The organism is Brachybacterium sp. AOP29-B2-41 (assembly GCF_052378395.1).
Classification (GTDB): domain Bacteria; phylum Actinomycetota; class Actinomycetes; order Actinomycetales; family Dermabacteraceae; genus Brachybacterium.
This window is the reverse complement of sequence record NZ_JBQSXR010000001.1, coordinates 111,733-167,865: the sequence shown is the minus strand read 5'-3', so window position 1 is coordinate 167,865 and position 56,133 is coordinate 111,733. Positions and strand designations below refer to the sequence as shown.

The 56,133-nt window shown below is 69.8% G+C and carries 54 protein-coding genes (2 of these 54 cut by a window edge); 34 read left to right on the top strand and 20 right to left on the bottom strand.

All coding sequences use genetic code 11. The features are described from left to right. On the top strand, positions 1–636 hold the final stretch of the coding sequence (gene guaB, locus ACT3T9_RS00810; protein ID WP_441443362.1) for an IMP dehydrogenase. The gene continues 864 nt to the left of window position 1, outside the view; only the last 636 of its 1,500 coding nucleotides appear in the window; the start codon falls outside the window, past its left edge; it ends in the stop codon at positions 634–636. An 83-nt stretch (positions 637–719) separates the two neighbouring features. Then, complete coding sequence (locus tag ACT3T9_RS00805; protein WP_442331868.1) at positions 720–1,127, top strand: hypothetical protein; 408 nt, start codon at positions 720–722, stop codon at positions 1,125–1,127. Positions 1,128–1,182: 55 nt separating this feature from the next. On the opposite strand, the gene ACT3T9_RS00800 is transcribed toward ACT3T9_RS00805, so the two are convergent. Beyond that, positions 1,183–1,617 carry a VOC family protein gene (locus tag ACT3T9_RS00800; RefSeq protein WP_441443360.1) on the bottom strand — a complete coding sequence of 145 codons (435 nt, stop codon included), beginning with the start codon at positions 1,615–1,617 and terminating at the stop codon, positions 1,183–1,185. A 173-nt stretch (positions 1,618–1,790) separates the two neighbouring features. Here ACT3T9_RS00800 and ACT3T9_RS00795 point away from each other — a divergent pair, with 173 nt between their 5' ends. Next, the gene (locus ACT3T9_RS00795; RefSeq protein WP_441443359.1) at positions 1,791–2,507 is read left to right on the top strand and encodes an exonuclease domain-containing protein; all 717 of its coding nucleotides are present in this window, start codon (positions 1,791–1,793) and stop codon (positions 2,505–2,507) included. A gap of 47 nt (positions 2,508–2,554) precedes the next feature. Here the strand turns inward: ACT3T9_RS00795 and ACT3T9_RS00790 are convergent, their stop codons facing one another. Further along, a complete protein-coding gene (locus tag ACT3T9_RS00790; protein WP_441443358.1) occupies positions 2,555–3,166 on the bottom strand; it encodes a hypothetical protein in 612 nt (203 codons plus the stop codon). Between the two features lie 79 nt (positions 3,167–3,245). Here ACT3T9_RS00790 and ACT3T9_RS00785 point away from each other — a divergent pair, with 79 nt between their 5' ends. The 3 genes from ACT3T9_RS00785 to ACT3T9_RS00775 are packed head-to-tail and all read left to right on the top strand — an operon-like array spanning position 3,246 to position 5,762. Beyond that, positions 3,246–4,355, top strand: coding sequence for a GuaB3 family IMP dehydrogenase-related protein (locus tag ACT3T9_RS00785; protein ID WP_441443357.1), 1,110 nt, complete (start codon positions 3,246–3,248; stop codon positions 4,353–4,355). Positions 4,356–4,380: 25 nt separating this feature from the next. Then, the gene (locus ACT3T9_RS00780; protein WP_441443356.1) at positions 4,381–5,235 is read left to right on the top strand and encodes a hypothetical protein; all 855 of its coding nucleotides are present in this window, start codon (positions 4,381–4,383) and stop codon (positions 5,233–5,235) included. After that, the gene (locus tag ACT3T9_RS00775; protein ID WP_441443355.1) at positions 5,232–5,762 is read left to right on the top strand and encodes a hypothetical protein; all 531 of its coding nucleotides are present in this window, start codon (positions 5,232–5,234) and stop codon (positions 5,760–5,762) included. The genes ACT3T9_RS00780 and ACT3T9_RS00775 overlap by 4 nt, the downstream gene beginning before the upstream one ends. A gap of 17 nt (positions 5,763–5,779) precedes the next feature. Here the strand turns inward: ACT3T9_RS00775 and ACT3T9_RS00770 are convergent, their stop codons facing one another. Continuing rightward, on the bottom strand, positions 5,780–6,232 hold the full coding sequence (locus ACT3T9_RS00770) for a hypothetical protein (RefSeq protein WP_441443354.1): 453 nt from the start codon (positions 6,230–6,232) through the stop codon (positions 5,780–5,782). A gap of 114 nt (positions 6,233–6,346) precedes the next feature. Here ACT3T9_RS00770 and ACT3T9_RS00765 point away from each other — a divergent pair, with 114 nt between their 5' ends. Then, entirely contained in the window at positions 6,347–7,129 is a 783-nt protein-coding gene (locus ACT3T9_RS00765) for a hypothetical protein (protein ID WP_441443353.1), read from the top strand. A gap of 38 nt (positions 7,130–7,167) precedes the next feature. Here the strand turns inward: ACT3T9_RS00765 and ACT3T9_RS00760 are convergent, their stop codons facing one another. Both ACT3T9_RS00760 and pta read right to left on the bottom strand, forming a co-directional pair. Continuing rightward, entirely contained in the window at positions 7,168–8,391 is a 1,224-nt protein-coding gene (locus ACT3T9_RS00760) for an acetate/propionate family kinase (protein ID WP_441443352.1), read from the bottom strand. A gap of 35 nt (positions 8,392–8,426) precedes the next feature. Then, the gene (gene pta / locus ACT3T9_RS00755; protein WP_441443351.1) at positions 8,427–10,523 is read right to left on the bottom strand and encodes a phosphate acetyltransferase; all 2,097 of its coding nucleotides are present in this window, start codon (positions 10,521–10,523) and stop codon (positions 8,427–8,429) included. Between the two features lie 201 nt (positions 10,524–10,724). Between pta and ACT3T9_RS00750 the strand changes: the two genes are divergently transcribed. The 5 genes from ACT3T9_RS00750 (at position 10,725) to ACT3T9_RS00730 (ending at position 16,008) form a co-directional block, all read left to right on the top strand. Next, positions 10,725–11,624, top strand: coding sequence for an SURF1 family protein (locus ACT3T9_RS00750; protein WP_444605758.1), 900 nt, complete (start codon positions 10,725–10,727; stop codon positions 11,622–11,624). Positions 11,625–11,627: 3 nt separating this feature from the next. Further along, the gene (locus ACT3T9_RS00745; RefSeq protein ID WP_444605757.1) at positions 11,628–12,029 is read left to right on the top strand and encodes a DUF3817 domain-containing protein; all 402 of its coding nucleotides are present in this window, start codon (positions 11,628–11,630) and stop codon (positions 12,027–12,029) included. Positions 12,030–12,143: 114 nt separating this feature from the next. Then, positions 12,144–13,733 carry a glutamine-hydrolyzing GMP synthase gene (guaA, locus tag ACT3T9_RS00740; protein WP_441443346.1) on the top strand — a complete coding sequence of 530 codons (1,590 nt, stop codon included), beginning with the start codon at positions 12,144–12,146 and terminating at the stop codon, positions 13,731–13,733. Between the two features lie 449 nt (positions 13,734–14,182). Further along, positions 14,183–15,751 carry an MFS transporter gene (locus ACT3T9_RS00735; RefSeq protein ID WP_442332310.1) on the top strand — a complete coding sequence of 523 codons (1,569 nt, stop codon included), beginning with the start codon at positions 14,183–14,185 and terminating at the stop codon, positions 15,749–15,751. Further along, complete coding sequence (locus tag ACT3T9_RS00730; RefSeq protein WP_444501700.1) at positions 15,751–16,008, top strand: hypothetical protein; 258 nt, start codon at positions 15,751–15,753, stop codon at positions 16,006–16,008. The genes ACT3T9_RS00735 and ACT3T9_RS00730 overlap by 1 nt, the downstream gene beginning before the upstream one ends. A gap of 84 nt (positions 16,009–16,092) precedes the next feature. Here ACT3T9_RS00730 and ACT3T9_RS00725 read toward each other — a convergent pair whose 3' ends face one another. Further along, positions 16,093–17,187, bottom strand: a complete 1,095-nt coding sequence (locus ACT3T9_RS00725) for a GNAT family N-acetyltransferase (protein WP_441445784.1) — start codon at positions 17,185–17,187, stop codon at positions 16,093–16,095. Positions 17,188–17,238: 51 nt separating this feature from the next. Then, positions 17,239–19,032: an MDR family MFS transporter gene (locus ACT3T9_RS00720; protein WP_444605756.1), complete on the bottom strand. Its 1,794-nt coding sequence runs from the start codon at positions 19,030–19,032 to the stop codon at positions 17,239–17,241. A gap of 174 nt (positions 19,033–19,206) precedes the next feature. Between ACT3T9_RS00720 and ACT3T9_RS00715 the strand changes: the two genes are divergently transcribed. Continuing rightward, the gene (locus ACT3T9_RS00715) at positions 19,207–19,815 is read left to right on the top strand and encodes a TetR/AcrR family transcriptional regulator (protein ID WP_442332311.1); all 609 of its coding nucleotides are present in this window, start codon (positions 19,207–19,209) and stop codon (positions 19,813–19,815) included. A gap of 84 nt (positions 19,816–19,899) precedes the next feature. Here ACT3T9_RS00715 and ACT3T9_RS00710 read toward each other — a convergent pair whose 3' ends face one another. Next, a complete protein-coding gene (locus ACT3T9_RS00710; RefSeq protein WP_442332312.1) occupies positions 19,900–20,904 on the bottom strand; it encodes an acyltransferase domain-containing protein in 1,005 nt (334 codons plus the stop codon). Positions 20,905–21,012: 108 nt separating this feature from the next. Between ACT3T9_RS00710 and ACT3T9_RS00705 the strand changes: the two genes are divergently transcribed. Beyond that, positions 21,013–22,626, top strand: coding sequence for a helicase HerA-like domain-containing protein (locus tag ACT3T9_RS00705; protein WP_442332313.1), 1,614 nt, complete (start codon positions 21,013–21,015; stop codon positions 22,624–22,626). A gap of 155 nt (positions 22,627–22,781) precedes the next feature. On the opposite strand, the gene ACT3T9_RS00700 is transcribed toward ACT3T9_RS00705, so the two are convergent. Next, entirely contained in the window at positions 22,782–23,528 is a 747-nt protein-coding gene (locus ACT3T9_RS00700; protein ID WP_441445807.1) for a phosphoglyceromutase, read from the bottom strand. Between the two features lie 93 nt (positions 23,529–23,621). Here ACT3T9_RS00700 and ACT3T9_RS00695 point away from each other — a divergent pair, with 93 nt between their 5' ends. Beyond that, a complete protein-coding gene (locus tag ACT3T9_RS00695) occupies positions 23,622–24,305 on the top strand; it encodes an HAD hydrolase-like protein (protein WP_442332063.1) in 684 nt (227 codons plus the stop codon). Positions 24,306–24,321: 16 nt separating this feature from the next. Here ACT3T9_RS00695 and dtd read toward each other — a convergent pair whose 3' ends face one another. After that, positions 24,322–24,747 (bottom strand): D-aminoacyl-tRNA deacylase, encoded by a 426-nt coding sequence (gene dtd / locus ACT3T9_RS00690; RefSeq protein WP_441445809.1) that lies wholly within the window; start codon positions 24,745–24,747, stop codon positions 24,322–24,324. A 97-nt stretch (positions 24,748–24,844) separates the two neighbouring features. After that, positions 24,845–26,776, bottom strand: coding sequence for a phosphotransferase (locus tag ACT3T9_RS00685; RefSeq protein WP_441445810.1), 1,932 nt, complete (start codon positions 26,774–26,776; stop codon positions 24,845–24,847). A gap of 54 nt (positions 26,777–26,830) precedes the next feature. On the opposite strand from ACT3T9_RS00685, the gene ACT3T9_RS00680 reads away from it, so the two are divergent. The 7 genes from ACT3T9_RS00680 (at position 26,831) to purM (ending at position 33,033) form a co-directional block, all read left to right on the top strand. After that, the gene (locus ACT3T9_RS00680; protein WP_299300168.1) at positions 26,831–27,256 is read left to right on the top strand and encodes a DUF3151 domain-containing protein; all 426 of its coding nucleotides are present in this window, start codon (positions 26,831–26,833) and stop codon (positions 27,254–27,256) included. Between the two features lie 137 nt (positions 27,257–27,393). Continuing rightward, positions 27,394–28,692, top strand: a complete 1,299-nt coding sequence (locus tag ACT3T9_RS00675; RefSeq protein ID WP_444605755.1) for an adenylosuccinate synthase — start codon at positions 27,394–27,396, stop codon at positions 28,690–28,692. A gap of 1 nt (position 28,693) precedes the next feature. Next, positions 28,694–29,098, top strand: a complete 405-nt coding sequence (locus ACT3T9_RS00670; protein ID WP_441446309.1) for a sterol carrier family protein — start codon at positions 28,694–28,696, stop codon at positions 29,096–29,098. Beyond that, complete coding sequence (locus tag ACT3T9_RS00665; RefSeq protein WP_441446310.1) at positions 29,095–29,892, top strand: copper homeostasis protein CutC; 798 nt, start codon at positions 29,095–29,097, stop codon at positions 29,890–29,892. Before ACT3T9_RS00670 ends, ACT3T9_RS00665 begins: the two co-directional genes overlap by 4 nt. A gap of 5 nt (positions 29,893–29,897) precedes the next feature. Further along, positions 29,898–30,344, top strand: a complete 447-nt coding sequence (locus tag ACT3T9_RS00660; protein ID WP_441446311.1) for a hypothetical protein — start codon at positions 29,898–29,900, stop codon at positions 30,342–30,344. 53 nt (positions 30,345–30,397) lie between these two features. After that, a complete protein-coding gene (gene purF / locus ACT3T9_RS00655; protein WP_441446312.1) occupies positions 30,398–31,888 on the top strand; it encodes an amidophosphoribosyltransferase in 1,491 nt (496 codons plus the stop codon). Continuing rightward, positions 31,885–33,033 (top strand): phosphoribosylformylglycinamidine cyclo-ligase, encoded by a 1,149-nt coding sequence (gene purM, locus ACT3T9_RS00650; RefSeq protein ID WP_441446313.1) that lies wholly within the window; start codon positions 31,885–31,887, stop codon positions 33,031–33,033. The genes purF and purM overlap by 4 nt, the downstream gene beginning before the upstream one ends. Before the next feature lie 141 nt (positions 33,034–33,174). Here the strand turns inward: purM and ACT3T9_RS00645 are convergent, their stop codons facing one another. Then, positions 33,175–33,375 (bottom strand): DUF3073 domain-containing protein, encoded by a 201-nt coding sequence (locus tag ACT3T9_RS00645; RefSeq protein WP_441444769.1) that lies wholly within the window; start codon positions 33,373–33,375, stop codon positions 33,175–33,177. A 314-nt stretch (positions 33,376–33,689) separates the two neighbouring features. Here ACT3T9_RS00645 and ACT3T9_RS00640 point away from each other — a divergent pair, with 314 nt between their 5' ends. Genes ACT3T9_RS00640 through ACT3T9_RS00630 form a run of 3 tightly spaced genes read left to right on the top strand, consistent with a single transcriptional unit; the run spans position 33,690 to position 35,444 of the window. Further along, on the top strand, positions 33,690–33,908 hold the full coding sequence (locus ACT3T9_RS00640) for a BldC family transcriptional regulator (RefSeq protein ID WP_441444768.1): 219 nt from the start codon (positions 33,690–33,692) through the stop codon (positions 33,906–33,908). Further along, a complete protein-coding gene (locus ACT3T9_RS00635; RefSeq protein ID WP_444605754.1) occupies positions 33,905–34,972 on the top strand; it encodes an alpha/beta hydrolase in 1,068 nt (355 codons plus the stop codon). Before ACT3T9_RS00640 ends, ACT3T9_RS00635 begins: the two co-directional genes overlap by 4 nt. Then, positions 34,953–35,444 (top strand): hypothetical protein, encoded by a 492-nt coding sequence (locus ACT3T9_RS00630; protein WP_441444766.1) that lies wholly within the window; start codon positions 34,953–34,955, stop codon positions 35,442–35,444. Before ACT3T9_RS00635 ends, ACT3T9_RS00630 begins: the two co-directional genes overlap by 20 nt. A 92-nt stretch (positions 35,445–35,536) precedes the next feature. Here the strand turns inward: ACT3T9_RS00630 and ACT3T9_RS00625 are convergent, their stop codons facing one another. Then, a complete protein-coding gene (locus ACT3T9_RS00625) occupies positions 35,537–36,685 on the bottom strand; it encodes a lysylphosphatidylglycerol synthase transmembrane domain-containing protein (protein WP_444605753.1) in 1,149 nt (382 codons plus the stop codon). A gap of 60 nt (positions 36,686–36,745) precedes the next feature. On the opposite strand from ACT3T9_RS00625, the gene ACT3T9_RS00620 reads away from it, so the two are divergent. Both ACT3T9_RS00620 and ACT3T9_RS00615 read left to right on the top strand, forming a co-directional pair. Then, positions 36,746–37,093: a hypothetical protein gene (locus ACT3T9_RS00620; RefSeq protein ID WP_441444764.1), complete on the top strand. Its 348-nt coding sequence runs from the start codon at positions 36,746–36,748 to the stop codon at positions 37,091–37,093. A 121-nt stretch (positions 37,094–37,214) separates the two neighbouring features. Beyond that, the gene (locus tag ACT3T9_RS00615) at positions 37,215–40,031 is read left to right on the top strand and encodes a UvrD-helicase domain-containing protein (RefSeq protein WP_444605752.1); all 2,817 of its coding nucleotides are present in this window, start codon (positions 37,215–37,217) and stop codon (positions 40,029–40,031) included. Positions 40,032–40,194: 163 nt separating this feature from the next. Here the strand turns inward: ACT3T9_RS00615 and ACT3T9_RS00610 are convergent, their stop codons facing one another. The 4 genes from ACT3T9_RS00610 to ACT3T9_RS00595 form a co-directional block, all read right to left on the bottom strand. Continuing rightward, complete coding sequence (locus ACT3T9_RS00610) at positions 40,195–40,611, bottom strand: VOC family protein (protein ID WP_441444762.1); 417 nt, start codon at positions 40,609–40,611, stop codon at positions 40,195–40,197. A gap of 28 nt (positions 40,612–40,639) precedes the next feature. Beyond that, the gene (locus ACT3T9_RS00605) at positions 40,640–43,648 is read right to left on the bottom strand and encodes a multicopper oxidase domain-containing protein (protein ID WP_444605751.1); all 3,009 of its coding nucleotides are present in this window, start codon (positions 43,646–43,648) and stop codon (positions 40,640–40,642) included. A 149-nt stretch (positions 43,649–43,797) separates the two neighbouring features. Continuing rightward, entirely contained in the window at positions 43,798–44,283 is a 486-nt protein-coding gene (locus ACT3T9_RS00600) for a hypothetical protein (RefSeq protein ID WP_441444760.1), read from the bottom strand. 14 nt (positions 44,284–44,297) lie between these two features. Beyond that, positions 44,298–44,630 (bottom strand): hypothetical protein, encoded by a 333-nt coding sequence (locus ACT3T9_RS00595; protein WP_441444759.1) that lies wholly within the window; start codon positions 44,628–44,630, stop codon positions 44,298–44,300. A 270-nt stretch (positions 44,631–44,900) separates the two neighbouring features. Between ACT3T9_RS00595 and sucC the strand changes: the two genes are divergently transcribed. The 6 genes from sucC (at position 44,901) to ACT3T9_RS00565 (ending at position 50,888) form a co-directional block, all read left to right on the top strand. Beyond that, positions 44,901–46,070, top strand: a complete 1,170-nt coding sequence (gene sucC, locus ACT3T9_RS00590; RefSeq protein WP_441444758.1) for an ADP-forming succinate--CoA ligase subunit beta — start codon at positions 44,901–44,903, stop codon at positions 46,068–46,070. A 12-nt stretch (positions 46,071–46,082) separates the two neighbouring features. Continuing rightward, positions 46,083–46,973 carry a succinate--CoA ligase subunit alpha gene (sucD, locus tag ACT3T9_RS00585; RefSeq protein ID WP_441444757.1) on the top strand — a complete coding sequence of 297 codons (891 nt, stop codon included), beginning with the start codon at positions 46,083–46,085 and terminating at the stop codon, positions 46,971–46,973. A gap of 186 nt (positions 46,974–47,159) precedes the next feature. Further along, the gene (locus ACT3T9_RS00580) at positions 47,160–48,077 is read left to right on the top strand and encodes a CPBP family intramembrane glutamic endopeptidase (protein ID WP_441444756.1); all 918 of its coding nucleotides are present in this window, start codon (positions 47,160–47,162) and stop codon (positions 48,075–48,077) included. 92 nt (positions 48,078–48,169) lie between these two features. Next, the gene (locus ACT3T9_RS00575; RefSeq protein ID WP_441444755.1) at positions 48,170–48,877 is read left to right on the top strand and encodes a metal-dependent transcriptional regulator; all 708 of its coding nucleotides are present in this window, start codon (positions 48,170–48,172) and stop codon (positions 48,875–48,877) included. Between the two features lie 200 nt (positions 48,878–49,077). Next, positions 49,078–49,980: a C40 family peptidase gene (locus tag ACT3T9_RS00570; RefSeq protein WP_441444754.1), complete on the top strand. Its 903-nt coding sequence runs from the start codon at positions 49,078–49,080 to the stop codon at positions 49,978–49,980. Positions 49,981–50,066: 86 nt separating this feature from the next. Then, positions 50,067–50,888 (top strand): hypothetical protein, encoded by an 822-nt coding sequence (locus ACT3T9_RS00565; protein ID WP_442332074.1) that lies wholly within the window; start codon positions 50,067–50,069, stop codon positions 50,886–50,888. Positions 50,889–51,005: 117 nt separating this feature from the next. Here the strand turns inward: ACT3T9_RS00565 and ACT3T9_RS00560 are convergent, their stop codons facing one another. From ACT3T9_RS00560 to ACT3T9_RS00550, 3 genes are all read right to left on the bottom strand, one after another. After that, a complete protein-coding gene (locus ACT3T9_RS00560) occupies positions 51,006–51,827 on the bottom strand; it encodes an HAD hydrolase family protein (protein ID WP_441444752.1) in 822 nt (273 codons plus the stop codon). Between the two features lie 174 nt (positions 51,828–52,001). Continuing rightward, positions 52,002–52,841 carry a putative RNA methyltransferase gene (locus ACT3T9_RS00555; RefSeq protein ID WP_441444751.1) on the bottom strand — a complete coding sequence of 280 codons (840 nt, stop codon included), beginning with the start codon at positions 52,839–52,841 and terminating at the stop codon, positions 52,002–52,004. 35 nt (positions 52,842–52,876) lie between these two features. Then, positions 52,877–55,252 (bottom strand): ATP-binding cassette domain-containing protein, encoded by a 2,376-nt coding sequence (locus tag ACT3T9_RS00550; protein ID WP_441444750.1) that lies wholly within the window; start codon positions 55,250–55,252, stop codon positions 52,877–52,879. A 92-nt stretch (positions 55,253–55,344) separates the two neighbouring features. Here ACT3T9_RS00550 and ACT3T9_RS00545 point away from each other — a divergent pair, with 92 nt between their 5' ends. Further along, a protein-coding gene (locus ACT3T9_RS00545) for a mycothione reductase (RefSeq protein WP_441444749.1) crosses the window boundary here: on the top strand, positions 55,345–56,133 show its 5' portion. It continues 648 nt past the right edge of the window; only the first 789 of its 1,437 coding nucleotides appear in the window; the start codon lies at positions 55,345–55,347; its stop codon lies beyond the right edge, outside the window.

Genomic DNA, 56,133 nt, shown 5'->3' with positions numbered 1-56,133 from the left:
GGGGCACAGGCTCTGGTCGACGCCGGTGCCGACGCGGTCAAGGTCGGCGTGGGCCCGGGCTCCATCTGCACCACCCGCGTCGTCGCCGGTGTCGGCGTCCCGCAGGTCACGGCGATCTATGAGGCCTCCAAGGCCTGCGGCCCCGCCGGCGTCCCGCTGATCGGCGACGGCGGCCTGCAGTACTCCGGAGACATCGCCAAGGCCCTGGTCGCCGGCGCGGACACCGTGATGGTCGGCTCGCTGCTGGCCGGCACCGAGGAGTCCCCGGGCGAAGTGGTGCTGGTGGGCGGCAAGCAGTACAAGGCCTACCGCGGCATGGGTTCGCTGGGCGCGATGTCCTCGCGCGGCAAGAAGTCCTTCTCCAAGGATCGCTACTTCCAGGCCGACGTCCCCAGCGACGACAAGATCGTGCCCGAGGGCATCGAGGGTCGGGTCTCCTACAAGGGCCAGCTCGGCTCCGTCGTGCACCAGCTCACCGGCGGCCTGCACCAGTCGATGTTCTACGTCGGCGCGAACACCGTGCCCGAGCTCAAGGAGCGCGGCCAGTTCGTGCGCATCACCGCCGCCGGGCTCAAGGAATCCCACCCGCACGACATGGCCGCGATCATCGAGGCGCCGAACTACAGCTCACGCTGAGCCGGGGCAGGGGGGTATCCCCCTGCGCGGCCGGAGGAGGTCACCGTGGCAGAGCGCGGGGGACGGTTCCTAGGATTGTGGGCATGACCTCGTACAACATCCCCGCATTCCCCGCTGTACCGTCCTCCGACGCTCCCGAGAAATCGGCCCGGGCGTCATCCTGGGCGCTCGGGCTCTCGCTCCTCGCCCTGATCGGAGGCATCGTTGCGATGGGTGCGGTCGGGGCCTCGGTGGCGCCCATGGAAGCGGCGTCCGGCTACTACTTCACCGACACGCCCCTCTGGTATCAGGTCGCGGTCCTCGTGGGCTTCGCCTCTCTGCTGATCTGGACCGTCGCGGGGCTCGCCGGGATCGTGCTGGCCGTGCTCGGCCTCCGCGCCGGGAGCGGACGGGCGCGGGCGATCTCTGCGATCGTCCTCGCGGTCCTCGCACCGGTCCTCACCCTCGCCGTTCTGCTCGCGGCCATGGGAGCGGGGATCGCGCTGCTCTGAGCTGGTGTGCTGGTGTGCTGGTCTGTGCTGGCCTGCGCCGGCGTTCGGCGCCGACTCACTCCTGGGTGGTCGCCGCCTGGGCCGACGGATCGCTCGCGTGCTCATAGCCGATCAGCCACAGCACCCCGAAGCGGTCCCGGACCTGCCCGTCGGAGGCTCCCCAAGGACGGCGCTGGAGCGGATCGACGACCTCCCCGCCCTCGGCGAGGGCGGCGAACCAGGTGCGCAGGGTGGTCGGCTCGGCATGGCCGAGCAGCGCGACCATCAGCCCTTCGGCGTGGAACGGCCGGTCCTGCTCTCCGGTATCGGAGACATACAGGTCCACCGGCCCGCGCAGCACACCGTGGGCGATCGACGCAGCCGGACCGTCCGTGCGTTCGAACTGCGCGAAGGTGTGCACCTCGATCTCGCCGCCGAAGACCGCGTGGTAGAAGTCCAGTGCGCCCTGCGCGGTGCCGGGCAGGTGGAGGTACAGAGCCGGTGCGGGCATGAGGGTCCCCTCGGTCACGCGACCGGATCGGGTCCGGGATCGCTGTGGGGACGAGGGTAGACGCCTGGGCGCGCTGGGGTCCATCGCCGTGCGGCACTCACCGTCCCTCCCCAAGGTGAAGTCATCCACAGCCGTGATTAACGGATGTCTGCGCCGATGCCTAGGCTGTGTGCATGAGCGCGAGCACCCTGACCTGGACGGACCGACCCCTGCTGGGTTTCGACACCGAGACCACCGGCACGAATGTGGCGACCGACAGGATCGTCACCGTCGCCCTGGTGCACTCCGTGGGTCCGGGCCGGGAGAACGAGACCGTCGCGACCTGGCTGATCGATCCTGAGATGGACATTCCCGAGCCCGCGCAGCGGGTGCACGGGATCAGCACCGAGCACGCTCGCGCCCATGGCATGAAGGCCGCGGAGGCGCTCGACGAGGTCGCCGAGATGATCGCCGACGCGCTGCGCCGGGACGTGCCGCTGGTCGCCTTCAACATCAGCTTCGACCTCGCGATCCTCGAGAACGAGCTGACCCGTCTGGGCCTGCCCACGCTCAGCCAGCGACTCGGGCATGACATCGCCCCGGTGCTCGATGCGCTCGTCCTGGATCGCGGCGTGGACCGCTACCGCAAGGGCAAGCGCACGCTCACCGACGTGCTCGCGCTCTACGGGCTCGAGCAGGACGGCCGCCTCCACACGGCCGACGTCGACGTCTCCGCCACCCTGGACGTGCTGCGGGCCCTCACGGGCAAGTACCCGAAGCTCGGCGCCTCCTCGCTCGAGGAGCTGCACCGGGAGCAGATGGGCTGGCACCGCCGCTGGGCGGAGGGCATGAACGAATGGCTGACCAAGAAGGGCAAGACCCCGGACGTCAACACCGTCTGGCCCCTCTGACAGCGGGACTCGACGGCCTCGACATCTTCAGCGCCGAAGCGTCATGGTCATGACTCCTCGGCGGATTCCGCCCAGCCGGCGGTGGTGCGTAGCCAGGCCACGCGGCCGACGAGAGCGACCGCGCCGCCGGCGAGCAGCAGCGGCCACCCGGGTTCGAGACCTGAGGGGCGGCCGTCCAGCAGGGACCACAGTCCGAGCAGTCCCATCAGCGCGATCGATGCTCCCACCCCGATCACCCACACCGCGTGCAGCGAGTGCGCATCCTCCAGCTGCCAGGGCACTTCGCGCAGCGTCCCACCCGCCGCTTCGCGGCGGCGTCGGACGGTGATGAAGCCCAGCAGCTGCAGCAGACGGGTCAGAGAGAAGCCGACCAGGGCGAGAGCGGCGGCCAGCACCGGGCCGTTCATCGGCCTCACCTGCCCCTCGGCAGGAGCCATCCGGATCAGCTCCACCAGCTGCTGGGAGAGAAGAGCGAGACCGAGCAGCGTGACCAGGCCCGGCAGCAGCAGCGACGGTCCCTTGTCGCGCCGGGCGGAGTCGTCGGCATCCGCCGCATCGGACCGGGCGAGCATTCCCTCGGCATCCAGCCGTGGGAAAGAGGGAGGGGATCCGGCATCCCCGTGCTCGGGATCGAGGCCGGGACGGTGCTCGGAGCTCATCCGGTCACGGTAGCCCGCGACCCGCCCGCGCGCCCTGAGGACAGCGGTGGTGCGTCCCGACGGTAGACTCCCCGATGTGATGAGCGAGATCGAGATCGGCCGCAACAAGCGGGGACGCCGCAGCTACAGCTTCGACGACGTGGCGGTGGTCCCGTCCCGTCGAACCCGTGACCCGGAGGACGTCTCCACGTCCTGGCAGGTGGATGCCTACCACTTCGACATCCCCATCTTCGCCGCCCCCATGGACTCCTTGATGTCCCCCGAGACCGCGATCGAGCTGGGCAGGCTCGGCGGTCTGGGCGTGCTCGACCTCGAGGGTCTGTGGACCCGCTACGAGGACCCCACCGCGCAGTTCGACCGCATCGCCACCGCCGCGGACGAGGACGTCGTCGCGGAGATGCGCTCGGTCTACTCCGAGCCCGTCAAGCCCGAGCTGATCCGGGACCGCATCCAGCAGCTGCGCGACGCGGGAGTGACCGCCGCCGGCGCGCTGTCGCCGCAGCGCACCCAGGAGCACTGGAAGACCGTCGTCGATGCGGGCGTGGACATCTTCTTCATCCGCGGCACCACCGTCTCTGCGGAGCACGTCTCCTCCGATCGTGAGCCGCTGAACCTCAAGCGCTTCATCTACGAGCTCGACGTCCCGGTGATCGTGGGCGGTTGCGCCACGTACACGGCAGCCCTGCATCTCATGCGCACGGGCGCGGCCGGAGTGCTGGTCGGGTTCGGCGGCGGCGCGTCCCAGACCACCCAGGAGACCCTCGGCATCACGGTGCCGCTCGCGAGCGCGGTGGCCGACGTCGCCGCAGCCCGCCGGGACTACATGGATGAGTCCGGTGGCCGGTATGTGCACGTGATCGCCGACGGCGGCCTGGGACGTTCCGGCGACCTGGTCAAGGCGATCGCCTGCGGCGCCGACGGGCTGATGGTCGGTGCCGCGCTCGCGCGCGCCGAGGAGGCTCCGGGACGCGGCCACCACTGGGGCAGCGAGGCGCATCACCCGACGCTCACCCGCGGGCACCGGGTCCCGGTGGGCACCGCAGCCCCGCTCGAACAGATCCTCTTCGGTCCCTCGACCGCCGCCGACGGCAGCACGAACCTCGTGGGCGCCCTGCGCCACGCCATGGCCACCACGGGCTACCTCGAGCTCAAAGAGTTCCAGCGGGTCGAGGTCGTGACCACCGCGTGAGTCAGGCGGCGGCAGCGATGCTGCGATGAGCGAGAGCACGGGCAGACGTCGCGATGCCGGGGCGCGCCGCGGTCTCCCTCCGTGGGCCGTCCTCCTCTGTGGTGCGCTCGCCACGGGCATCTGCCTGCTGCTCCTGTTCGGACCGTTCTACCCGTACACCGGAACGCCGGGGGAGGCGATCAGACACCGATTGCTGATGCTGCTGGACGGCAGAGGTCCGCGCATCCTCTCCGACCTGCTGTGGAACTGGTTCTTCCTCTCCACCACCGTCGTGCTCGGCATGATCCTCATGCTGCTGCCCTGGGGCGCGGCACGGGAGCGCCGGCGCGGCGGGACCGCAGGAGCGTCCGGTGAGCACCATCGCGATGCGGGGCCCCGCAGCGACGCGGGGGCAGCCCGCGTCAGCATCACCGAGCGGAGCACCTCCCTCACCTTCTCCGATGACGGCAGCATCCAGGATCCGGAGGATCCCGATGCCGTGATGATCGAGCGCAGCGTCTCGGACCTGCGCGCGATGGCTCGCGCGGCCAGGATCCCGTGGCGCACCGACTACGAGACCAGCGGAGGAGCGCGCGCGTTCCTCGAGGTGCTGCGTGCACTGGGCACCGGCCCGGTCGGCGTTCACCGCGCCGAGGACGCGAGGGTCGGAGCCTCCAGTCCGGATACCGCCGTTGAACCTGCTGACACGACTGTCGCGGCTTTCGTGGCTGCAGACACCTCTGACACTGCGGTCGCCTCCGCTGCCGGCACTGCGGAACGACCGTCGGCCGAGGAGTCTTCGAGCAGCCCCGGCTCCGTGTACACCCCCACCACGCTGTACCGCTCGTCGACGTGGGACGGAGACGCAGAAGAGGATCTCGATGAGGAGGGGCAGGGATGACGCTTCCCTCTGAGCAGGACCAGCAGCGGGGAGGCCCGCGCCGTCGCGGGCACCGGGCCCGCGATATCCCGGTGACGCTCCTGGCCGCGGTCGTGATTGCCCTGGTGATCTACTGGCCGATGTCGCCGTGGAGCCTGAGCTGGTCACAGCTGGAGTTCCTGCTGCCCTGGATGCTCGCCCCCTCCACCGGGGTGCTCCCACTGGCCCTGGTGCTGCTGATCCTCATCTGGGTTCCGGTCGTGCTGAGATCGCTGACCGGCGGTACCCGGCGGCCTTCCGCAACCCCTCCCGGTGACGACCCTGCGAAGACCTCCTCGCCCTCCGCGCGGGAGGAGCAGCGGGGTGTCGGGGACGATCAGCTCGAGATCCCGGCCATGAGCTTTCGGCAGATGGGGACCGAACATCGTTGGGAGCTGGCCGAGGCGCTCGACATCCCATGGCGTGACGAGCTGATCCATGACCACCAGAGCTGGGCGATCGCCTGCCTCGAGGCGGCGCAGCGAAGGGCCGAGCGACCGTTCAGCTGACTGCGGCGCGGGTGAGGTCAGAACCACTCGTGGCGCGAGGACCTTTCCGGGCCGCGGGACCGTCTTCGAGCGACGATGCCCCCGCCCAGCAGGGCCAGCGCGCTCACGAGCAGGATGCTGAATGCGAGCACCGTTCCCCGCATCCCCAGAGCCGCCACGGCGACGTCGGCGACTCCTGTGCAGCTCAGCGTGACCTGCTGATCTGCGGTGACGGAGACGGTGCCGATCTGGGTGTACTCGGTGTCGACGATCTTCGCCGGCAGGTCGATCTGCTCCGCCGTCCAGGTCACTCCGTCCCCACCGGTGACGGTGCAGGCGGCGGAGGAGGCTGCATCAAAGGACGGGACGTACACGTAATAGCGGAATGACGACGATGCCTGGATCGTGCCCGTCGTCGCGCCGAAGGATACGGGCGCGGCGGTCAGCGGGGCAACGCCGACGGCGACGAGGGCCGCGACGTAGCCGCTCATGATCCGTGGCCGCTCGCGATCAAGATACGTGAGGCGCGGGCCTCTGAGGGAGTGGCTGCGGCGATGGCGGCGCCTGGCACAATGGCGGTCTGCAGGGGTACCCGGGGAAGGGGCATGGCCATGGAGTTCCTGTTCATCATCGTGATCGGCGTGATCTTCGTGGTGCAGTTCGCCATGAAGCAGCGAGGCAAGGACGACTCGTCGGGATCGTCGCTGTGGGGAGGCGGGGATGACGCGAGGACGTCGTCGCGCCCCCGGATGCGTCCGCGCCCGCAGGCACCGCAGCCCAAGAGCCTCGACGAGGCGCTGCGACTGTCGCAGGACCGCCAGGCGCCGCCCACGATCCGGTACGCGGGCCTCGAGTACGACGATGACGACACGCTGGCGGCTCCCACGGATGGCTCTGCGTCAGCGCCCGACGACGTGCCGGTGATGACCGAGATGTCACGGACGGAGCCGAACGCCTCGCATGAGCCCGATAGCGCTCCGGACCGGGGAACGGACGCGGAGGTCGAGACCGGTCGCTCCGAAACCGGGCGCGCGGGGATCGAGCCGGACGGGGTCGGGCCTGCAGGGATCGAGCCTGCAGAGGCCGAGTCTTTCGCTGCCGAGTCTTTCGGTGTCGAGCCTTTCAGTGCCGAACCCCTCAGCGCCGAGCCCGTCGGGTCCGACGTCGCTGAGCCACGCCGCGCCGCGGAGCCGTTCACGCCGGCGTACTCCGCCTCCGTCTACACCCCGACCTCGGTCTACACCGGCTACACCCCGACCTCGCTGTACACCAGCGGGACGTCGATCCTGGGCGGCGCGAAGCAGGTAGACCCGCAGCGGGAGGAGCCGGAGACGGACCCGGACGAGGACGCGCAGGAGCCGGGGCCCGAGGAGGGCCAGCGCTCCTGACGCGGTTGTCGCGTGGAACCGCCGCGCGAACCCGGGGTTCAGCCCTGCAGGGCGCGCGCCACCTCTGCCGACTGACGTGCGATCGACAGCTCCTCGTCGGTCGGCACGATCATCACTGTGACCTTCGAGTTCGGTGTCGAGATCACGCGCATCTCCTTGCTGCGGGCAGCGTTCGCCTCGAGATCCAGCTCGATGCCGAAGCTCTCGAGCCCGGTGAGCAGCCGTTCGCGGACCATCGGCACGTTCTCGCCGATCCCGGCGGTGAAGGCGATGATATCGAGCCCGCCCAGCACGAAGGAGTACGAGCCGAGGTACTTGCGCAGGCGATGCACGTACACGTCCATCGCGAGGGTCGCGGCCTCGTCGCCCGCGTCGACCGCCGCCGTGATGTCACGGAAGTCGCTCATCCCGCACATGCCCATCATCCCGGAGCGCTTGTTGAGGATGTCGTCGATCTCCTCCGCGCTGAGCCCGGCCTGACGATGCAGGTGGATGTAGATCGACGGATCGATATCACCGGTGCGGGTCCCCATCACCAGGCCCTCGAGCGGGGTGAGCCCCATAGAGGTCTCCACCGCCGCGCCGCCCCGCACCGCGGAGGCCGAGGCGCCGTTGCCCAGGTGCAGCACGACCTGACGCAGCTCAGAGACGTCATGCCCCTGCGCGGCCAGATCGGAGGCGACGGTCTCGGCGACGTACTGGTGGCTGGTCCCGTGCGCGCCATAGCGCCGCACCCGGTACTGCGTGGCCAGCTCACGGTTCAGCGCGTAGTTCGCCGCCGCGGCGGGCAGCGCGGTGAAGAACGCGGTGTCGAAGACGGCCACGTGCGGCACCTCCGGCAGCAGGGCCTGGGCCCCGTCGATCCCGTCGACAGCCGCGTAGTTGTGCAAGGGTGCGAGCTTCCCGAGATCGTGGATGTCCCAGCGCACGTGCTCGTCGATCAGGACCGGCTCGGAGTAGCGGGCACCGCCCTGGACCACCCGGTGGCCGACGGCGCGGATCCGGTCATCGGAGAGCGACAGACCCACGTCCTCGAAGAGGTGCTGGACGATCTTCATCGCCTGCTTGTGGTCCGGCACGGGTCCCTCGAAGGTGGATTCCCGCTCGCCCGCGGTGATCGTCGCATTGCCCTGCTCCTGCCCGACCCGCTCGACGATGCCGGTCGCATCGACCGTGCCGTCGGCGGGGGACAGCAGCTGGAACTTCAGGGACGACGAGCCGGAATTGATGACGAGGACGCGTGGGTCCGTGGGTGCTGCCATGGCAGAGGAGCTCCTGATCGCTGGAGGGTGGGAGGTCAGTGCACGGGGGCGGCGGAGTCGGCCTGCGCCTGGATCGCGGTGATCACGACGGTGTTGATGATGTCGTCCACCAGTGCCCCGCGGGAGAGGTCGTTGACCGGCTTGTTCAGGCCCTGCAGGACCGGGCCGATCGCGATCGCCCCGGCGGAGCGCTGCACCGCCTTGTAGGTGTTGTTGCCGGTGTTGAGGTCGGGGAAAACGAACACCGTCGCCCGCCCCGCCACCGAGGAATCCGGGAGCTTGGTCTTGGCGACAGAGGCATCGACGGCCGCGTCGTACTGGATCGGTCCCTCGACATCGAGCTCCGGGTTGCTGTCGCGCACCAGGGTGGTGGCCTCGCGCACCTTGTCGACATCGGCGCCGGTGCCCGAGGTGCCGGTGGAGTAGGAGAGCATCGCGATCCGCGGCTCCACCCCGAACTGCTCGGCGGTCGCGGCGGACTGCACGGCGATATCCGCCAGCTGCTCCGCAGTGGGGTCGGGGTTCACAGCGCAGTCGCCGTAGACGAGCACACGGTCCTCGAGCGCCATCAGGAACACCGAGGAGACGATCTTCGCCCCGGGCTTGGTCTTGATGATCTCGAAGGAGGGCCGGATGGTGTGGGCCGTGGAATGGGCGGCGCCGGAGACCATCCCGTCGGCCTCACCCATCTGCACCATCATGGTGCCGAAGTAGGAGACGTCCTGGACCTTCTCGCGAGCCTGCTCCAGGGTGACGCCCTTCTTGGCGCGCAGTCGCGCGTACTCCGCGGCGTACCTCTCGACGTGCTCATGGTCGTGAGGGGAGACGATCCGGGCCTCGGAGATGTCATGGCCGAGCTGCGCGGACTTCGCGCGGATCGTGTTCTCATCGCCCAGCAGGATCAGGTCGGCGACGCCCCGGGCGAGCAGCGCCTCGGCGGCGGCGATGATCCTGGGCTCATCACCCTCGGGAAGCACGATCGTCTTCTTCTCCCCGCGGGCGCGGGCGAGCAGCTCGAACTCGAACATCATCGGGGTGACGACCTCGCTCCTGGTCACCTCGAGGGAGTTGAGCAGCTCGGGGATCGGCAGGTGTTCGGCGACCGCGCGACGTGCCGCATCCATCTTCTGCGGGCTGTGGACGTCGAGCCTGCCGCGCGACTTCGCGACCGCCACCGCAGTGTCGAAGGTGGACAGGTCGGTGGCGATGATCGGGAGGTCCTGCTGCACGCCGGAGATCAGCCGTCCCACCTCCTCGGGGACGTCATAGCCACCGGTCAGCACGATCGAGGAGAGGGCCGGGAAGGTGCCGGACTGCTGCGCCATCACTAGGCCCGGGAGAAGGTCGTAGCGGTCGCCGGGAGCGATCACGGTGCAGTTCTCGGTGAGGCGGGAGAGCACGTTCGGAAGGCTCATCGCTGCGATCACGGTGCCGATCGCGACGCGGTCCAGCCACTCCGGATTGCCCTGCAGGAGGGTGCCGTTGATGGCATCCTTCAGCTCCTGCACCGTGACGGCCATGATCACCGGGTTCTCCGGGATCGCTGCGACCAGGGCGTCTGGGACCTTCGCCGTGACCGCCTGATGGATCGCATCCAGGGAATCGACCTCCGCGCGGTTGACGACCACGGCGATCGGCAGCGCGTGATGGCCGCCGAACTCGCTGACGGACACCGCCGCCAGCGCCGCGATCTGGTCAGGGCTGCGGTCCAGCCCGGACAGCACGACCACCACGGGCGCGCCCATATTGGCGGCGACCTCGGCGTTGAAGGCGAGCTCGGTGGGATTGGCGAGGTCGTCATAGTCGGAGCCGAGGACCACCAGCACCGAGAAGCGCTCGGCGAGCTCGCGGTGGCGGGCGAGGATCCGCTCATGCGCGAGATCGGGATCGGAGATCACCAGTTGGTGATCCACCCCGATCGCATCCTCATAGCTCTGCTCGACGGCGGGATGGCTGGTGAGGAGGTCGACGGCGTAGTCGCGCGTGCGGTCGGCCTTGACGACGGGACGGAACACCCCGACGCGGTCGGAACGGGAGGCGAGGGCTTCTAGAAGACCGAAAGCCACCATCGACTTGCCGGTCATCCCCTCCGGGCTGGCGATATAGACACTCTGGGACACGCTCCCCAGCATAGGCGCGGCACCTCCGCAGAGTGCGGGACTGGTGGTACCTGTTCCGGGCCCGGGCACGGGGTAAGGGCACGGACCTGGAAGTCCGCAGACGGGTGGGGCGCGAAGTCCGCAGACGGGCGGGGGAGGGCGCCCTGCACGACGCGGTGTGAGAGGCGTCGCTGCCCAGGGTCCGTCCGGGCGGCGGCTCGTACCATGGACCTCATGCTCCGTGTCGCCCTCCGCCCCCGCTTCCTGGGGCTGCTCGCCCTGATGGTGGTGGCGACCGTGGTGTGCGGTCTGCTGGCGACCTGGCAATGGGACCGCGCGCATCAGGCGATCACCGATAAGGCCGCCGGCTCCGAGCAGCTCGGTGACATCCGCGGCGTGGTCGGGGTGGGCGAAGCAGTCACCAACTCGATCGTGGGAGACACCGTCACCGCTGTCGGCACCTATGCGCCGGGGGAGCAGGTGATCGTCCCGGGCCGGAACATCGGCGGTACCGAGGCGGTGCTCGTGGTCACCTCGCTGCTCATCGAGCTCGAGGACGGCAGCCAGGGGCGGCTCCCGGTGCTGCGCGGCTGGATCCCCGCCGCGGAGCTCACCGCTGAGGATGGCCAGATCGATCCGTCGCTCGCTCCCGCAGCCCCGCAGGGCGAGGTCGAGATCTCTGGCCGGCTCGAAGCCAGCGAAGCCGCCTCCGGTGGAGTGGTCGACGGAGTGGCCAGTGAGATCGCGACCCCGCTGCTGGTCAACGAATGGGGCTCGCCGATGTTCGCCGGCTACGTCTCGCTCGATGAACCTGCGGGAGGACTGCGCCCCGTCCCTGCCGCAGAGTCCGAGTTCTCCCGCGGCCTGGACTGGCAGAACCTGGGCTACTCACTCCAGTGGGTCATGTTCGGTGTCTTCTTCCTCTACCTGTGGTGGCGCTCGGTGAGAGCCGCCCATCTCGACGAGATCGCAGATCGCCGTGAGGCCATGGAGCAGATCCTCGCCGAGAACGCCTCGATCGAGCGCTCGACCCCCGAGCTCTCCTCCGCTTCGGCCGTCGGCTCGACGACCACCCCGACCCCCACCCCGACCCCCATCCCGACCCCCACCCCGACCCCTGACAAGGACGTGTGACCCGTGCCCGCTCCCCGCCCCCTCGACGAAGTCGCCGCCAGGACCTCCTTCGCCCGCTTCCGCGTGGCCTCCATCGTGGAGGGCATCGCCCTGCTGGTGCTGGTCGCGATCATGTCGATGCGCTACGGGGTCTACGGCGGCGACGGCCTCTTCACCTCGGTCTCTCCGTTCTGGGACCAGGTCTCCTCCGTGTGGTCCCCGATCCATGGCCTGATCTACATGATCTACGTGGTCCTCGGCTTCGACCTGTGGATGAAGATGCGCTGGGGCATGCCGCGGATGCTGCTGCTGATGTTCTTCGGCATCATCCCGGTGCTGTCCTTCTTCGGTGAGCGCTGGACCCACCAGAAGGTCGAGTCCGACCTCGCGCGCCGACCCACCCTGCAGGACGAGGCCCGCGCCTGAGGCGAGGCTCGTGCTCCTGGTGAGGCCCGGCAGCGCCCGGGCGTGATGAGGATCGTGCCGCCAGGAGGCGGACCACGCCACCTCGCGCGGGGCCTCCCACGTAGACTCGGCCGGGTGAACGACACCGACCAGCGCCCCGTCCTCGTCGTCGACTTCGGCGCCCAGTACGCACAGCTCATCGCCCGCCGCGTGCGCGAGGCCCGGGTCTACTCCGAGGTGGTCCCGCATTCGATGCCCACCGAGAAGATCCTCGCCAAGCAGCCCCGCGCGATCATCCTCTCCGGCGGGCCCAGCTCCGTCTACGCCGAGGGCGCCCCGCGCCTGGACCCGGCTCTGCTCGAAGCTGGCGTGCCCGTGCTCGGGCTCTGCTACGGCTTTCAGTCCATGGCCGCGGCGCTCGACGGGACCGTCGCGCCGACGGGCGTGCGGGAGTACGGCGCGACCCGCCTGGAGAGCATCGACGGCACGTCGCAGCTGCTCAGCTCCCAGGACCTCGAGCAGAACGTGTGGATGAGCCACGGCGACTCCGTCACTGCCGCCCCATCTGGCTTCGAGGTCGTCGCGACCTCCTCCGGCAGCCCCGTCGCCGCCTTCGAGAACACCGAGAAGCAGCTCTACGGCGTGCAGTGGCACCCCGAAGTGGGCCACTCCGACCGCGGCCAGGAGGTGCTCGAGAACTTCCTGCACCGCGGCGCTGGCATCGAGCCGGCCTGGACCACCGGGAACGTGATCGAGGAGCAGCTCGAACGGATCCGCGCCCAGGTGGGCGAGGGCTCCGCGATCTGCGGACTCTCCGGCGGCGTGGACTCCGCCGTGGCTGCAGCGCTGGTGCAGCGCGCCATCGGTGATCGCCTCACCTGCGTGTACGTGAACCACGGCCTCATGCGCCAGGACGAGTCCGAGCAGATCGAGCAGGCCTTCGGTGACTCCACCGGCGGTGCGAAGCTCGTCATGGTCGACGCCGAGGAGCAGTTCCTCACCGCCCTCGCCGGGGTCACCGACCCCGAGACCAAGCGCAAGATCATCGGCCGCGAATTCATCCGCACCTTCGAGCAGGCCCAGGCGGACATCCTGCGCGAGCAGGGCGTCGTCGAGGGTGACCACGCCGAAGCCACTGCGTTCCTCGTCCAGGGCACGCTCTACCCGGACGTCGTCGAATCCGGCGGCGGAGAGGGCGCGGCGAACATCAAGAGCCACCACAACGTGGGCGGCCTCCCCGAGGACCTCTCCTTCGAACTGGTCGAGCCGCTGCGCGCCCTGTTCAAGGACGAGGTGCGCGCCGTCGGCTCTGAGCTGGGCCTGCCCGACGAGATCGTCTGGCGCCAGCCCTTCCCCGGACCGGGGCTGGGGATCCGCATCATCGGCGAGGTCACCAAGGAGCGGCTCGACATCCTGCGCAAGGCCGACGCGATCGCCCGCGCCGAGCTGACCGCCGCGGGCCTGGACCGCACCATCTGGCAGTGCCCCGTGGTGCTGCTGGCGGACGTGCGCTCCGTGGGCGTCCAGGGCGACGGCCGCACCTACGGCCACCCGGTCGTGCTGCGCCCCGTCACCAGCGACGACGCGATGACGGCCGACTGGGCCAAGGTCCCTTACGAGGTGCTCTCGCGGATCTCCAGCCGCATCACCAACGAGGTCAGCGAGATCAACCGCGTCACCCTCGACATCACCTCCAAGCCCCCGGGCACCATCGAGTGGGAGTGAGCTCCCGCTGACAGCAGCCGCAGCAGCGCCCCGCCGCGCGTCCTCCCGGACCGCGCCGCGGGGCGCTGCTCTGCCCGGGCACGGGTGCTGCTGGGTCTCAACGTGAGTTCTGCCCATCGAGTCGTGAGAAGTGCGCCGTAAGAAGCGTCATGGTGCGCGGAACTCACGACTCGATCGTGCGTGACGCAGCGGCGCGCTGTGGAAATCACCGATTCTGCAGCCGGAAGCATGGCACCGCTGCGGAGACCGAGGTGCAGAAGCCGGACTGTGCGCAGAAGGCGCCGACCCAGAGCACTGACTGACCCGGGAGGAGTGAACTCCGGTTCCCGACCGATCGGCGGGGAGGTTCCTTGCCGCGCCGGGTGGAGAGGGGTTAAATTCCCCCACACGTCGCTGAGGGGCTGCACTCGTCGGCTTCCGTGGCGTCTTGAGGGGGAGGAGGGGGACCGATGTCGAACGCCGAGACCGGCACCATCACGACGCGGGTGCCTTCGCGACTCGACCGACTGCCCTGGTCCCGCTTCCACTGGCGAGTGGTGATCGGCCTGGGCAGCGTCTGGATCCTCGACGGTCTCGAGGTGACGATGGTCGGCAATGTCGCCGCCCGACTCACCGAGGACGGCAGCGGGCTGGACATCTCCGCCGCCCAGATCGGTATCGCGGGCGCCATCTACATCGTCGGTGCGTGCCTCGGTGCGCTCTTCTTCGGCCAGCTCACCGATCGGCTGGGCCGCAAGAAGCTCTTCCTCTGGACGCTCGTGCTCTACCTCGTCGCGACTGTCGCCACGGCGTTCTCCTTCTCACCCTGGTTCTTCTTCCTCTGCCGCTTCCTCACCGGCGCCGGCATCGGCGGGGAGTACGCGGCCATCAACTCCGCTATCGACGAGCTGATCCCTGCCCGGGTGCGCGGGCGGGTCGATCTGATCATCAACGGCAGCTACTGGCTGGGCTCGGCAGCGGGCTCTGCGCTGGCGCTCGTGCTGCTGAGCACAGCGTTCTTCCCCATGGATCTGGGCTGGCGTCTGGCCTTCGGCTTCGGCGCCGTGCTCGGCATCGCCGTGCTCATGGTGCGCCGTCACGTGCCGGAGAGCCCTCGCTGGCTGTTCATCCACGGCCAGGAGGGTGAGGCCGAGCGGATCGTCCGCGGGATCGAGGAGTCGATCGAGGAGGAGAAGGGCACCGAGCTGCCCCCGGCAGAGGACTCCCTCACCATCCGCCAGCGCACCAGCATCCCGTTCCGGGAGATCGCCGCCGTCGCGTTCCGGAAGTACCCGAAGCGCTCGGTGCTCTGCCTGGCCCTGTTCGTCGGGCAGGCGTTCCTCTACAACGGCATCACCTTCAACCTGGGCGTTCTGCTCTCCTCCTTCTACGGCGTCGGGGCGGCCCTCGCCCCGCTGTTCATCATCTTCTGGGCGCTGTCGAACTTCGCCGGTCCGGTGATCCTGGGCCACTTCTTCGACTCCGTGGGCCGCAAGCCCATGATCACCCTGGCCTATCTCGGCAGCGCCCTGGTGACGCTGCCGCTGGCCTGGGTGTTCCTCAGCGAGGCCGGCGGGCTCACCGCGTTCATGATCCTGTTGGTGATCACCTTCTTCCTGGCGTCTTCCGGGGCCAGCGCTGCCTATCTGACGGTGAGCGAGATCTTCCCGATGGAGACGCGGGCGCTCGCGATCGCCTTCTTCTATGCAGTCGGCACCGCGGTCGGTGGCATCGCCGGTCCGCTGCTCTTCGGCACCCTCATCGCGACCGGAGAGCGTGCGCCCGTGGCGATCGGCTTCCTCGTCGCCGCGGTGGTGATGGCACTGGGCGGCGTTGCCGAGCTGCTCTTCGGGGTCAAGGCCGAGGGCCAGAAGCTCGAGGACCTCGCCACCCCGCTCACCGTCCAGGACGCCGACGATGCGGAGGCCCCCGGCGCGGAGGGCGATGGCGCGCAGGCCGATAGTGCGCAGGGCGATGGTGTAAACGGCGATGACACCGGCGGCTCCTCCGGCCCGGGCCCGGGCCGGGAGCGCACCTGATGCCGGTGGGGTGCCTGGTCTTCGGCCATCGCCCAGCGTTCCGCGCCGAGGGGCGCACCATGCGTTGGGAGTGCGAGCGCGGCTGCGCGGAGGGTGGCGGCGAGAAGACCTACTCCACCGCGGCGGAGGCGGAGCGGTTTGCGGCGGCCTTCGACCGGCGCGGCGACGACGGGCTCGGGAAGAACGCCCCCCTGCTCGGCATGTTCCCGCTGCGGATCTGGCAATGGCTGCGCCGCCGGGGCGGGCCCGAGGGCTGAATCGTCGGCGTCCGACGTAGACCGATTGTCGGAATCCGCCTCAGTCAGTCGGCGTCCGCCTCAGACTGATCATCGGCGTCCCTCTCAGGCCGTCGGCGGCTCGAGCAGGCGGGAAGGATGAGCGGGCGCGGAGGAGTGCCAGGACTGGGTGCGCTCGTAGGTCTCCCAGCCCATCGCGACGTAGAGGCCGTCGGCGCCGGTGGGGGAGTCGTCGTCGACCTCGAGGTCCACGTGGGTGCGTCCACGCTCGACGGCGTCCTGGATCGAGGCGTTCAGCAGTGCTTTCGCGATGCCGTGGCCGCGGGCGGAGCGGTGCACTCCCAGGTACTCCAGGTAGGTGCCCTCGCCCAGGGTCTCGGTCGCCGGGATCACAGCGGCGACCAGGCCGCCAGCAGGCAACCAGACCCCGCCGCGGTCGATCTCGGCGATCCACCAGTGGTCCCATCCCGCCTCCTCGGGGTTCTCGATGAGTCGCTGGACGAACTCGGCGAAGGACTCCCGGTAGGAGTTGAAGTGGTCCGCGAAGGACTCCTCGAGCATCCGGTGCACGGTGCGCACGTCCTGCGCGACAGGCAGGCCGGATTCGTGGCGGTGGACCTTCCTCACCCGAGTGCCCTCTCGTGGCGCGGGAAGTCCGGGCAGCTCGGCGGGGTCCACGGGGCGTCGCATATGCAACCAGGTGCGCACCATCGAGTAGCCCGCAGCGGTGAGGAGCCGCCCGCGGTCGGTGTCCAGTTCGTTCGCGTCGGCGTCGAGCTGTGTGCGCTCCACCCCGCGTGCTCGGGCGAAGGACCCGCCCACCTCGACCGCCCAGTCCAGCAGCGCGGCGGCCAGGGCGTCCCGTTCGGGGGCGTCCTCGGCGATCACGAACTGGACGTTGGTGCGGCCGGTGGCGCGGTCCTCCAGAGCCACCCAGGCGAGCGGGTCCTTATCGAGCGAGGGGGATCCATCAGCGGCGACGGGCACCACCACGACCTCGCGGCGCGCCCAGGACTTCAGCCCCACCATGCGCGAGCGCATCCCCGCCTCGTCGGCCACCCCACCCGGGGTGTGGCGACGGATGTCCGCGGTGACCAGCGCGACGACTGCAGGAACATCGGCCTCGATCGGCACCCGGGTGGTCAGTCGACCCTCCAGGGCTGCGGGCATCGTGGGCGGGAAGTGATCGGTCAGCAGCATCCGTCCATCTTTTCACGATTCGGCCTGGGGCCGCGGAGCGCGGTGCTTCGCTCAGCGCTCGTCGGCCGTGACCGACTCCCGGTCCTGGGCGGAAGAGGCGGCGCCGCCATCGCCAAGCTCGCCCGCTTCCGCAGCCTCGAGCTGCTCCGGATCGATCACGGGGATCGGCCCGGTGCGCGGGTGCGAGTCCTGCGGCTCGGTGCCTGTGCCGCCGAGCTCGGCGGCCGCGTCGGCACCCGGCTGGGAGGCGAACTCGTCCGCGGACTCGACGGTCTCGCGCAGCGGCACGTGCTTGATGAACAGTGAGAGCACCAGCGCTATCACTGCGAAGGGCACGGCGGTGAGGAACACCATGTGCATCGCCTCGCCCATGCCCATGCGGATCGGCTCCACGAGGATCTCGGGCAGCTCCGAGAGCGCGGAGGGATCCAGCGCCGCGTTCTCGAGGCCGGAGACGTCCGCGCCGCCGGAGGCCTGCAGGGCGGCGAGGTCCTCTGCGGGCAGCGCTGCGATCTGCTCGGTGATCGAGGTGGACATGGAGGCGGTCATCACGGTGCCCAGCACCGCGATGCCCACGGTCGAGCCGATGTTGCGGAAGAACTGGATCGCGGCGGTGGCGGTGCCGAGCTCGCGACGTGCCACGGCGTTCTGCACGATCAGCGTGTACACCTGCATCGACAGGCCGAGTCCCAGACCGATCACGATCATGGCGAGGGTGAGGTGCCACTGGGTGTCGCCGTACTCGAGGGCGACCAGCAGGACGTAGCCGATCACCATGATGATGCCGCCGACGATGAGGAACGGACGGTAGCGGCCGGTCTTCGAGATCAGCAGGCCCACGATGATCGAGGTGAGGATCATCGCGACGGACTGGGGGATCAGGATCATGCCGGAGGCGGTCGCGGAGACGCCCATGACGCCCTGTGCATAGACCGGGATGTAGATGATCGCGCCGAACATCGCCACGGCGATCGCGAAGGAGGCCGCGACCGACAGGGCCACGATCGGCCGCAGCAGCAGCTGCATCGGCAGCAGCGGCTCCTCGACCTTCGTCTCGATGATCACGAAGGCGATGAGGAAGGCGGCGGCGATCGCATACATGCCCAGGATCACGGGGGAGGTCCAGGCGAAGTCGCCACCGCCCCAGGTGGTCGCGAGCAGCGCGATGACCAGGCCCGGCGTGAGGGTGACGATGCCCCAGTAGTCGATCTTGCCGTGCTGATCGGCCTTCTCCAGGTGCAGGAACTTCATGATGAAGACGAAGGCGGCGATCCCGATCGGGAGGGTCAGGTAGAACAGCCAGCGCCAGCCCAGATGGTCGGTGACGACGCCTCCGATGAGCGGCCCCGCGATCGAGGTCACGCCGAAGACGGCGCCCATGATGCCCTGGTACTTGCCACGCTGACGGGGCGGGATGATGTCGCCGATGATCGTCTGGCTCAGCGGCATCAGGGTGCCCATGCCCAGGCCCTGCACGGCGCGGGCGAAGACCAGGAACCAGAAGCCCTCCGCCATGCCGGCGAGGGCCGAGCCGACCATGAACACGGCCAGGCCGCCCAGGTAGAACCAGCGGCGGCCGTAGAGGTCGGAGAGCTTGCCGACGACCGGCACGGACACGGCCGACACCAGCATTGCGGCGGTCGCGATCCAGCTGTAGTGCTCGATGCCGCCGAGCTCGCCGACGATGCGGGGCATCGCGGGGCCGACGATCGTCTGCGAGAGGGACGCGACGAACATGCCGAGCATGAGGCCGACGAAGACGAGCTTGCCCTGTCGGTCCAGGCCCGTGAAAACGGGGGCGGTGCTCGGGCCGGAGGGCGGCGTGGTGGCGGGTGCTGTGCTCATTGAGCTCCTCGGGACAGTGATGTGCTGACGGAATGATGGAGAGGGCGCCGGCGGGCGTCCGATGGTCGTAGCGCGTCACTGGGCCTCGACGGGAACACCCTATCCAACTGTTGCAGTCAATGCACTATTTCACTGAGTGCAGATTTTGTGATCTGTCGGACCTACGATGGTCCGGTGAACGAGTTGACCGATACCGATCAGGGCCTGGGACTGCGCGAGCTGAAGAAGCGCCAATCCCGCATCGCCATGCACCGTGCCGCCCTCGAGCTGGTGAGCGAGCACGGGCTCGGCGGGGTCACCGTCGAAGCGATCGCCCATCGTGCCGGGGTCTCCACCCGGACCTTCTTCAATCATTGGTCCACGAAGGAATCCGCGATCATCGGGGTTCTCAGCGCCGGGGACGACGAGATCGCGGAGCGGCTGCGCCATCTGGCTGAGGAGCAGGGGCCGCAGCAGGCGCTGCGCACGGTGATGCGCGAGGCGATCTCCTCCGCGCCCATCGATGCCGGGCTGCGAGAGCTGAAGAAGCAGGTCATGGCCAAGGAGCCGCGGCTGCATTCCCTCTCCACCGGCAACCTGCACCTGGTGCAGACCGAGATGGTCGAGGCGCTCGCGGCGGTCCTCGAGGGGGAGGACGCCCAGGAGCGGGCGATGCTCGCCGTGCAGATCGGCTTCGCCGTCACCCGTACCGCTTTCGCCGTCTCGATGTCGCGCGGGATCGATCTGGGGACAGCCTTCGACGAAGTGCTGGACCGCTACGACGCGGCCGACGGGCCCTTCTGACCGCGGAGAGAGCCGAGTCTCGCGCGTCAACGCATCAACGCGTCACGCACCGGGCGTCATGCGCGAGGCGTCACGCGCCGGGTCTCACCGCACCAGGCGCCCGTGCCCGCTCTCCCAGCCGCGGCCGTCCGCCAGCCGCTCGGCGACCAGGCGCTCGAGCCGTGTGCGGCGTGGCAGGGCGGTGACCTCATAGGGCGGGCGTTCGCCGAACACGAAGAAGGCCGCACCGTCGTCGGAGCGCTCATAGGAGAGCCGCTCCCAGCGGCCCGCGAAAGCACCGAGGTTCGAGTTCGCGCCGAGCTCCTCGGTGAGCAGCGGGTTCACCAGCCAGGAGTCGCAGAGGAACTCATGGCCGAAGGGCGCCGCCTCCGACGGGCGCGCGGTGTCGAGATCGGCGTAGTGGGTGGTGAAATATGCCGTCGCCTGATCGAGGGACTCATCGACCGCGGCGGGATCCAGCGGCCCGGTGGCGGGGATGTGGGCACCGATCACCCAGCGCTCCTGCGCCGTTCCCTTCTCGGCGCGATGCAGGTCGAACTGGAGGCGGCCCAGGTGCACCAGCCGCCCTCGCCAGTTCAGCGCCATCCATGCCAGCTGGTGCAGCCCCAGCCTTCCGCTGCTGCGGCGATGGACCCGCATCTGCTGGCCGAGATCCGCGAGCACGTGCCAGGACTGCTCGGCGCTCAGGCCGCGCTCTCGGTGCCAGGCTCGCACCGTCGACGTGCTCACCACGAGCGCGAGGATCGAGAGCAGGCCCTCCCCGGGGGCGAGACGCTGCTGCAGGAGGTTGTGGCGCTCCTCCAGAGAGCCGAGATCAGCCGCGGGCGGCTCGAGCCCCGCGCTCGCCCGCAGCAGGTTCGCGGTGCGGGTGACCTCCGTCAGGATCTCCTGATCCGCCATGGCCGGGGCGATCAGAGCACGGAGCTCGGCATGATCCTGGCCGGTGATGCCCAGCCGCTCGAGCAGTGCTGGCGTCGAGGGAGCGCTCAGCATCTGGGCGACAGCCGCCGGTGGCAGCTCGTCGGTGGCGCGGACGGCCCGCGGCGGATCGCCGAGGACCTCGAACTGGGCATCACAGCGATCGGTCATGCGCACACGGTAGCGCTCACTGCCCACCGGATGTGAGCTGGGCCGCTACGATTCCAGGGTCGAGACCACGCACCCGTCGGCCTGCGCCGACGCAGGAGGAGCCAGAGCATGAGCACCCAGACCCCTGAGACCCCTGAGACCTCTGGCGGCACCGCTGCGGAGCTCAGCCCGTCGGCCGTCGCGATCCGTGACGCCTACGCCTTCGAAGGCGGTCGGATCCACCTCGGCGCGATGATCGAGGGGGAGACCCCGAGCCCCGCTGTGGCCGTGAACCTGTCGGTGGGGATGCTGAACCGTCACGGACTGATCGCCGGCGCCACCGGCACCGGCAAGACGCGCACCCTGCAGGTGATCGCCGAGCAGGCCGCGCACGCCGGAGCCTCCGTGTTCGTGGCAGATATGAAGGGTGACCTCTCCGGCATCGCCGTGCCGGGGGAGGCGTCCGAGAAGCTGTCCGCACGCGCCGCTGCACGCGGCCAGGAGTGGATCTCCCGCGCCGCCCCGACCGAGTTCTTCAGCCTCGGCGGCCAGGGCGAGGGAGTGCCGATCCGCACCACCGTGAGCACCTTCGGGCCGGTACTGATGTCCAAGGTGCTCGAGCTGAACGAGACCCAGGAGAGCTCGCTGGGCCTGATCTTCCACTACGCGGACAGCCAGGGACTGGGACTGCTGGACCTCAAGGATCTGCGCGCCCTGATCCAGTTCCTCACCTCTGACGAGGGCAAGGGTGAGCTCAAGGGCATCGGAGGGATCTCCACCGCGACCGCCGGCGTGATCCTGCGCAGTTTGACCGCCTTCGAGGCCTCCGGGGCGGATGTCTTCTTCGGCGAACCCGCCTTCGACACGGAGAAGCTGCTGCGCAAGGCCGAGGATGGCACGGGGATCATCTCCTGCCTCGAGCTGCCGGGCGTCGCCACCCGACCCGCCCTGTTCTCCACCTTCATGATGTGGATGCTCGCCGAGCTGTACCAGGACCTGCCTGAGGTGGGCGACCTCGAGGTGCCCAAGCTCGTGTTCTTCTTCGACGAGGCGCACCTGCTGTTCAAGGACGCCTCCAAGGCGTTCCTCGATCAGGTCGTCCAGACCGTGCGACTGATCCGTTCCAAGGGCGTGGGCGTCTTCTTCATCACCCAGACCCCGAAGGACGTCCCGGGAGATGTGCTCGCCCAGCTCGGCAACCGGGTCCAGCATGCGCTGCGCGCCTTCACGCCCGACGATGCCAAGGCGCTCAAGGCCACCGCCAGCACCTTCCCCACCTCCGACCACGACCTGGTCGAGGTGATCCCAGCACTCGGCACCGGCGAGGCGATCGTGACCGTGATGAGCGAAGACGGCGCCCCCACTCCCGTCGCGATCACCGCAGTGCGCGCGCCGGAATCCTCGATGGAACCGGCCGGTGCGGAGGTCATCTCCGCTGCAGTGAAGGCCTCACCGCTCGCTGCGGAGTACGGGACCCCGGTGGATCGGGAGTCCGCGTACGAGATCCTCACCGCACGCGCCGAGAAGGACGCGAAGGCCCTCGAGGAGGGGGCCGATGACGGCGCTGAGCAGGGGGTGAAGGGATCCACGGGTTCGACCTCGTCACAGCCGAAGGCGCAGAACAAGAAGGACGAAGGCGGGTTCTTCGAGAAGCCGGCGGTGAAGTCATTTCTCCGCTCCGCCGGCACCGTGCTGGGCCGAGAGATCACCCGCAGCCTGTTCGGTACGAAGCGCCGCCGCTGAGCAGTCGGGCCAGCCGAGGCTCGCTTGTCGCAGCACCGGTCCCTCGCAGCACCGGCCCATCGCAGCAGGCCCGGAGATGACGAGAGCCCCTGGCATCTGCCGGGGGCTCTCGGTGCATCAGGTCCTGTGAGGACCGGGATCAGACGGAGTTCAGATCACTTCTTGCCCTGGTTGGCGACGGCCTCCGCCGCGGCCTTCGCAGCGACCGGGTCAAGGTAGCGGCCGCCCTTCTCGACGGGCTGGAAGTCCTCGTCCAGCTCGTACACCAGCGGCTGGCCGGTGGGGATGTTCAGGCCGGAGATCTCTTCGTCGGAGATGCCGTCGAGGTACTTCACCAGTGCGCGCAGCGAGTTGCCGTGGGCGGCGATCAGCACGGTCTTGCCGTCGACGAGGTCAGGCTTGATGCCCTCCTCCCAGTACGGCAGGAAGCGCTCGACGACATCCTTGAGGCACTCGGACTTGGGCAGCTGATCACCGAGACCCGCGTACTGCGGGTCCTGGTCCTGGCTGAACTCGGTGCCGAACTCGATCTCGGGCGGCGGCGTGTCGTAGGAACGACGCCAGGCCATGAACTTCTCCTCGCCGTACTTCTCACGGATCTCGGACTTGTTCATGCCCTGGAGCGCACCGTAGTGACGCTCGTTCAGGCGCCAGTCGCGCTTGACGGGGATCCAGTGGCGGTCGGCGGCGTCGAGGGAGAGGTTCGCGGTCATGATCGCCCGGCGCTGCAGCGAGGTGTGCACGACATCGGGGAGGATGCCGGCCTCCTTCAGCAGCACGCCGCCGTTGGCGGCCTCAGCCTCACCCTTCTCGGTGAGGGCTACGTCCACCCAGCCGGTGAACAGGTTCTTCGCATTCCAGTCGCTCTCGCCGTGGCGGAGCAGCACGAGTGTGTAGGTCATGGTCACAGCCTAACGGCGCGGGGGAGCGGGCGCAGTTCCTGCCCATCGGTTGCCCGCCTCGCCGGGCGCGGGGCGGACGCTACGCTCGATCCCATGCTCAGCACTGCTCCCGGCGCCCTCGCCGACGTCCCCGTCGTCCTGCTCGATCTCGACGGCACGATCGTGGACTCCGGACCCGGCATCTTCGCGGCGCTCGGGCACGCCTTCGCGGCCTGCGACGAGCCGCTCCCCGAGCCCGCCGTGCTGCGCACCTTCATCGGTCCGCCGTTGACGACCTCCTTCCGCGGCGTGCTCGGGATGAGCGCCGAGCGCGCGGAGCAGCTCCGCCTCTCGTATACCGAGCACTACCAGTCCCACGGCCTGCTGGACGCGTTGCCCTATCCGGGGATCCCGGAGCTGCTGGACGGACTTGCGGCGTCCGGGCGCACCGTCGCGGTCGCCACCAACAAGCCGGAGACCACGGCGCGGCGCTTGCTCGAGCACCAGGGCCTCGGGGACCGCTTCGCTCTGATCGGCGGCACCGACCGCGCCTCGGGCAGGAGCGACAAGGCGGCGGTGATCGGCAGCGTGCTCGAGCGCCTGGGTCTCGCGGCCGGGGCGGCGGGCAGGGCGCGGACCGTGATGATCGGTGACCGGATCCACGACGCCGAGGGCGCCTCGGAGCACGGCGTGCCCGCGCTGCTGGTCGGCTGGGGATACGGAGGGCCCGTCGAGCAGGCGGCCGACGTCCCACGGGTCGCGACCGTCGCCGAGCTGTCTGCACTCCTGATGGGCTGAGCCCTCGTGCGGGCGCTCAGGCCTCGAGCAGGATCGTGAAGGGGCCGTCGTTGGTGAGGCCCACGCGCATCATCGCGCCGAAGCGGCCGGTCGCGACGGTGACGCCGCGCTCGCGGATCGCCTCGACCACCTGTGCGACGAGCGGTTCGGCGACGGGCCCCGGGGCCGCGCCGCTCCAGGAGGGCCTGCGCCCCTTGCGCACATCGGCGTAGAGCGTGAACTGGGAGACCACCAGCACCTGCGCCCCGGCATCGAGCACCGAGCGCTCGCCCTCCAGGATGCGCAGCTCGCAGATCTTCCGGGCGATCGTGGCCACCTGCTCGGGCCCGTCCTCGTGGGTGACCCCGACCAGCACGAGGAGGCCTTCGCCCTCGATCGAGCCGACCACCTCACCCTCGACCTCGACCTCGGCACCGTCGACTCTCTGGAGCACTGCACGCATGCCCCGATGGTCGCACAGGGGAACGCGTTGCGGAGGCTGGCGCCAGATCCTGTGGTCAGCCGGACGGATCAAGTCTGGCCAGCCGGGAAGGATCTGGTCAGCCGGGAAGGATCGAGTCGATCCTGCGCTCCTGGGTGGGGGAGTCGTCATCCCCGTCGTGCTGCTGACCGCGGGAGGGGTCCAGCGGGGGCAGCGGCTGGGTCGCCGGAAGGTTCCTGGGCGGGGGTGCGGAGCGAGGGGGAGGAGGGCCGGTGTGCTCGAGCGGGGCGGAGAACTGCGGCGGGGCAGACTGCTGCCACGGTGACGAAGGGTTCTGCGGCACGCCATGACGTGGCGCTGGCTGCTGAGATGCCGGCTGCTGCGACGCGGGTTGCTGCGGCCCGGCGTGCGATGGCGCAGACCGTGGAGGCGCGAACTGCGACGACCCGGACTGCGGCGGTGCTGACTGCTGAGGTGCCGAATGTGTGGGCATGGTCTGCGGGGGCGCCGACTGCTGTGCGGAGGCGGACATGCCCTGCTGCGGAGCGACGGATGGGCGCGATGGGACCTGCGCCTGGGCCTGCTGCTGCGACTGCTGCTGGGCCTGCTGAGGCGCCGGCTGCTGCCCGGTCGGGGCGGGGTCCGGGGCGGGAGCCTGACGCACTCCCGTCGGCCCATGGGTGGGCGGGACCGGCTGCTGGGGCTGGGAAGGGGACCCGGGGCCCTGTACGACCGGTCCTCCCGCAGCGGTAGCGGCGTCCCTGCGACGCTGCTCTGCCCGGCGGGCCTCGGTGACCCACTCCTCGGCGACGCGCACGATCGCTTCGGTGGCGGCCTCCCAGGCGGCCTCCTGCTGCCGGTGCGGGCCGGTGGCCAGGGACAGCACCACGCCCGCGGAACGCAGTGCGACCTCGGTCGGATCCACCCGCTCAGCGAACACCTCATGCCAGGTGCGGATGGCCTCCTCGACCCGCTCCTGCATGGCGCGGTCGATGCGCCCGGCGTTGCCGTAGTCCGCCAGGACGCTGAGATGGGCGAGCAGGCAGGCGAGATCGTCGGCCCGACGGCCCGGACCCACGGTGTCGATGTCGAGCAGGCCCACCACCTTGCCGTTCTCGACGAATACCTGAGCTTCGTAGAAGTCGCCGTGCACCACATCGTGCGGGCGCATGTCCATGCGCTGCTCGAGTGCTGTCAGACCCTCGCGGATCGCTCGTACCAGCGCATCCAAGCGGGGGCCGAGGGCGGGGACGGCGGAGCTGACGATCCCGGCGTAGAACTCCACGGAGTCGGTCCACGGCGGGCGCAGCGGGAGGGAGTACATCGAGGCGGGGAGCCGATCGACGAGGGCCACGAGGTCCTCGGCCCGGCAGGCGCTGACGCCTTCGTCGATCACCGCACGGGCCAGCGGACGGCCGGGGAGCTCGGCGAGGACCACGAGCCCGTTGTGGTGGGCGATCACCTCGGGAACCGGCACTCCTGCGGCCAGCAGACGGTGATGGCGGTCCACGATCTCTCCGCTGCGATGCGGCTGCATGACCTTGAGGAAGACGGCGCGTTCGCCCTGCGAGGCGCGCAGCACGGCGCGACGCCCGGGGCGATAGGACACCACGTCGATCGCGATCGGCACCGACGGGTCGCTGCCGATCGGCGCGCCGAGATCGCGCAGGGTGCGGCCGACGATGTCGGGGTAGCAGACCTGCGGCAGCATCGGCAGCCAGGGATCGTGCGGATAGCGCCATACGCGAACGTTGATGTCCCCGTCGGTCATCACCAGGGTCTGCTCGGCGACGTAGAGGTTCTTCTCGCGCTCGCCGATATGCGCGCTCGCCCCGAACAACTCCTCACGTGCAGGAGCCTGCGGTCCGTCGAGCTCAGGCCAGGAGACCATCGTCCGGTACAGCGCCTTGGTGCTGCGTCCGGGGCGGTGGTCGACGTGGTCGAGCTGCCAGCTGTGCAGCACTCCGCCGGAGTTGCCGACGGCCGAGCGGAGGAGTCCTCCCGCGCCGGGCCCGGTGAGGAGCTCGGAGCCGTCCTGCGTGTGTGACATGGGCGATTCATTCTTGTCATGAGGTCATCAGGCGACAGCGCCTACGATGCTTTCATGGCTGATCGTACCGATAACCTCACCAGCGGGAACCTTCTGGGCATTCCCGAGACCCGACTGCCCGACGACTTCGTCGATGTGCAGGTGGCCGAAGAGCTCGTCGAAGGTGAGCCCCGGGACATCGCCGCCCGGCATCTCGAGTCGCCGCTCGCCTGGGCGACCCTGGCCGAGGATGCGCTCTCCGACGGTGATGACGTGGCCGCCTACGCCTACGCCCGCACCGGTTACCACCGGGGTCTGGATGCGCTGCGCAAGTCCGGCTGGCGCGGCCAGGGCCCGATCCCGGCCTCGCACGCGCCCAACCGCGGCTTCCTGCGTGCCCTGGCGATGCTGGGGGAGACCTCCCGTCGGCTCGGCGACGAGGCCGAGGCGGATCGGGTGACCGCCTTCCTGCGCGAAGCCGATCCGACGCTGCTGGGCTGATGTCCCCGAGCCTGCGCGGCAGAGAACGCGGCAGTCAGCAGGGGCCGTCCGGATCTGCTTGGTAGGATCCTCGCGGTCCTGTGCGCTCCCTGCGCCGCAGGCCCCCGTCAGTCCGTCCTCGTCCTCCAGGAGTCGCCATGCCCGCCGTCGTGATCGTCGGAGCCCAGTGGGGTGACGAGGGGAAGGGCAAAGCCACCGATCTCCTCGGTGAGCGGGTCGACTACGTCGTCAAGCCCAACGGAGGCAACAACGCCGGGCACACCGTGGTGGTGGACGGCGAGAAGTTCGAGCTGAAGCTGCTCCCCGCCGGCATCCTCTCGCCGCAGGTCACGCCCGTGATCGGCAATGGTGTGGTGGTAAATCTCGAGGCTCTGTTCGAGGAGATCGGGATGCTCGAGTCGCGCGGCGTGGACGCTTCGCGGCTGCGGATCAGCGCCAACGCCCACATCGTTGCGCCCTATCACCAGACGCTCGACAAGGTCACCGAGCGCTTCCTGGGCAAGCGCGCCATCGGCACCACCGGGCGGGGCATCGGTCCTGCGTACATGGACAAGATCGGCCGTCTCGGCATCCGTGTCCAGGACCTCTACGACGAGTCGATCCTGCGGCAGAAGATCGAGGGCGCACTGCGCCAGAAGAACGAGCTGCTGGTCAAGCTGTACAACCGGCGGGCGGTCGAGGTCGACGAGATCGTCGAGAACCTCCTGTCCTATGCCGAGCGCCTGCGCCCGATGGTGGTCGACGCCACGTTGGTGCTGAACGACGCGCTGGACCGGGGCGAGGTGGTCCTCATGGAGGGCGGCCAGGCCACCTACCTGGACGTCGACCACGGCACCTATCCGTTCGTCACCAGCTCCAACCCGACCGCGGGCGGTGCCTGCACAGGCACCGGCATCGGTCCCACCCGCATCGACCGGGTGATCGGGATCGTCAAGGCGTACACCACCCGTGTGGGCGCCGGGCCGTTCCCGACCGAGCTGTTCGACAAGTGGGGCGAGTACCTGCAGACCACCGGGGGAGAGGTCGGCGTGAACACCGGCCGCCCCCGTCGCTGCGGCTGGTACGACGCGCTGATGATCCGCCACGCGGTGCGCATCAACGGCTTCACCGACATCGTGCTGACCAAGCTCGACGTGCTCACCGGCATCGATGAGGTGCCGATCTGCACGGGCTATGACATCGACGGCGTGATCCACCGTGATATGCCGATGACGCAGACCGAGTTCCATCACGCCACGCCGATCTACGAGACGCTCCCGGGCTGGACCGAGGATCTCTCCGAGGCCCGCACCTTCGAGGAGCTGCCGGAGAACGCCCGCGCCTATGTGCTCCGTCTCGAGGAGCTCGCGGGCTGCCGGATCAGCGCCATCGGCGTGGGCCCGGACCGCGCCGCGACCATCGCTGTCCACGACCTGCTGCCGGAGGTGGCCGGCTGACGTGGTGAGCCGTCGTACCGATCCTGAGGCAGGGCGCAGCGCGCTCGCGACCTGGGCGACCGCGCCAGCGGATGCCGGACGCCCCGTCCTGGCCCCCGCGGTGCGCCACACCCTGGAGATGTTCGCCGAGGAGTTCCCCGGCGGCGCCGTCGAACTTCGGGTCCCACCCTATGCGGCGGTGCAGGCCATCGCCGGCACCCGCCACACCCGAGGCACCCCGCCCGCCGTCGTCGAGACCGACGCCGCCACCTGGCTCGCGCTGGTCAGCGGTGACCTCGCCTGGGCAGAGGCTGTCGCCGGTGGTCGTGTGCATGCCAGTGGCGAACGCAGTGACCTCGCAGAGCTGCTGCCGCTGCCCGGTCCGCGCCGCGTCGTGCGCGCCGCCCGTGAACAGGAGAAGCGATGAGCATCGCCGTAGAGATCGCGGTCGAGGACCTCGTGGGCCTCGATGTCGCCGCCAAGGCGGGCGCGGACCGGGTGGAGCTGTGCATCGAGCTCGAGCGCGGTGGGATCACCCCACCGCCCGAACTGGTCGAGGAATGCACGCGCCGGGCCGCCGCGCTGGTGGCAGCCCGAGATGCGAAGCCGCACTTCGATGTGCACGTGCTGATCCGCGCCCGGGCGGAGCGCGGCGACTTCCTGGACCATCCCGAGGAGTTCCTGTACTCCGAGGACGAGGTCGAGCTGATGGCCCGCCAAGCTCGTGACGCCGTGACCGCCGGCGCTGCCGGGGTGGTGATCGGGGCCCTCACCGAGTCGGGGGAGCTGGACGTCCCCGCGATCGAGGTCATCCGGGACGGGGCTCTGACCGCCGGCAGCGGCGCACTGCGAGGCATCACCCTCACCGCCCACCGCGCCGTCGACGCACTGCCCGGTCGTGCCGAGCGCGAGCACGCCGTGCGGACCCTGCTGGGCCTCGGCTTCCACCGCGTGCTCAGCTCGGGCGGCGCGGACCGTGCCCTGGACGGAGCCGAGGATCTGGGCGCCATGGTCGACGCCGCCGAGGGGCTGCTCGACATCTGCGCCGGTGGCGGAGTGCGTCCCGCGGACCTCGTCGATCTCGCGCGCCGCAGCGGCGTGCCCGACGTGCACCTGTCCGCTCGCCGTCGCGCCGGCGCACCGGTCGAGGCCGACGCCCCCGAGACCCGCACCGACCCGGCGATCGTCGCCGCGGCGGTCGACGCTGCTGGAGGACTGTGAACACTGTGAATGCACCCGAACACCCTGAACGCCCTGAACGCCCTGAACGCCCTGAACGCCCTGAACGCTCTGAGCGCCCTGAGCGCGCCGAGCCCGCTGGCCGTGATGAGAGCGACACCCCTGACGGTCACCAGGTCGCCACCCCGCAGGAGGCCACCCGAGAGGACGCCCCAGAGGCCGACGATCCGGCGACGGCGACCGCGGAGCCGGACGAGACCAGCATCTACGTGCGTCGCAGTCGCACCCCGACCCTGGGCTTCTGGGCCGCCGTCGCGATCGCGCTGCCTGCTGTGGCCGCGCTGATCAGCGCCCCGTTCTTCGACTTCGCAGACCTCGGCGGAGTGCTCAACTTCGTGCTGCTCGCCGCAGTCATCGTCGGTCTCCCGCTGGCCACGATCGCGGCCGTCATCGACTCGGTTCGCCACCGTCGGAAGAGCTCGCCCGAGCGCTGATCCCATGCTGGACGGCATGTCGGCGGGACCTCGCGCTGTGGCACTATGGACCGGTGGCACGCGGCGACGGAAAACTCTCCCATGACCTGCTCCCCGGTGAGAAGGGCCCGCAAGACGCCTGTGGCGTCTTCGGTGTCTTCGCGCCCGGCGAGGACGTCTCGAAACTGACCTATTACGGTCTCTATGCGCTGCAGCACCGCGGGCAGGAATCTGCCGGCATCGCCACCAGCGACGGCTCCCAGATCATGGTCTACAAGGACATGGGGCTGGTCTCCCAGGTCTTCGACGAGGCCTCCCTCGGAGCGCTCCAGGGACACATCGCGCTCGGGCACACCCGGTACTCGACCACCGGTGCCTCCAACTGGTCCAACGCCCAGCCGGCACTGGGCCCCCGCCCCGACGGCACCGTGGCGATGGCCCACAACGGCAACCTGGTGAACACCGAGGAGCTGCTCGAGCTGATCGCGGAGCGCCATGGCACGCCGCGCACCGGTGAGCTGGGACGCGGCAACACGACCGACACCGCCCTGGTCACCGCACTGCTGAACAGCGAAGGCCCGCTCGAGGACGCGCTGCGCGAGCTGATGCCGCACCTGCGCGGCGCCTACTGCTTCACCCTGATGGACGAGACCACCCTGTATGCGGCGCGTGACCCGCAGGGGATCCGCCCGCTGGTGCTGGGCCGGCTCGAGCGCGGCTGGGTGGTCGCCTCCGAGACCGCCGCCCTGGACATCTGCGGTGCGAGCTTCGTGCGGGAGATCGCCCCCGGCGAGATGATCGTCATCGACGAGCAGGGCCTGCGCAGCGAGCAGGTCATGAAGCCCGAGCCCAAGGGCTGCGTCTTCGAGTACGTCTACCTCGCCCGCCCCGACACCCGCATCGCCGGCCGCAGCGTGAACGAGGCCCGTGCCGAGATGGGCCGCCAGCTGGCCCGCGAACATCCCGTCGAGGCGGATCTGGTGATCCCGACCCCGGAATCCGGGACCCCGGCCGCGATCGGCTACGCGCAGGAGTCCGGTATCCCCTACGGCCAGGGGATGGTGAAGAACGCCTATGTGGGACGCACCTTCATCCAGCCCAGCCAGACCATCCGCCAGCTCGGGATCCGACTCAAGCTCAACCCGCTGCGAGAGGTGATCGCCGGCAAGCGACTGGTCGTCATCGACGACTCGATCGTGCGCGGCAACACCCAGCGCGCCGTGGTGAGGATGCTGCGCGAAGCCGGAGCAGCCGAGGTGCACGTGAGGATCTCCTCCCCGCCGGTGCGCTGGCCCTGCTTCTACGGCATCGACTTCGCCTCCCGGGCAGAGCTGATCGCCAACGGTCTGGGCATCGAGGAGATCGCCCGGTCCCTCGGTGCGGACTCGCTCGGCTACATCTCCGAAGAGGGGATGATCACCGCCACCGCACAGCCGGAAGAGGCGCTGTGCACCGCCTGCTTCTCCGGGAAGTACCCGGTCGCCCTGCCGGAGCCCGTCGCCCGGGCGCAGGGCATCACCCAGGCTCGTGAGCCCGAGCCCGCCGTCGTCGGGAAGGACGCATGAACACCACGGACCCCAGGCCCGCTTCGATCACCTACGCCGGATCGGGGGTGGACACCGCCGCTGGAGACCGCGCCGTCGAGCTGATGAAGGAGGCCGTGGCCGCGACCCACGGGCCGCAGGTGCTCGGCGGGATCGGCGCCTTCGCCGGCCTCGTCGACGTCAGCGCGCTCAAGGAGTACCGGCGCCCGCTGCTGGCCTCCTCGACCGACGGAGTGGGCACCAAGATCGCGATCGCCCGCGAACTCGACATCCACGACACCATCGGACGTGACCTGGTGGGCATGGTCGTGGACGACATCATCGTGGTCGGTGCAGCGCCGCTGGCCATGACCGACTACATCGCGTGCGGCAAGGTGGTGCCCGAGCGGATCGCCGACATCGTGCGCGGCATCGCCGAGGGCTGCCAGATCGCCGGCTGCGCCCTGGTGGGTGGAGAGACCGCTGAGCACCCCGGGCTGATGGCCGCCGAGGACTATGACGTGGCCGGTGCCGCCGTCGGCGTCGTCGAAGCTGATGAGCTGCTCGGACCGGACCGCGTCCGGGCCGGCGACGTGGTGATCGGGATGGACGCCTCCGGTCTCCACTCCAATGGATACTCCCTGGTGCGCGCCGTGATCGCGGCCGCAGGCGTCTCGCTGGAGGCGCATGTCGACGATTTCAGTCGCACGCTCGGCGAGGAGCTCCTCGAGCCCACCCGCATCTACACCGCGGATCTGCTCGCCGTGCTGCGGGATGCACGCACCACCGGTGCGATCCACGCGCTGAGCCATGTCACCGGCGGCGGCCTCGCCGCGAACCTCGCCCGCGTGATGCCCCGCGGGCTCGCCGCACGCGTGGACCGTGCACGCTGGCAGCCCGGCGCCGTGTTCTCCCGCGTGGCGCAGTGGGGCTCGGTGCCTCAGCTGGATCTCGAAGGGACCCTGAACATGGGCGTCGGGATGGTGGCGCTGGTCGATCCCACGAAGGCCGACGCCACGTTGGCGGTGCTCGCCGAGCAGGGTCTCGGGGCGCGCGTGATCGGCGAGGTCGTCGGCGAGGACGCGCTGCCCGAGCCGGGCGCTGCACTCGAGCATGTGGTCGCCGGCGCGAAGGGCGTCGACGGCGGCTCGGTTCTCCTTGCGGGGCAGTACCCCGGCTGGTCCTGAGACTCCGCTGGTCACGGCACTGGTTCGTGACACAGGGGCCGTGACTTCGTGACACAGGGGCCGTGACACAGCAGGAGGGCCGACCCAATGGGTCGGCCCTCCTGCTGTGTCACGGTGCTTCCCGGCTGGTGCCGGGCGTCCTCAACGGCGATAGACGGACGGAGCGTCTTCGTCGGCCCGGTCGTCGCTGTCCTCGGCCCGACTGTCTCCATTGGCGGAGGCTGTCTCGCCTCTCTGAGACTGCAGCTCGCGCTGCAGTGCCGTGAGGTCCGTCGGCGGGCTGTAGTACTTGAGGTCCCGTGCCACCTTGGTGTGCTTGGCTTTCTGTCGGCCGCGACCCATGGATCTGACCCCCTGTGCATCGGCTGCCGGGTGCTCTTGTCGACCCGGAAGATGGCATTAGTTTCGTGGGCCCAGGGTACATGGTCGCCCTGTCGTCCGGCGAACCCCGAGGAGTGAGACGTGCCGGACATCCCTTCGGGGAATCAGGATGTGACCCAGAGGGCACGGCCGAACTCTGGATATTGGCACGACACTGGTCATAAGTTTGCTCGACTTCAGACATTACCCAGTAGTCTGGAGACCGGAGCGCACATCACCTGTCTATCAGGGCGCTGCCCGCTCCCCGATGCCCGCAGTGAAAGGTCGCACGCCCCATGAATGCATCCACGGAGCAACACCCCGCGGGCAATGAGGACACCGCGGAACTACTGACCCCCGCCGAGGTCGCCAAGATGTTCCACGTCGACCCCAAGACGGTCACCCGCTGGGCCCAGGCAGGAAAGCTCACCTACATGCGCACCCTCGGCGGCCATCGCCGCTACCGCCGCGATGAGGTCGTCGACCTGCTCCAGGACAGCACCAAGGACGAGTGAGCAGAGACCCGATCCTGGGGGAGGGGTACACAGCGCACCCGATCGACCTCGGAGCGGATGACGAAGGACCCCTGATCGCCACGCTGATCCATCGCGAGGCGACGGACACCCCGCAGCCGGTCGGTGCAGAGGCAACGGGCGCGGCGAAGAAGCCGCCGATCCTGCTGATGCACGGATGGTCCGACTATGTGTTCGACCGTGATCTGATGGAGCACCTGGGACGCCACGGGCATGAAGTCTGGGGCTTGGACCTGCGCAAGCACGGACGCAGCCTGCTGCCCGGCCAGACCGCGACCGAGGTCGATCACCTCAACCGCTATGACCAGGAGATCGGGGCCGCGCTGCGGATCATCGGCCGCGACCGGCCGCCGGTGCTGCTGGCCCACTCCACCGGCGGGCTCATCGCGGCGCTCTGGGCGCAGCGCCATCCCGGCACGGTCGCGGGCCTCGCGCTGAACTCCCCATGGCTCGAGATGCATCTGGGGCCGGTGGCCCGATCCCTCGCGGAGGCACCGGTGAGACTGCTCGCGGAACGACTCCGGCGCCGTCCCCTCTTCCCCTCCGGGAGCCAGAACTACGCCCGGGCCACTCACCGCGACTTCGGCGGGGCCCATGACTACGACCTGGTGCTCAAACCACCCGGCGGGCACCGCCTGCCCGCAAACACCCTCGGCGCGATCATCGAGGGCCAGAGCCGCCTCGCCGCTGCCGGCCCGCTGTCCATCCCGGTGCTGGTGATGCACTCCGCGCGCAGCCGGATCGGTGCGCGGTTCGTCGAAGAGATGCGACGTGCCGATTCGGTGCTGGACGTCCGCACCCTCGCCCGCGCCGCCGCCCGCCTCGGCCCCGAGGTGCGGATCGAGGCGATCGACGGAGCCCGCCACGACGTCTTCCTCTCCGACGCGGATGCCCGGTCCAGGGCCACCACGATCCTGGACGAATGGCTGGATGCGCTCAGCGCTGGAGCCCCTACCATGAGTGCACTCGACGGTGCCTCCGACCTCGGCACCTCGGTGCCAGCACGTCCCGGGAAGGAGCTGACCGATGACCGCGGACCCGTGTGAGCTGCGAGGGCACGCAGCTGCCCTGCGCCGTGCCGCAGACCGCCTCACCATCCTGCGGCTGCGACTGGCCAACTCCCTGGTGGACGTCACCCTCTCCGTGGTCCCCGAGACCCGGGAGATCGGCGAGAAGCTCCACGAGCGCTGGACCCTGGACCAGTATCCGGAGCTGGGAAGGATCGCGAGCGGGATGCGGGCCAGCGCCAAGCAGCTGGACGGCGCCGCGGTGGCCGCCGAACGCAGCAGCGGGCGCCGGCTGGGAGGATACTCCGGCGCTGGATTCCTGGGCAGGGGCGATGAGGCGCATCGACATGTGCAGGATGTCGCTGCCTTCGTCGGCACCGAGCACGGTGCCAGCATCGGCGGCTTCCCCCTGCTGCCGAGCGCTGGCGAGGGCCTCCTCGCCCATCCGTCCCACACCCTCGGGATCGACACCCCCGACTACGACGAACCCGACGACGACGAGATGGGCTGAGTCCCGTCCCCGCACGTGATCGGACCCGGGTGCGGGCCCTGCCGACTTGCCCGGCGCTGCTGGCTCAGTGCTGCTGGTCGAGTACTGCCGCCTCAGCGCGCCGGTCGTCGATCGGGCGCGAAGCTCAGTGCCACCACGGCAGCGAGCGCCCCTCCCAACAGCGGGATGATCAGCATGGTCACCAGCAGCAGGAGCATCGCCGCCGCGGACTCGGCGGCACCCACCCCCAGGGCCACCAGCGCAGCGGCTCCGACCGCCTCGGACACGCCGGCACCGCCCGGGGTCAGGGGTACCAGGGAGAGCACCCTCCCGAGCGCGAAGATCGCCACCGTCAACGCCAGCGGCACGGTGGCCCCCACCGCCTCGAAGGCCGCCAGCAGCGCGATCCACTGCAGCAGCCGGGCGCCGATCGTGGGTGCCAGCAGCTGCAGCGGACGGCGCCGGAGCATCTGCACCAGGGCATCGCGCTGCATGAGGATCTCGCGTGCGAGGTGCTCGGGCAGCGTCTGCCCGAACTGGGCGAGGATCTTCGCCAGCACCGGCCGGCGCAGCAGCACTGAGGTGAGCGCGAGGGCGAGCACAGCGCCGAGAACCGCGACCAGCGCCGCCCACAGCGCACCGGGCAGCGCGATCCCCGTCGGCGCCAGCACCGAGCTCAGCGCATAGGCGCCAAGTCCCAGCAGCGGGATCAGCACCGAGGTGATCACCATCTCGACCAGTGACGCGGCGACGATGCCGGTGAAGATGAGCGGCAGCGCGAGCCCGGAGCGACGCAGGATCCAGCCCAGCACGCCCAGCCCCAGCACTGAGCCCCCCGGGATGGCCAGGGTGGTCGCCGACGAGGCGGCGTGCCCCAGCAGGGCGGGGCGCCAGCGTGACCCGGGCAGAGCGGCACGCACGGTGAGCGATTCCAGCACCAGCGCCCCGGCTCCGAGAATCACCATGGCGGGCAGCGCCCACAGCGGCAGGGACGCGAGGGTCCCGCCGATCTCGGCCCAGCTCGCGCCGGTGGCCCAGGGGAGCGCCCAGCCGAGCAGCGCGATCACCAGCGCCCCGGAGAGGATTCCTGCGACGAGGCGCCCCGGGGTGAGGCGGGGCGGGCGTTCGGCGTCGAACTCGGAGAGCTCCTGGATGAGCCAGTCGGGCCCTCGCCGAGCGCGCGCGGCATCGTCCGCGCCGAGCGGCACGGTGGCAGGACCGGGGTCCGGAGAGTCGGGGGAGCCTGGGGAAGCCGCTGACATGCGGTGATTCTCGCACGCGGCGAGCAGAGTCCTCTCAGGGGAAGGATCTAACATGGTGTCATGTCCTTCCTGTTCTCCCTCCTTGTCGTGCTGCACCTGATCTGCTGGGCCGTGGCGCTCGGCACCTGGGTGGCAGCTGCCCGTACCCGCCAGCCGAACAAGGGCATGGCCCACGCCACGGCGGGTGCCGTCGTGATCGGCGTCCTGCTCGCCGCTCTGGTCTCGATCCCGGGCGCCCTCCCCGGCGACCCGAATCACATGAAGCTCGGGATCAAGCTGCTGATCGGTGTGGTCGCCGTGGTGCTCGCCTACATCGCGAACAAGAAGGGCCCCGAGACGCCCTCCGCGGTCTGGTTCGGCATTCCCGCCGCGATCGTCGCGAATGTGATCATCGCCGTCTTCGTCTGAGCCGTGACCGGCTGAAAGACACCGCTCGAGCGTGCTCGCGCTCACCCTCTTCACCGATCAGTCCACAACGGGGCCCGGCAGCACACACGCTGTCGGGCCCCGTGCCTATCCTGGAACCCTCATGAGCTCACTTTTCGACGACCTCTCGCTGCCCGATGCCTTCCGCCGACTGGATGGCGTGTCGGTGACCCCTGCCGCTTCCGCGACGAGGCGCGAGCAGGAGCGCGATCGCTCCGAGCAGCCGCCGCTGCCCGACGGCCCCCCGGAGGACGACGAACCGTTCTATGGCGAGGACGAACCGCCCTATGGCGAGGAGCCTCCCTTCGATTCGGCGCCGCCGGCGCAGGACCGCCCCGTACCCCAGCCCCCGGCGGATCTGGAGGAGGCCCCGCATCCCGCTGAGCGTGGATCGGAGAGCGGCGGCTGGAGGTCGCCTGCCGGCGCCGCAGCGGCGGGGCTCGCAGAACTGACCGACGGGCTGAACCCGGCCCAGCACGAGGCCGTCGAGCATCGCGGCAGCCCCCTGCTGATCGTCGCCGGTGCCGGCTCGGGCAAGACCCGCGTGCTCACCCGCAGGATCGCGCACCTGCTGCGCACCGGTGAGGCGATGCCCGGGGAGATCCTCGCGATCACCTTCACCAACAAGGCGGCGGCCGAGATGCGCGAACGCGTGGGAGAGCTGGTGGGTCCGGTGGCCCGCAGCATGTGGGTCGCCACCTTCCACAGCGCCTGCGTGCGCATCCTGCGCCGGGACGCCCAGGCGGCTGGGCTCAAGAGCTCCTTCACCATCTACGACAGCGCGGACTCGCTGCGGCTGATCACCACGATCGCCAAGGACCTGCAGCTGGACACCAAGAAGCACGCGCCCCGGGCACTGGCCTCGCGCATCTCGAGCCTGAAGAACGACCTGGTCGAGCCGGCGGACTTCGCCGCCCAGGCGGAGAGTGCGAAGAATCCCTTCGAGCGGACCCTGGCCCGGATCTTCACGAACTACACCGAGCGGCTGCGCCAGGCCAATGCCGTGGACTTCGATGACCTGATCGGGCTGACGGTGACCCTGCTGCGGGACAACCCGGCGATCCGGGAGGGCTATCGCCGGCGCTTCCGACACCTGCTGGTGGACGAGTACCAGGACACCAACACCGCCCAGTACCAGCTGGTGCGAGAGCTCGTGGGGGAGGACCCTCGCGCTGACCTCACCGTCGTGGGCGACTCGGATCAGTCGATCTACGCCTTCCGCGGTGCGACGATCCGCAACATCGTCGAGTTCGAGCAGGACTTCCCCTCAGCCCGCACCATCGTGCTCGAGCAGAACTACCGCTCCACCCAGAACATCCTGTCCGCGGCGAACTCCGTGATCGAGGAGAACGCCGGGCGCCGCAAGAAGAACCTGTGGACCGATCAGGGACAGGGCGAGAAGATCACCCTCTATGTCGCCGACGACGAGCGGGAGGAGGCCCGGTACATCGGCCGCCAGATCGACGCCCTGGTGGACGACGGCCGCCGCGCCGGCGAGATCGCGATCTTCTACCGCGCCAACGCCCAGTCCCGGGCGCTCGAGGACCAGCTGATCCGGGTCGGGCTGCCCTATCGGGTGGTCGGTGGCACGCGCTTCTACGAGCGCCGTGAGATCAAGGACGCGATCGCCTACCTGCAGGTGCTCGCCAACCCGGCCGACGAGATCAACCTGCGCCGCATCCTCAACGTCCCCAAACGCGGCATCGGCGACCGGGCCGAAGCAACGATTGCGATGCTCGCCGAACGAGACCGGATCGGGTTCGGCGAGGCACTGCGCCGTGCCGAGGAGGCGCCCGGAATCGCCACGCGCTCGCTGAACGCCGTGCGCGTCTTCGTGGCGATGCTCGAGGATCTGCAGGAGATGGCCGAGGTCGGGCACGGCCCCGCCGCGCTGCTCGAGGCGATCCTGCAGCGCTCGGGCTATTACGCCGAGCTGCAGGGCAGCGATGATCCGCAGGACGAGTCCCGTCTGGAGAACCTCGCCGAGCTGATCAGCGTCGCCGCCGAGTTCGAGGCGCAGACCGAAGAGGCCGACGCGGTGGCCAGCGAGTACGAGGACGAGATGGCGGAGGCAGGCGACGCTCCGGCAGCGGTCGATGTGAGCTCCGCCACCGTCACCACCACCACCGCCGCTGACGCCACCCCCGCAGCGGATGCTCCCGGCGCCGACGTCGCGCCCGATGCCGCACTGACTGCTCCGGATGATCCCGAGGCGAGCCTTGTGGACCGCTTCCTGGAGAAGGTCTCCCTGGTCGCCGATGCGGACCAGATCCCCGGGGAGGAGGACCAGTTCGTCACCTTGATGACCCTCCACACCGCCAAGGGCCTCGAGTTCCCGGTCGTCTTCCTCACCGGGATGGAGGACGGCACCTTCCCCCACAACCGCACGCTCGGCGACCCGGAGGAGCTCGAGGAGGAGCGGCGCCTCGCGTATGTGGGCATCACTCGCGCCCGAGAGAAGCTCTACCTGACCCGCGCGCAGATGCGCTCCACCTGGGGGCAGTCGCAGTTCATGCCCGCCAGTCGCTTCCTCGACGAGGTCCCTGAAGAGGTGCTCGACGTCGCCCGTGCGGGGTCCACCCTCAGCGGTGCCGGATTCGGCGGGAGCTACAGCGGCTCGGGCGGCTACGGCGGGGGCCGCAGCACCAGCTCCCAACGCGGACCCTCCTTCAGCGGCGGCATCGGCGGCGGGCGCAGCGACATCAAGCGACCGAGCCTCGGCTCGGGCCGCAAGGCGACCCCTGCGGAGAAGCTGCCCCAGCTCGTGGCAGGTGATCGGATCACCCATGACTCCTTCGGGATGGGGACGGTCACCGAGGTCGCCGGGCAGGGGGACAAGACCCAGATCGAGGTGCAGTTCAAGCCTCCGCACGGCACCAAGCGCCTGGTGCTGCGCTACGCCGCAGTCACCAAGCTCTGAGCACACCAAGCTCTGAGCACACCTGGACCGCGAGGCCCCGCTCTTGCGGGACTCGCGGGGCCGGGCTCTGGCGGGGTCGAGGGCCTGACTCCGGCGGAGCCCAGGGGCCTGGCTCGTGCGTGGCCCGTCGGACCGAACTCCGGCGCGGCCTGCTCAGCCGGGCTCAGGGAGCGAGGACCAGCTCCACCTCGATGCCCTCGGCGTCCTCGCCGTACCAGGCTGTGTGGTCCTGCCCGCCGGCGTGTGGGTAGCGCTCGGCGAACAGCTCGCGCCAGCCGTGCTCCGGGGCGGCGCTCCTGATCGCGTCGAGGACGGCACGGTCGGTCACCCGCAGGGCGAGATGGTTCATGCCCGGGGAGCGACGCTCCGAGCGCGTGCCGAGCACGTCCGGGGACTGCTCGAGCACCAGGTAGCCGCCATCTGCCGAGCGCCAGATGCGGCCCCGCTCCCAGCCCTCCAACCGTTCGGCCGCCCAGCCGAGGGTCGTCATCAGCCAGTGCCAGGCTGGCTCTGCGGCGGCGAGATCTGCGGTCCACAGCTCAAGATGATGGAGGCCTGAACGAGGCGGCGGTGAGGTCATGGGCTGACGGTACCCCCGCAGCGGACTCTCAGCCGGTCACCCGGATCAGTGCTCGCGCCCCGCGCTCCATCTCCACGAAGGAGTGGTTCACCGCGGTATAGGTGCCCGGCTCGTCGAAGACCAGCTCGACGAACCCGCCCTGCGCGGCAGCGAGGTCCAGCGCCTGCGACCCGCCACGGTTCTCGTTGTCCGGGCGCAGCAGATACTCACCCTCCTTGAACACGGTGTCGAACACCCCGCCCACCACATGGAAGGAGATCCCCCGCGACGGGCCGGCGGCGAGCACCCACAGGCGCACCCGTTCACCCACCCGAGCCTCGAGCGGGGCGTGGACGTACTGGTTGGCATGCCCGTTGAACACGGTGACGTCCGGCTGCTCGGCCGCGATCTTCGCAGGGCTGACGGGATGGGCGCCCTCGTGCATCGCCGCGTCATATCCGGCGGCGCCCTCGGGAACCAGGTAGTGCTCGGACTGGACCAGCACGTACTCGCGGTCCACCTCCGCGAGGACAGCTGGCGGGACGATCAGCGCACCGACCATCCCGGCAGCCAGGTGGACGCTCATCGGTATGGTCGAGCAGTGATAGAGCCAGATCCCGGCGTGATCGGTGGTGATCGAGTATTCGAGGCTCTCGCCGGGCGGGATGGTGCGCATCGACTGGTCAGGGGAGATGCGTCCGGCGTGCAGGTCCAGCGAGTGCCCCATCGAGCCGTGGTTCACCAGATCGACGGTGAGCCGTGCCCCGAGCTCAGAGCGCAGCACCGGACCGACCACCGTGCCGCCGAAGGTCATGGCGTCCATCCGCACCCCCGGGGCGATCTCGGCGTCGACCTCCGTGATCTCGAGGGGGAGGCGCTGCTGCGGTCCTGCGCTCGGCGGCAGGAGCGCCGGGCGGGGGCGGTGGGCGGTGCCCGGAGCGGCCTGCAGATCCAGGGGGATCCGAGCGAGCTCCTGCCCGGTCGCACCAGCGGAAGGATGCTCGGGCCCGGGTGCGGCGCCTGCTCCGCCGGCAGTGATCTGGAGGGTCATCCCCATCGCGCGGTGGCCGACGATCGAGCACCAGCCTTCCAGGTCGTGGCCGATCACCCCGGCATCCACCGTGGTGCTCTCCCCGGGCTGCAGCCGACCGGAGGAGACACCGCTGGCCAGCACGAGGTCGTGCACGTCATAGGGGTCGTCATTGCTCAGCTCGATCACCAGCGCGTTCCCGGCGGGCACGTCGAGAGTGGAGGGGGAGAAGCGCATCTCCGCCATGCTCACCGCGATGGTGGTGGTCGCTCCGGTGGGGGCGACCGCGCTGCCGACGCCGGCCCCGTGCAGAGCGCCGTGGTCGGGGACCGAACCCTGTGCACGGTCCAGCGAGGTGCCCAGCGCTGTCGCTCCCAGCACCGAACCGATTCCCAGCAGCGCACCGGTCAGCGCCCGACGGTCCATCCCCTCGGAGCGGGACGCCGAAGCGGCCGCTGCCCGGGGCGGGGCCGACGGGGAGGGCGCTGCCGCCTCGCCGGTGGGGGACGGAGCGGAAGGCGATGCCGCTGCGTCGGCGGTGGCTGGAACGGCGGCCGGTGCCGCCGCGCTGACGGGAGTCGACGGGACCGGCAGGGCCGAGGCGGTCCCGGTCGCGGCGCCGGGCGCCGTGTCAGGGGCCCGGACCGGCATCGGCAGGCCGACGCCTCGATTCCGCACGCTCGCCCTGATGGCCATGACCATCAGCACCAGGAACGTGAACAGCACCGCGAAGCCCAGCAGCGAGAGCACCACCCGCGACAACGACCCGAAGTCCGCGACGTCGGCCGTTCCGAGCGTGAGCGCAGCGAACACCGCCCCAGAGGCGGAGGTCCCGATCCCGGACAGCACGAACAGTGCGACCGCGAGGTTGTAGGTGACGATGCGCAGCACCGCGAAGCGGCTCATCACCTCGAGCGCGGCCTTCGTGGACCGTGGGCCGCCGCGCATCGTCACAGGCAGCAGGTAGCCCATCGCGCCCAGCAGCACCTGCAGCAGGAAGCCGGTCACGAACGGAACAGTCAGCTGCTGGATATCCGCGGCGACCAGCGAGCTGGCGAGCTGCTCGTCGGCCGATCGCCACCACATCGCCAGCAGCCCCACCACGGTCACCGCGAACCAGATCACCCCGGATGCGATCGAGAGCACGGGGAACAGCGGCAGCGGCACGGTGCGTTCCTGGCGGGCAGCGCGGAGCGTCACCTGGATCAGGGTCACCGCGACCCAGGCGAAGGAGCCCAGGTAGGCGAGCAGGAAGGCGCAGCCGAGGAGCGTCGAGCCCAGCAGGGCGCCTGCGGTCGCACCGAGCACCGCCAGCAGCATGCCCAGCAGGCCGCCCGCTGACCGCCGAGCAGCGGCCAGCTCGATCCGGGTGCGCAGCACCGTGGGCCACAGCGTCAGCAGGGTGCCGGTGACCGTGATCCCCACGAAGCCCAGGATGTTCACCAGCTGGTGGGCGAGCAGCAGACGTCCCTGCCACGGCTCGCCCGGGCTGAACGCCATCACTGCGCCGAGCGTCGCACCCACCGGGATCAGGCAGGCCGCGCCGATGTACGCCTTGACGGTGAACTCGAAGCGAGGCGCCAGAGCCGCTCGGATCTGGGCACCGAGCGCCACGGCGTACCAGACCAGCGCAGCGGAGACCATCAGAGCCCCGAGCACCACCACCCAGGGCCAGGTCGGCAGCATGCCGAGGATCGTGACCAGCACCCCGGCGCTCAGCAGACGGATGCGGCTGAGCTGTCGGGGCCGGGACTCCTCACCCAGGCGGGTCTTCAGCAGCGCCTCGGTGAAATGCTGCCCCCACACCATGATCGAGGTGGTGATCAGCCCCAGGGTCACCATGTGCACCAGCAGCCAGCGTGACTGCGGTATCCATTGATGGGTCAGCACCACCACGACCAGCGCGACCATCCACAACGAGACGGGGCGGGACGCGCGGCGATGCCAGGAGCCACGGCCCGACGAGCCCTCCGGGCGGGGACGACCGCGGAGCGGGGTGGCGGCGTGGGGGAGGGACGGCTCAGGCATGACCACCTCGGGGGGAGGCTCCGGCCGGGACGACGTTCATCCGGTCGAGCCACGGGCAGGGACCTATCCAGAGTAGATCCGTGGGCCGCACTACGGCGGTGGCGAAGGTCCTGGGTCGGTCAGGCCCGCGACTCTGCGGAGCCGGCCGGTCAGGCCCGCGGCTCGGCGGCGGGCGGCTGCGCCTCCCGGGCGCGCTTCCACTGCGCATACACGCCACCGGCGAAGCTGACCACCACGATCACCGCGACGATGATCAGCACCGTGGTGAAAGGGATCGGGATCCCGGCCGCAGCGAGCACGCCCCAGATGATGAAGAGGGACAGCCCGATCAGCAGGGCGTCCCGCAGAGAACGCAGGATCCGGGGGCCGATGTTCGCAGCCGTCACGCGGCGGCTGGCCACCGTGTAGTAGGCGACGGCGTCGCTGCGGAGCCTGTCGCCGTCGACCCGTGGCCGTTCTGAGGTCGTGGTCCGCGGCGAGGAGTGCTCGTCGCGCCCTTCGTCGATCGCCTTCCCGGCGGCGCGGACGTAACCGCCCGCTCGGTCGGAAGCGCGCCGGGCGGCGTCGCGCGCCTCCGGGGCCTGCTTGCGGGCCGTATTTCGAGCGGCCTTCGCGTACGTCTTCCAATCGGCCATGGCGACTCTTCCTCTCAGCGGTTCTCGTCGCGATGCTCGCGCACCGGGTGGCGGTCGCGGTCACGAGGGTCCATGCGGCGCTGATCTCGCGCATCGTCCTCACGGAAGCGGATGTCTCCGCCTCCGCGGTTCTCCCGCTGCGGCCGGGGATGCTTCGCGCGGTAGTCGGTGTAGTAGGACAGGCCCACATTCAGGGCCAGCGTGATGGCCACGGACAGGACGAAGCCCGCGAACGTGGAGCGCACCCCGACCAGCCGCAGCACGATGAACAGCACGCCGATCGCGATCACGCTGAAGCCGATGTGGTCCCGTACTCGCCGGACCAGGCCGCGGGGTCGTCGATTCATCCCGTCATCGTAGTCGCGCCGGCTGGACATGCACCCAGGACGAGGTCGGGTCTCGTGGGCGGTGCGGGGGCAGGGCGGGCGCGGGGAGCGCAGGACGGGCGCGGGGGAGCCCCGCCAGGTCGTGACCGCATCGAGTGAGACTCCACGCACACCATTGCCAGTGGTGCGATCACGGTCGGGGGAAGCGATACCCTGGCGATGTTCCCAGGGGTGGCATCGAGGCCAGTGCGGCCGGCCGCCCACTGCCGACATCGAGAGGAAACCCACCCCGTGGACCTGTATGAATACCAGGCCCGCGATCTCTTCGAGAAGCACGGCGTGCCCGTGCTCGGAGGAGTCGTCGCGGAGGATCCGGCGGCCGCCAAGGCCGGCGCAGAGAAGCTCGGCACCCCGGTCGTCGTCGTCAAGGCCCAGGTGAAGACCGGTGGCCGCGGCAAGGCCGGCGGCGTCAAGATCGCCAAGTCCCCCGAGGAGGCGGAGCAGCAGGCCTCCGAGATCCTCGGTATGGACATCAAGGGCCACACCGTGCACCGCGTCATGATCGCGGCCGGTGCCGACATCGCCGAGGAGTACTACTTCTCGCTGCTGCTGGACCGGGCCAACCGCAACTACCTGGCCATGTGTTCGGTCGAGGGCGGCATGGAGATCGAGCAGCTCGCCGTCGAGCGCCCCGAGGCCCTCGCCCGCGTGGCCGTCGACCCCAACGTCGGGATCGACGCGGCCAAGGCGAAGGAGATCGTCGAGGCCGCGAAGTTCAACGCCGAGACCGGCGCGAAGGTCGCCCCCGTGCTGGAGAAGCTCTGGGATGTCTACAAGAACGAGGACGCCACCCTCGTCGAGGTGAACCCGCTGGTGAAGACCGGCGCCGGTGACATCGTCGCCCTGGATGGCAAGATCACCCTCGACGACAACGCGGAGTTCCGCCACGAGGACCACGCCGCTCTCGTCGACGTCACCTCCGAGGACCCGCTGGAGACCAAGGCCAAGGCGCTGGATCTCAACTACGTCAAGCTCGACGGCGAGGTCGGCATCATCGGCAACGGCGCGGGCCTGGTCATGTCCACCCTCGACGTGGTCGCCTACGCCGGTGAGTCCCACGGCGTGAAGCCCGCGAACTTCCTGGACATCGGCGGCGGCGCCTCCGCCGAGGTGATGGCCAACGGCCTCGACGTGATCCTCGGCGACGAGCAGGTCTCCGCGGTGTTCGTCAACGTCTTCGGCGGCATCACCGCCTGCGACGCGGTCGCCAACGGCATCGTCGGCGCCCTGAAGAAGCTTGGCGATGCAGCCACCAAGCAGCTCGTCGTCCGCCTCGACGGCAACAACGTCGAGGAGGGTCGCAAGATCCTCGCCGACTTCGCCCATCCCCTCGTCACCCAGGCCGACACCATGGACGGCGGCGCCGCGAAGGTTGCCGAGCTCGCCGCCGCAGGAAAGTGAGCAGCACCCGACATGTCTATCTTTCTCGATGAGAACAGCAAGGTCATCGTCCAGGGCATGACGGGCTCGGAGGGCATGAAGCACTCCCAGCGCATGCTCGACTCCGGCACGAACATCGTCGGCGGCGTGAACCCCCGCAAGGCCGGCCAGTCCGTCACCTTCGAGGGCGGCGCCGAGGTGCCGGTCTTCGGGACCGTCGCCGAGGCCATGGAGGCCACCGGTGCGAACGTCTCGGTGGTCTTCGTGCCGCCGAAGTTCGCCAAGAGCGCCGCGATCGAGGCTATTGATGCCGCGATCGAGCTGCTGGTGATCATCACCGAGGGCATCCCGGTCAAGGACTCCGCCGAGTTCTTCAACTACTCGCAGGAGAAGGGCTCGACCCGCATCATCGGGCCGAACTGCCCGGGACTGATCAGCCCCGGCAAGTCCAACGCGGGCATCACCCCCTCGAACATCACCGGTGCGGGGAAGCTGGGCCTGGTCTCCAAGTCCGGCACCCTGACCTACCAGATGATGTACGAGCTGGCCGACATCGGCTTCACCACCGCCATCGGCATCGGCGGCGACCCGGTCATCGGCACCACCCACATCGATGCGCTCGAGGCGTTCGAGAACGATCCGGAGACCGCCGGCATCGTGATGATCGGTGAGATCGGTGGCGACGCCGAGGAGCGTGCGGCCGAGTACATCAAGGCGCACGTGACCAAGCCGGTCGTCGGCTACGTCGCGGGCTTCACCGCCCCCGAGGGCAAGACCATGGGCCATGCCGGCGCCATCGTCTCCGGCTCCGCGGGCACCGCGCAGGCCAAGAAGGAGGCTCTCGAGGCCGCCGGCGTCAAGGTGGGCAAGACCCCCACCGAGACCGCTGACCTGATGCGCGAGATCATGAAGGGCCTGGCCTGAGAGCCGACCCACGCGGCATCGACGGCTGAGTCCGTCCCACCGCGACGCCAGCGCCCCGGAACCCCTGCGGATCCGGGGCGCTGCGCATTCGAGGTCGATCGCGGAGGATCGCTCGCGGAGGATGATGAGAGGATCTCCTCCGTCCGGCGGAGGCGCCGTCCCGCAGGCTGCGGGAAGGATGTCCTCATGACTGCTCAGCTCCCGGCTCCGGCACCGCCATCGTCCGCTGTGACGCCTCCGCTCGCCGACCGCGCCCGCGCCGACCATCCGGCGGTGATCGGGGTGTTGAGCGGGATCTTCGTGACCGCCATCGTGGTGACCGCGCTCCGCAGCCCTCAAGGGGTCGTCGTCTCCGCCGATCCCGGCTACGTGCCGATGGCTGTGCCGCTGCTGCTGGTCCCCGCCGGGCTCGCGATCGTGCTCGCGCTGCTGCTGCCGGCGGGCAGCGGAGACAGCTCGGCCATCGTGCGCAGACAGCCTCGTGCTGCCACGGAGTCCGCCGGACTGATCGGGCTGGCAGCTGGCTTTCTGCTGCTGGTGCCGGTGCTCCCGCTGCCCGAGGACTACGTGCTGCTGAAGTTCGCGATGTTCCTGCTGATCCCGGGGCTCGTGCTCGGCGTGGGGAAGAGGCGCCGGGGCTCCAGCGTGCGGATCCCGCGGCCGCAGGTTCCGCGGTGGGTCCTGATCCTCCCGGTGCTCGTGCTCGGAGTGCTCTCGAGCATCGGCCCGTTCTCCCCGGGCATGCCGAGCTCCTGGCCGCCGCTGCCGATGCTGATCATCGCGGCGACCGCCACAGCGGTCACCGCCGGGATCGGCGAGGAGGTCCTCTTCCGCCGGCTGCTGCAGACCCGTCTGGAGGCGCTGGCCGGCCCCTGGACCGGAATCCTGGCGGCGTCCCTTCTGTTCGGCCTGATGCACATCTTCTCCCATGGCGACGGACCGCTATGGGTCAATGCCGCACAGGTGATCGCGCTGCAGGGGACTACGGGGATCGCGCTCGGCGTGATCTGGAGCCGCTGGCGGCGGCTGTGGCCATGTGTGCTCGCCCATATCCTCCTCAACGGCTTCGCTGTGCTCCTGCACCTGCTGAGCCTGCTCGGCTGAGGCGACCGACGCCAGTGGCGAAATCGCCGGTGGCCTCCCGGAGCGCCGACTAAGCTGGACCGCGCCAGTCGTACAGCTACTGAGGAGGGCCCGTGTCCGGAGATCTCATCGACACCACAGAGATGTATCTGAAGACGGTGTTCGAGCTCCACGAGGCCGGCATCGCGCCCATGCGGGCCCGTATCGCTGAGCGTCTCGGCCACTCCGGTCCCACGGTCTCCCAGACTGTCGCCCGCATGGAGCGGGACGGCCTGCTCCATCTCGATGACCAGCGGCGGATCCGGCTGACCGAGGAGGGCACCTCGGTGGCCACCGACGTGATGCGCAAGCATCGCCTCGCCGAGAGGCATCTGCTGGACGTGATCGGGCTGGACTATGCGCACGTCCATGAGGAGGCGTGCCGGTGGGAGCACGTGATGAGCCTCGAGGTCGAGAAGCGGCTCGCGCAGCAGATGACGCCGCCCTATGTGGATCCCTACGGCAATCCGATCCCAGGCCTCGCCGCCCTCGGGATCGACGAGACCCACACCACCTCGGCAGGTAAAGACCCCTCCAATCCCAGCCGTGAGCTGAGCGAGGCGGTCGCCGATGGCGAGACCCGCCAGGTGCGCCTCGAGCGGATCGGGGAGCGGGCCCAGAGCGACGTCGCGCTGCTCGGAGAACTCGCACGTCAGGGCATTCTTCCGGGGGCCCAGATGGCGGTGGAGAGAGTGGCTGGCAGCTTCGTGCTGCGGGGCCCTGGAGGGGGAGAGGTCGCCGTGGGCGACGTGGTGGCGGACCAGCTCCATGTGACGACGTAGACCGCCGGGTAAAGGCTCCGTCAAGCTCTCCCCAGAAGCTTCCTGTCACCCTGACGTAGGCGGGTCCGGGCACCTAGTCTCGAGGGCGTGCCAAGGCGACAAGGATCTCGGCACTCCCCCCGGAAGCCCCACGCGCACCGGAACGGGATGCAGGACGTCGGAGCTGCGCGAGGGTTTCACCCGGGGCTGGGAGCCACAACGTGTCGAAGACTGCGAACAACACTCACCGCCGCGCCATGCGCACGGTGACCCCCGTCTCCAGGGCGGGACGCGCCGGTGCCGGTGCAGCGATGGCCGCCGCCATGCTGTTCGGAGGAGCGGCCGCCGCGACCGCCGACCCGCAGGCCGACGCACCCCAGGCAGACGCCGCCCCCGCGCTGCTGAGCCCCGCCATCGCCCCCGTGGGCATCCCGGCCGTCGAGGTCGCGACCGCTGAGGCTGAGCCCGCGCTCGCCCCGGTCGCCGGCGCCATCTCCATCGAGGTGGGCCCCACCGAGGAGGAGATCGCTGCGGCAGAGGCCGCTGAGCGTGAAGCCGCTGAGCTCGAGGCCGCTGAGCAGTCCGAGCAGGAGGAGTCCACCGAGCAGGACGACTCCTCCAGCGAGGGCACCGAGACCCGTGGGGACGACACCTCCTCGCGCTCCGAGGAGCGCTCCAGCCGCGACGGCGGCTCCGAGCAGGAGGAGTCCCGCTCGTCCGATTCCAGCTCTTCCTCGTCCTCCTCGCAGGAGAAGTCCGAGGAGAAGTCCGCTCCGGCTCCCTCCGCAGCCAAGGGCGGCTCGGTCCTGGCCACCGCGCGCTCCGGCATCGGCACCCCCTACGTCTACGGCGGCACCTCCCCCTCCGGCTGGGACTGCTCCGGCTTCGTCCAGTGGGTCTACGCCCAGCACGGTGTCAGCCTGCCGCGCGGCGCCGGCGACCAGGCCGCTGCTGGCACCGTCATCTCCCGCTCCGAGGCGCGCCCCGGCGACCTGGTCTACAAGCCCGGTCACATCGGCATCTACGCCGGCGGCAATCAGTTCGTCGACGCCGGCAACAGCCGCGTGGACACCTCCGAGCGCAACATCTACTCCGGCAGCTGGACCTTCATCCGCGTCGGCTGATATCCCTCGCAGCATCGGCCCCGTACCACTTCGTGGTGCGGGGCCGCTCCCATTCTCGAGGCACCTGAGACCGGTACCGTAGGCATGTGTCCTCCGCCCGTGATCTCCTCGCCGTCGTCCTGCTGATCCTCGCCGTCGTGCTCGGCGCACTGTGGGCGCCGGCCACCTGGCTCCACCACAACGTGGTCGAGCGCGAGGGATTCCTCGCCATCACCGACCCGCTCGCCGAGGATCCCGGCTTCCAGCGCACCCTGAGCGACAGCGCTGTCGAGATGCTGCTGGGCGACGACCGGATCCCGGGATGGATCGAGGAGAGCCTGACGCCGCTGGCCGAGGAGCAGGCCGCGGCGCTCACCGGAACCGGCGTGTACGCCACGATGTGGAAGGCCACCATGGTCGAGCTGCACGGGGCGCTCTTCTCCCCGGGCGCCTCGGACCTGGACGTCGACCTCGGCCCGGTGATCGACAGGATCCTCACCCCGGTGGAGGAGAAGCTGCCGATCGAGATCCCGCGACCTGAGGATGCGACCATCACCCTGGCCAGCATCCCCGACATCCCGCTGCTGACCCGAGTCTCCGCCGTGACCCCGTGGGCGTACTGGGCGGGGCCGGCGGCGCTCGTGCTGCTCGCCCTGGCCCTGCTGATCGCCTTGCACCGCCGCGCCATGCTGATCATGGCCGGTCTCGGCGGGATCCTGGCGGGGGCCGGCGTGTGGTGGCTCGGCGAGCAGGTGCAGGCCGTGGTGCCCGACTCGATCGATCAGGCACCCTTCGTCGGCCCGATCGTCCAGGTCTTCGAGGGCCACTTCCAGACGGCGATGATGCCGCAGGGAGTGATCATGCTCGGAGCCGGCGCCCTGGTGACCGCGATCGGCCTCGTGCTGGTGGGCCTGCGCCGTCGCAGCTGAACCGCGGGTCGGGCTCGGGGATCAGATCGGCCCCGGGGATCGGGTCCGACTTCCACCAGGTCCGGGGATCGGGCTCTGGGGGAGAGGCCCTCGGGGGAGAGCTCCTCGCCTCCTGACTCAGAGCATCCCGAGTCGCTCGAAGGCGGTGATGATGCCGTGCTCCATCGGTCCTGGCACCGTATTGCCACCGGCGGCGTCCAGGACCGGCGCGGGGGCGCCGTCGATCGCGATGGCGGTCCCGGCCACCTGCAGCATGCCCAGATCGTTCATCCCGTCTCCGATACCGACCGTCGAGGCAAGAGCCATGCCCAGGTGGTCGGCGACCCTCCGCACTCCGTCGGCCTTGTCGATCGAGACCAGATGCAGCTCCCCGGAGCTGACGTCCTCCGTCATCGAGTTGGGCAGTGCGCCCACCTCGGGCCCGATCTCCGCGGCCAGCTGCTCGATCTTCACCGGCGAACCCCACAGGGAGATCTTCGCGAAGGAGGCGGAGGCGAGGTCCTCGGGCATGTGTATCGCGTCGATCAGGTCCTGCAGACCGTTGCCCACGCCGCCCTGCGGCAGCTGCGGGCGCACCCGGGCACGCAGCTCGTGCGCGGAACGTGGCGTGCACAGCAGGGCCTCCGGGGTCTCCAGCGTGAACGGGATGTCGTGGCGCTGCAGCACGTGGACCGCGCGCCGCCCCAGCGCCTCGGGGAAGCGCTCATCGCGCAGCACCCGGCCGCCGACGCTGATCCAGCCACCGGCGGAGGCCACCACGCCGTCGAAGAGGGCAGCCACCTCCGAGGCGACGATGGAGTCGGGCCGGCCGGTGCACAGCAGGATCACGTGCCCGTTCGCCCGTGCCTGGCGGACGGCGTCAGCGTGCGACCGCGGAGCCACCCCCCGATGGGCGAACGTGCCGTCGAAATCGATGAATACGCAGCGGCGATCTGCCACGGATGCTCCTTCTTCCCTGGTGGTCTCGGTTCTCTCAGCCTAGGTGAGCACGCTGGGCGCGGCGGCCATCAGGTCCGGGATGTCACCTCTGAGCTGGGAGAGTCACCGCTGAGCGCCCGTGGGGCCTCAGTTCCGTGCACCGGCGAGGCCACAACGCTGTGTTCCCAGGGGCCCTCAGCGCCGACGGTGCAGGCTCGCCCGCACCGAGACGGTGACCTCGCGGGTGCCGGTCAGCAGCAGCCTCAGCTGTTCCTCGTCGACGTGCCGCGCGCTCGGCGTCATGGCCACCAGATCCCGGGCGATAGCGGCGTCGAGGGACACCTCGAAGCGCACAGGGACGGTCCGGACGGTGCTGAACAGCGGATCCAGAGCCTCATGCAGGCGTTCCTCCTTGCGGGGGTCCACCCCGACCATGCCCGGGACCTGCGCGCGCAGCTGGGAGAGGTGATCGGCGTCGGGCCGCACGACCAGGAGGTGGCCGCCAGGCTCCAGCACCCGCGCGAACTGCGCCGGATTGCGGGGCGCGAACACATCGAGCACCAGGTCTGCGGCGGCATCCTTCAGGGGGAAGCGGGTGAACACGTCCCAGCTCGCCGCCGCGGCCCGCGGATGGGCACGGGCGGCGAAGCGGAGCGCCCGCACCGAGGTGTCCACGCACAGACCCTGCGCTGCGGGGAGCTGCTCGAGCAGCCCCGCCAGGTAGTAGCCGGTGCCTCCGCCGATGTCGAGGATCCTGCGGGCGGAGCTCGGTGCGAGATCGGCGATCACGTCCCGCAGCGGGCCGTAGGCGCCGGTGGCCAGGAAGCTGTCCCGTGCCCGGGCCATATCGTCGTCATCGCCGCTGGTGGCTGGTGCCCCGGTGAGCAGCGAGACGTAGCCGGCACGCGCGACGTCGAAGGAATGGCGTTCGGTGCAGCGCAGCGTGCGGTCCGCGATCTCCAGCGGGCGGTGACAGCGCGGGCAGGCCAGGCTCTCGAGCCAGGAGGCGAGGGGCGCGGGGAGGGGGCGGGACACGAGGACCAGGGTACGTCCGGCCGGGAGGCTGCTGCTCAGGCGCCGACGTACTGCTTCAGATGCTTCCCGGTGAGGGTCGAGGCGTCGGCGACCAGCGCGGCGGGGGAGCCCTCGAAGACGATCCGCCCGCCCTCCTGGCCGGCTCCGGGCCCCAGATCGATGAGGTGGTCGGCATGGGCCATCACCGCCTGGTGATGCTCGATGACGATCACCGATTTGCCCGAGTCGACCAGGCGGTCCAGCAGGGTGAGCAGCTGGTCCACATCGGCCAGGTGCAGGCCGGTGGTCGGTTCGTCGAGCACGTAGATCCCGCCCTTGTCGCCCATATGGGTGGCGAGCTTGAGACGCTGGCGCTCACCGCCCGAGAGCGTCGTCAGCGGCTGGCCGATGGTGAGATAGCCGAGGCCCACCTCGTCCAGGTGGCCCAGCAGCTTCGCCGCGGCCGGAACCTTCGTCTCGGGGCCGGAGAACAGCTCCCGGGCCTGCGCCACGGAGAGGGCGAGCACCTCGGAGATGTCCTTCCCGCCGAAGCGATACTCGAGCACGTCGGTGCGGAACCGTCTGCCCTCGCATTCCTCGCACGGGGTCGCGACGGTCTCCATGAAGCCGAGCTCGGTGTAGATCACCCCGGCGCCCTTGCAGACGGGGCAGGCACCCTCGGAGTTGTTCGAGAACAAGGCGGGCTTCACCCCGTTCGCCTTCGCGAACGCCTTCCGGATCGGCTCCAGCAGCCCCGTGTAGGTCGCCGGGTTCGAGCGCCGGGAGCCGCGGATCGCGGTCTGGTCCACCACGACCACGCCGGCGCCCTTCGGCAACGAGCCGTGCACCAGCGAGCTCTTGCCCGAACCGGCGACCCCGGTGATCACGGTGAGCACCCCGAGCGGGATGTCCACATCCACGGAGCGCAGATTGTGCTGGTCCGCGCCGCGGATCTCGAGCACGCCGGAGCGGGTGCGGATCTCCTCCTTGAGGGAGACCTTCCGGTCCAGGTGCGTGCCGGTCAGGGTCCCTGAGGCGCGCAGCCCGGCCAGATCCCCTTCGTACTGCACGACGCCGCCCTCGGCACCTGCGCGCGGGCCGAGGTCGATCACGTGGTCGGCGATCGCGATGGCCTCGGGCTTGTGCTCGACCACCAGCACCGTGTTGCCCTTGTCCCGCAGATCCACCAGCAGCGAGTCCATGGTCGAGATGTCATGGGGGTGCAGCCCGATCGTCGGCTCGTCGAACACATAGGTGACGTCGGTGAGCGCCGAACCGAGGTGACGGATCATCCTGGTGCGCTGCGATTCACCACCCGAGAGGGTGCCCGAGGGACGGTCCAGGGAGAGATAGCCGAGGCCGATCTTCACGAAGGCGTCCAGCAGCGCGGACAGGTTCGTCAGCAGCGGGGCGACGCTCTCGCTGCCGTGCTGCGCCTGGAGCGTGGAGACCCAGGCGGCGAGGTCGGTGATCTGCAGGGCGGTCGCCTCAGCGATCGAGACTCCGTCGATCCGCGAGCTGCGGGCGTGCTCGGCCAGGCGCGTCCCCTCGCAGTCCGGGCAGACGATGAAGGTGACCGCCCGGTCCACGAAGGCGCGGATATGGGGCTGCATCGAGTCGCGGTCCTTGGACAGCATCGACTTCTGGATCTTCGGGATCAGGCCCTCGTAGGTCATGTTCGCCCCGTCGAGCTTGACCTTGGTGGGCTCCTTGTACAGGAAGTCGTGGAGCTGCCGCGTGGTGAAAGACCTGATCGGCTTGTCTGCGGGGAAGAAGCCGGAGGAGGCGAACAGCTTCTCGTACCAGCCGCCGGCGGAGTATCCGGGCACCAGGAACGGACCCTCCTGGAGCGACTTGTCCTCGTCGTACAGCTCGGTGAGATCGAGGTCGGTCACCTGCCCCATGCCCTCGCAGCGCGGGCACATCCCACCCACCCGGGAGAAGGTGGTCTTCTCCGCGATGGTCTTGGCACCCTTCTGCACCGTCAGCGCCCCGGCGGCGCTCACGCTGGGGACGTTGAAGGAGTACGCGCCGGGGCCGCCCACGTGGGGCTGCGCGAGCTTGGAGAACAGGGTGCGCAGGTAGGCGTTCGCATCGGTGACGGTGCCGACGGTCGAGCGCACGTTCGCGCCCATCCGCTCCTGGTCGACGATGATCGCGGTGGTCAATCCCTGCAGAGAGTCGACATCGGGCCGGGCCAGCTGCGGCATGAAACCCTGCACGAAGGAGCTGTAGGTCTCGTTGATCATCCGCTGCGACTCGGCGGCGATGGTGCCGAACACGAGTGAGCTCTTGCCCGATCCCGAGACGCCGGTGAAGACGGTCAGGCGGCGTTTGGGGATGTCGAGGGAGATGTTGCGGAGGTTGTTCGCCCGGGCGCCGCGCACTCGGATCAGATCGTGGGCATCGGCCGGGTGGTGGGAAGCAGACATCGAGCAGGCTCCTCGGGGCGCATCGGAGCGCGGACCATCCCACGCCGAGCCATTGTGTCACTCGGGCTGCTTGCCCCGGCTAGCCTGGGGAGGTGACTGACGTGACGCATTACGACATCGCCCTGATCGGCTCCGGCTCCGCGAACTCCTTCCCGGGTCCGGAGTTCGCTGGCCGCAGCATCGTGCAGATCGACCGCGGCGTGGGCCCCGATCAGGTGTTCGGGGGAACCTGCCTGAACCTCGGGTGCATCCCCACCAAGATGTTCGTGCACACCGCGGACCTCGCCCGCACGCCCGCAGAGTCCACCCGCTTCGGGCTCACCGAGCAGCTGCGCCATGTGGACTGGCCCGCGATCCGCGACCGCATCTTCGGGCGCATCGATCCGATCACCGCCGGTGGGGAGGAGTACCGCCGCGACCACGAGGACAATGCCAACCTCACGCTGCTGCGCGGCACCGCTCGCTTCACGGGTGCGAAGACGCTGCGTGTGACGCTGAACGACGGCGATGAGAGCTCAGTGCAGACGATCAGCGCCGAGACCATCGTGCTGGGGGCGGGATCGCGCCCGACGCTGCCTCCGATCGACGGTCTCGCCGAGGCGAAGCCCCACACCTCCGACACCATCATGCGGATCGACCAGCTGCCGGCCTCGCTCGCGATCCTGGGCTCCGGCGTGATCGCGGTGGAGATGGCACACATCTTCGCCTCCTTCGGCGTGGAGGTCACGCTGATCGCCCGCTCCTCGCAGGTGCTGCGCTCCGCGGACGCGGATGTCTCGGCACGGCTCACCGAGATCCTCGGAGAGCGGCTGCGGCTGGAGCGCGGGCTGTCCACCACCTCGGTGCGCCGTACTGCCGGCGGCGTCGAGCTGCGTGGCGAG

Coding starts and splice junctions, on each gene's coding strand:
- ACT3T9_RS00805 (WP_442331868.1), top strand. CDS start 720: ATGACCTCGTACAACATCCCCGCATTCCCCGCTGTACCGTCCTCCGAC.
- ACT3T9_RS00800 (WP_441443360.1), bottom strand. CDS start 1,617: ATGCCCGCACCGGCTCTGTACCTCCACCTGCCCGGCACCGCGCAGGGC.
- ACT3T9_RS00795 (WP_441443359.1), top strand. CDS start 1,791: ATGAGCGCGAGCACCCTGACCTGGACGGACCGACCCCTGCTGGGTTTC.
- ACT3T9_RS00790 (WP_441443358.1), bottom strand. CDS start 3,166: ATGAGCTCCGAGCACCGTCCCGGCCTCGATCCCGAGCACGGGGATGCC.
- ACT3T9_RS00785 (WP_441443357.1), top strand. CDS start 3,246: ATGAGCGAGATCGAGATCGGCCGCAACAAGCGGGGACGCCGCAGCTAC.
- ACT3T9_RS00780 (WP_441443356.1), top strand. CDS start 4,381: ATGAGCGAGAGCACGGGCAGACGTCGCGATGCCGGGGCGCGCCGCGGT.
- ACT3T9_RS00775 (WP_441443355.1), top strand. CDS start 5,232: ATGACGCTTCCCTCTGAGCAGGACCAGCAGCGGGGAGGCCCGCGCCGT.
- ACT3T9_RS00770 (WP_441443354.1), bottom strand. CDS start 6,232: ATGAGCGGCTACGTCGCGGCCCTCGTCGCCGTCGGCGTTGCCCCGCTG.
- ACT3T9_RS00765 (WP_441443353.1), top strand. CDS start 6,347: ATGGCCATGGAGTTCCTGTTCATCATCGTGATCGGCGTGATCTTCGTG.
- ACT3T9_RS00760 (WP_441443352.1), bottom strand. CDS start 8,391: ATGGCAGCACCCACGGACCCACGCGTCCTCGTCATCAATTCCGGCTCG.
- pta (WP_441443351.1), bottom strand. CDS start 10,523: ATGCTGGGGAGCGTGTCCCAGAGTGTCTATATCGCCAGCCCGGAGGGG.
- ACT3T9_RS00750 (WP_444605758.1), top strand. CDS start 10,725: ATGCTCCGTGTCGCCCTCCGCCCCCGCTTCCTGGGGCTGCTCGCCCTG.
- ACT3T9_RS00735 (WP_442332310.1), top strand. CDS start 14,183: ATGTCGAACGCCGAGACCGGCACCATCACGACGCGGGTGCCTTCGCGA.
- ACT3T9_RS00730 (WP_444501700.1), top strand. CDS start 15,751: ATGCCGGTGGGGTGCCTGGTCTTCGGCCATCGCCCAGCGTTCCGCGCC.
- ACT3T9_RS00725 (WP_441445784.1), bottom strand. CDS start 17,187: ATGCTGCTGACCGATCACTTCCCGCCCACGATGCCCGCAGCCCTGGAG.
- ACT3T9_RS00720 (WP_444605756.1), bottom strand. CDS start 19,032: ATGAGCACAGCACCCGCCACCACGCCGCCCTCCGGCCCGAGCACCGCC.
- ACT3T9_RS00710 (WP_442332312.1), bottom strand. CDS start 20,904: ATGACCGATCGCTGTGATGCCCAGTTCGAGGTCCTCGGCGATCCGCCG.
- ACT3T9_RS00705 (WP_442332313.1), top strand. CDS start 21,013: ATGAGCACCCAGACCCCTGAGACCCCTGAGACCTCTGGCGGCACCGCT.
- ACT3T9_RS00700 (WP_441445807.1), bottom strand. CDS start 23,528: ATGACCTACACACTCGTGCTGCTCCGCCACGGCGAGAGCGACTGGAAT.
- ACT3T9_RS00695 (WP_442332063.1), top strand. CDS start 23,622: ATGCTCAGCACTGCTCCCGGCGCCCTCGCCGACGTCCCCGTCGTCCTG.
- dtd (WP_441445809.1), bottom strand. CDS start 24,747: ATGCGTGCAGTGCTCCAGAGAGTCGACGGTGCCGAGGTCGAGGTCGAG.
- ACT3T9_RS00685 (WP_441445810.1), bottom strand. CDS start 26,776: ATGTCACACACGCAGGACGGCTCCGAGCTCCTCACCGGGCCCGGCGCG.
- ACT3T9_RS00680 (WP_299300168.1), top strand. CDS start 26,831: ATGGCTGATCGTACCGATAACCTCACCAGCGGGAACCTTCTGGGCATT.
- ACT3T9_RS00675 (WP_444605755.1), top strand. CDS start 27,394: ATGCCCGCCGTCGTGATCGTCGGAGCCCAGTGGGGTGACGAGGGGAAG.
- ACT3T9_RS00665 (WP_441446310.1), top strand. CDS start 29,095: ATGAGCATCGCCGTAGAGATCGCGGTCGAGGACCTCGTGGGCCTCGAT.
- purM (WP_441446313.1), top strand. CDS start 31,885: ATGAACACCACGGACCCCAGGCCCGCTTCGATCACCTACGCCGGATCG.
- ACT3T9_RS00645 (WP_441444769.1), bottom strand. CDS start 33,375: ATGGGTCGCGGCCGACAGAAAGCCAAGCACACCAAGGTGGCACGGGAC.
- ACT3T9_RS00640 (WP_441444768.1), top strand. CDS start 33,690: ATGAATGCATCCACGGAGCAACACCCCGCGGGCAATGAGGACACCGCG.
- ACT3T9_RS00630 (WP_441444766.1), top strand. CDS start 34,953: ATGACCGCGGACCCGTGTGAGCTGCGAGGGCACGCAGCTGCCCTGCGC.
- ACT3T9_RS00625 (WP_444605753.1), bottom strand. CDS start 36,685: ATGTCAGCGGCTTCCCCAGGCTCCCCCGACTCTCCGGACCCCGGTCCT.
- ACT3T9_RS00620 (WP_441444764.1), top strand. CDS start 36,746: ATGTCCTTCCTGTTCTCCCTCCTTGTCGTGCTGCACCTGATCTGCTGG.
- ACT3T9_RS00615 (WP_444605752.1), top strand. CDS start 37,215: ATGAGCTCACTTTTCGACGACCTCTCGCTGCCCGATGCCTTCCGCCGA.
- ACT3T9_RS00610 (WP_441444762.1), bottom strand. CDS start 40,611: ATGACCTCACCGCCGCCTCGTTCAGGCCTCCATCATCTTGAGCTGTGG.
- ACT3T9_RS00605 (WP_444605751.1), bottom strand. CDS start 43,648: ATGCCTGAGCCGTCCCTCCCCCACGCCGCCACCCCGCTCCGCGGTCGT.
- ACT3T9_RS00600 (WP_441444760.1), bottom strand. CDS start 44,283: ATGGCCGATTGGAAGACGTACGCGAAGGCCGCTCGAAATACGGCCCGC.
- ACT3T9_RS00595 (WP_441444759.1), bottom strand. CDS start 44,630: ATGAATCGACGACCCCGCGGCCTGGTCCGGCGAGTACGGGACCACATC.
- sucD (WP_441444757.1), top strand. CDS start 46,083: ATGTCTATCTTTCTCGATGAGAACAGCAAGGTCATCGTCCAGGGCATG.
- ACT3T9_RS00580 (WP_441444756.1), top strand. CDS start 47,160: ATGACTGCTCAGCTCCCGGCTCCGGCACCGCCATCGTCCGCTGTGACG.
- ACT3T9_RS00550 (WP_441444750.1), bottom strand. CDS start 55,252: ATGTCTGCTTCCCACCACCCGGCCGATGCCCACGATCTGATCCGAGTG.